Origin of the sequence: Mycobacterium sp. SMC-16, from assembly GCF_046250085.1 — a bacterium.
Lineage (GTDB): Bacteria > Actinomycetota > Actinomycetes > Mycobacteriales > Mycobacteriaceae > Mycobacterium > Mycobacterium phocaicum.
The window spans coordinates 4767593-4823399 of sequence record NZ_CP176427.1; the positions used below are offsets into that span (position 1 = coordinate 4767593).

The 55807-nt window shown below is 67.6% G+C and carries 56 protein-coding genes, 4 tRNA genes and 2 pseudogenes (1 of these 62 only partly in view); 30 read left to right on the plus strand and 32 right to left on the minus strand.

What is annotated here, in order from left to right:
* Both ACJEIK_RS23140 and ACJEIK_RS23145 read right to left on the minus strand, forming a co-directional pair.
* Positions 1-396, minus strand: partial view of an NEW3 domain-containing protein gene (locus ACJEIK_RS23140; protein ID WP_409431746.1) — the 5' portion only. Its footprint begins 3792 nt before the window's first position; 396 of the gene's 4188 nt are visible here — the first part of the coding sequence; the start codon lies at positions 394-396; the stop codon falls past the left edge of the window.
* A 40-nt stretch (positions 397-436) separates the two neighbouring features.
* Entirely contained in the window at positions 437-1399 is a 963-nt protein-coding gene (locus ACJEIK_RS23145) for a YafY family protein (protein WP_061003101.1), read from the minus strand.
* 61 nt (positions 1400-1460) lie between these two features.
* On the opposite strand from ACJEIK_RS23145, the gene ACJEIK_RS23150 reads away from it, so the two are divergent.
* Both ACJEIK_RS23150 and ACJEIK_RS23155 read left to right on the plus strand, forming a co-directional pair.
* Positions 1461-1976, plus strand: a complete 516-nt coding sequence (locus ACJEIK_RS23150; protein WP_061003103.1) for a DinB family protein — start codon at positions 1461-1463, stop codon at positions 1974-1976.
* Between the two features lie 2 nt (positions 1977-1978).
* Entirely contained in the window at positions 1979-2578 is a 600-nt protein-coding gene (locus ACJEIK_RS23155) for a DinB family protein (RefSeq protein ID WP_409430351.1), read from the plus strand.
* Between the two features lie 51 nt (positions 2579-2629).
* Here the strand turns inward: ACJEIK_RS23155 and ACJEIK_RS23160 are convergent, their stop codons facing one another.
* A complete protein-coding gene (locus tag ACJEIK_RS23160; protein ID WP_061003108.1) occupies positions 2630-3232 on the minus strand; it encodes a TetR/AcrR family transcriptional regulator in 603 nt (200 codons plus the stop codon).
* Positions 3233-3306: 74 nt separating this feature from the next.
* On the opposite strand from ACJEIK_RS23160, the gene ACJEIK_RS23165 reads away from it, so the two are divergent.
* The 4 genes from ACJEIK_RS23165 (at position 3307) to ACJEIK_RS23180 (ending at position 7811) form a co-directional block, all read left to right on the plus strand.
* Positions 3307-4305, plus strand: a complete 999-nt coding sequence (locus tag ACJEIK_RS23165) for an oxygenase MpaB family protein (RefSeq protein WP_409430352.1) — start codon at positions 3307-3309, stop codon at positions 4303-4305.
* A 73-nt stretch (positions 4306-4378) separates the two neighbouring features.
* Entirely contained in the window at positions 4379-5725 is a 1347-nt protein-coding gene (locus ACJEIK_RS23170; RefSeq protein ID WP_138250503.1) for an AarF/ABC1/UbiB kinase family protein, read from the plus strand.
* A 51-nt stretch (positions 5726-5776) separates the two neighbouring features.
* Positions 5777-6703: an alpha/beta fold hydrolase gene (locus ACJEIK_RS23175; RefSeq protein ID WP_135356850.1), complete on the plus strand. Its 927-nt coding sequence runs from the start codon at positions 5777-5779 to the stop codon at positions 6701-6703.
* 211 nt (positions 6704-6914) lie between these two features.
* On the plus strand, positions 6915-7811 hold the full coding sequence (locus tag ACJEIK_RS23180; RefSeq protein WP_061003116.1) for a cyclopropane mycolic acid synthase family methyltransferase: 897 nt from the start codon (positions 6915-6917) through the stop codon (positions 7809-7811).
* Between the two features lie 58 nt (positions 7812-7869).
* Here the strand turns inward: ACJEIK_RS23180 and ACJEIK_RS23185 are convergent, their stop codons facing one another.
* Complete coding sequence (locus tag ACJEIK_RS23185; RefSeq protein WP_167838023.1) at positions 7870-9579, minus strand: cellulase family glycosylhydrolase; 1710 nt, start codon at positions 9577-9579, stop codon at positions 7870-7872.
* 364 nt (positions 9580-9943) lie between these two features.
* On the opposite strand from ACJEIK_RS23185, the gene ACJEIK_RS23190 reads away from it, so the two are divergent.
* Positions 9944-10888 carry an endonuclease/exonuclease/phosphatase family protein gene (locus ACJEIK_RS23190; RefSeq protein ID WP_061003119.1) on the plus strand — a complete coding sequence of 315 codons (945 nt, stop codon included), beginning with the start codon at positions 9944-9946 and terminating at the stop codon, positions 10886-10888.
* A gap of 1 nt (position 10889) precedes the next feature.
* Here ACJEIK_RS23190 and ACJEIK_RS23195 read toward each other — a convergent pair whose 3' ends face one another.
* Both ACJEIK_RS23195 and ACJEIK_RS23200 read right to left on the minus strand, forming a co-directional pair.
* Entirely contained in the window at positions 10890-11540 is a 651-nt protein-coding gene (locus ACJEIK_RS23195) for a M15 family metallopeptidase (protein WP_064858294.1), read from the minus strand.
* Between the two features lie 79 nt (positions 11541-11619).
* A complete protein-coding gene (locus ACJEIK_RS23200) occupies positions 11620-12276 on the minus strand; it encodes a TetR/AcrR family transcriptional regulator (RefSeq protein WP_064858295.1) in 657 nt (218 codons plus the stop codon).
* Positions 12277-12638: 362 nt separating this feature from the next.
* Between ACJEIK_RS23200 and ACJEIK_RS23205 the strand changes: the two genes are divergently transcribed.
* The 6 genes from ACJEIK_RS23205 to ACJEIK_RS23230 are packed head-to-tail and all read left to right on the plus strand — an operon-like array spanning position 12639 to position 18774.
* Positions 12639-13496, plus strand: coding sequence for an SDR family NAD(P)-dependent oxidoreductase (locus ACJEIK_RS23205; RefSeq protein WP_135356847.1), 858 nt, complete (start codon positions 12639-12641; stop codon positions 13494-13496).
* Positions 13493-14356: an SDR family NAD(P)-dependent oxidoreductase gene (locus tag ACJEIK_RS23210; protein WP_061010589.1), complete on the plus strand. Its 864-nt coding sequence runs from the start codon at positions 13493-13495 to the stop codon at positions 14354-14356. The genes ACJEIK_RS23205 and ACJEIK_RS23210 overlap by 4 nt, the downstream gene beginning before the upstream one ends.
* 11 nt (positions 14357-14367) lie before the next feature.
* Positions 14368-15894, plus strand: a complete 1527-nt coding sequence (locus ACJEIK_RS23215) for an NAD(P)/FAD-dependent oxidoreductase (RefSeq protein ID WP_135356846.1) — start codon at positions 14368-14370, stop codon at positions 15892-15894.
* Positions 15891-17420, plus strand: a complete 1530-nt coding sequence (locus tag ACJEIK_RS23220; protein ID WP_135356845.1) for an NAD(P)/FAD-dependent oxidoreductase — start codon at positions 15891-15893, stop codon at positions 17418-17420. The genes ACJEIK_RS23215 and ACJEIK_RS23220 overlap by 4 nt, the downstream gene beginning before the upstream one ends.
* Positions 17417-18445 carry an alpha/beta hydrolase gene (locus ACJEIK_RS23225; RefSeq protein WP_135356844.1) on the plus strand — a complete coding sequence of 343 codons (1029 nt, stop codon included), beginning with the start codon at positions 17417-17419 and terminating at the stop codon, positions 18443-18445. The genes ACJEIK_RS23220 and ACJEIK_RS23225 overlap by 4 nt, the downstream gene beginning before the upstream one ends.
* A 47-nt stretch (positions 18446-18492) precedes the next feature.
* Positions 18493-18774 carry a hypothetical protein gene (locus ACJEIK_RS23230; protein WP_135356843.1) on the plus strand — a complete coding sequence of 94 codons (282 nt, stop codon included), beginning with the start codon at positions 18493-18495 and terminating at the stop codon, positions 18772-18774.
* Between the two features lie 60 nt (positions 18775-18834).
* Here ACJEIK_RS23230 and rplA read toward each other — a convergent pair whose 3' ends face one another.
* The 12 genes from rplA to ACJEIK_RS23290 all read right to left on the minus strand — a co-directional run bounded on the left by rplA (position 18835) and on the right by ACJEIK_RS23290 (position 25051).
* The gene (rplA, locus tag ACJEIK_RS23235; protein WP_061001845.1) at positions 18835-19545 is read right to left on the minus strand and encodes a 50S ribosomal protein L1; all 711 of its coding nucleotides are present in this window, start codon (positions 19543-19545) and stop codon (positions 18835-18837) included.
* Between the two features lie 91 nt (positions 19546-19636).
* On the minus strand, positions 19637-20068 hold the full coding sequence (rplK, locus tag ACJEIK_RS23240; protein ID WP_043401604.1) for a 50S ribosomal protein L11: 432 nt from the start codon (positions 20066-20068) through the stop codon (positions 19637-19639).
* A 71-nt stretch (positions 20069-20139) separates the two neighbouring features.
* Positions 20140-20883 carry a transcription termination/antitermination protein NusG gene (nusG, locus tag ACJEIK_RS23245; RefSeq protein ID WP_409431747.1) on the minus strand — a complete coding sequence of 248 codons (744 nt, stop codon included), beginning with the start codon at positions 20881-20883 and terminating at the stop codon, positions 20140-20142.
* A gap of 136 nt (positions 20884-21019) precedes the next feature.
* Positions 21020-21484 carry a preprotein translocase subunit SecE gene (gene secE / locus ACJEIK_RS23250; RefSeq protein WP_135356841.1) on the minus strand — a complete coding sequence of 155 codons (465 nt, stop codon included), beginning with the start codon at positions 21482-21484 and terminating at the stop codon, positions 21020-21022.
* Positions 21485-21547: 63 nt separating this feature from the next.
* A tRNA-Trp gene (locus ACJEIK_RS23255) sits at positions 21548-21620 on the minus strand.
* A gap of 144 nt (positions 21621-21764) precedes the next feature.
* Positions 21765-22277 carry a (3R)-hydroxyacyl-ACP dehydratase subunit HadC gene (gene hadC / locus ACJEIK_RS23260; RefSeq protein ID WP_135356840.1) on the minus strand — a complete coding sequence of 171 codons (513 nt, stop codon included), beginning with the start codon at positions 22275-22277 and terminating at the stop codon, positions 21765-21767.
* A gap of 3 nt (positions 22278-22280) precedes the next feature.
* The gene (gene hadB / locus ACJEIK_RS23265) at positions 22281-22709 is read right to left on the minus strand and encodes a (3R)-hydroxyacyl-ACP dehydratase subunit HadB (protein ID WP_061001834.1); all 429 of its coding nucleotides are present in this window, start codon (positions 22707-22709) and stop codon (positions 22281-22283) included.
* Positions 22696-23175, minus strand: a complete 480-nt coding sequence (gene hadA, locus ACJEIK_RS23270; protein WP_135356839.1) for a (3R)-hydroxyacyl-ACP dehydratase subunit HadA — start codon at positions 23173-23175, stop codon at positions 22696-22698. Before hadA ends, hadB begins: the two co-directional genes overlap by 14 nt.
* 9 nt (positions 23176-23184) lie before the next feature.
* Complete coding sequence (gene rpmG / locus ACJEIK_RS23275) at positions 23185-23352, minus strand: 50S ribosomal protein L33 (protein ID WP_003881823.1); 168 nt, start codon at positions 23350-23352, stop codon at positions 23185-23187.
* A 35-nt stretch (positions 23353-23387) separates the two neighbouring features.
* Positions 23388-23464 (minus strand) — tRNA-Met (locus ACJEIK_RS23280).
* 67 nt (positions 23465-23531) lie between these two features.
* Positions 23532-23604 (minus strand) — tRNA-Thr (locus ACJEIK_RS23285).
* Positions 23605-24211: 607 nt separating this feature from the next.
* Positions 24212-25051: a hypothetical protein gene (locus tag ACJEIK_RS23290; protein ID WP_073694567.1), complete on the minus strand. Its 840-nt coding sequence runs from the start codon at positions 25049-25051 to the stop codon at positions 24212-24214.
* Between the two features lie 487 nt (positions 25052-25538).
* On the opposite strand from ACJEIK_RS23290, the gene ACJEIK_RS23295 reads away from it, so the two are divergent.
* The 6 genes from ACJEIK_RS23295 (at position 25539) to recD (ending at position 36355) form a co-directional block, all read left to right on the plus strand.
* Positions 25539-26252 carry an MBL fold metallo-hydrolase gene (locus ACJEIK_RS23295; protein ID WP_138250519.1) on the plus strand — a complete coding sequence of 238 codons (714 nt, stop codon included), beginning with the start codon at positions 25539-25541 and terminating at the stop codon, positions 26250-26252.
* A gap of 101 nt (positions 26253-26353) precedes the next feature.
* Positions 26354-27190 (plus strand): hypothetical protein, encoded by an 837-nt coding sequence (locus ACJEIK_RS23300; protein WP_133425361.1) that lies wholly within the window; start codon positions 26354-26356, stop codon positions 27188-27190.
* A gap of 75 nt (positions 27191-27265) precedes the next feature.
* A complete protein-coding gene (locus ACJEIK_RS23305; protein ID WP_133425362.1) occupies positions 27266-27964 on the plus strand; it encodes a crotonase/enoyl-CoA hydratase family protein in 699 nt (232 codons plus the stop codon).
* Positions 27965-28011: 47 nt separating this feature from the next.
* Positions 28012-31302, plus strand: coding sequence for an exodeoxyribonuclease V subunit gamma (gene recC, locus ACJEIK_RS23310; protein WP_133425363.1), 3291 nt, complete (start codon positions 28012-28014; stop codon positions 31300-31302).
* Positions 31302-34607: a UvrD-helicase domain-containing protein gene (locus tag ACJEIK_RS23315; RefSeq protein ID WP_409430353.1), complete on the plus strand. Its 3306-nt coding sequence runs from the start codon at positions 31302-31304 to the stop codon at positions 34605-34607. The genes recC and ACJEIK_RS23315 overlap by 1 nt, the downstream gene beginning before the upstream one ends.
* Before the next feature lie 41 nt (positions 34608-34648).
* Entirely contained in the window at positions 34649-36355 is a 1707-nt protein-coding gene (gene recD / locus ACJEIK_RS23320) for an exodeoxyribonuclease V subunit alpha (protein ID WP_409431748.1), read from the plus strand.
* Positions 36356-36367: 12 nt separating this feature from the next.
* Here the strand turns inward: recD and ACJEIK_RS23325 are convergent, their stop codons facing one another.
* A complete protein-coding gene (locus ACJEIK_RS23325; protein WP_133425366.1) occupies positions 36368-36838 on the minus strand; it encodes a carboxymuconolactone decarboxylase family protein in 471 nt (156 codons plus the stop codon).
* Positions 36839-36921: 83 nt separating this feature from the next.
* Between ACJEIK_RS23325 and ACJEIK_RS23330 the strand changes: the two are divergent.
* Positions 36922-37887: pseudogene (locus ACJEIK_RS23330) on the plus strand (pirin family protein); the annotation flags it as partial.
* An 18-nt stretch (positions 37888-37905) separates the two neighbouring features.
* Positions 37906-38235 carry a GNAT family N-acetyltransferase gene (locus ACJEIK_RS23335; protein ID WP_225433725.1) on the plus strand — a complete coding sequence of 110 codons (330 nt, stop codon included), beginning with the start codon at positions 37906-37908 and terminating at the stop codon, positions 38233-38235.
* A 12-nt stretch (positions 38236-38247) separates the two neighbouring features.
* On the opposite strand, the gene usfY is transcribed toward ACJEIK_RS23335, so the two are convergent.
* From usfY to ACJEIK_RS23365, 6 genes are all read right to left on the minus strand, one after another.
* The gene (gene usfY / locus ACJEIK_RS23340; RefSeq protein ID WP_306308001.1) at positions 38248-38529 is read right to left on the minus strand and encodes a protein UsfY; all 282 of its coding nucleotides are present in this window, start codon (positions 38527-38529) and stop codon (positions 38248-38250) included.
* 110 nt (positions 38530-38639) lie between these two features.
* Positions 38640-39956, minus strand: a complete 1317-nt coding sequence (locus ACJEIK_RS23345; RefSeq protein ID WP_409430354.1) for an Ig-like domain-containing protein — start codon at positions 39954-39956, stop codon at positions 38640-38642.
* A 58-nt stretch (positions 39957-40014) separates the two neighbouring features.
* Positions 40015-40245 (minus strand): hypothetical protein, encoded by a 231-nt coding sequence (locus ACJEIK_RS23350; RefSeq protein WP_409430355.1) that lies wholly within the window; start codon positions 40243-40245, stop codon positions 40015-40017.
* A 62-nt stretch (positions 40246-40307) separates the two neighbouring features.
* Positions 40308-41360 carry a hypothetical protein gene (locus ACJEIK_RS23355; RefSeq protein ID WP_064857877.1) on the minus strand — a complete coding sequence of 351 codons (1053 nt, stop codon included), beginning with the start codon at positions 41358-41360 and terminating at the stop codon, positions 40308-40310.
* Between the two features lie 120 nt (positions 41361-41480).
* Positions 41481-41951 carry a cyanase gene (cynS, locus tag ACJEIK_RS23360; RefSeq protein WP_064857878.1) on the minus strand — a complete coding sequence of 157 codons (471 nt, stop codon included), beginning with the start codon at positions 41949-41951 and terminating at the stop codon, positions 41481-41483.
* Between the two features lie 40 nt (positions 41952-41991).
* A complete protein-coding gene (locus ACJEIK_RS23365; RefSeq protein ID WP_131808674.1) occupies positions 41992-42219 on the minus strand; it encodes a hypothetical protein in 228 nt (75 codons plus the stop codon).
* A 104-nt stretch (positions 42220-42323) separates the two neighbouring features.
* Between ACJEIK_RS23365 and cynR the strand changes: the two genes are divergently transcribed.
* The 6 genes from cynR to ACJEIK_RS23395 all read left to right on the plus strand — a co-directional run bounded on the left by cynR (position 42324) and on the right by ACJEIK_RS23395 (position 45960).
* Positions 42324-43232, plus strand: a complete 909-nt coding sequence (gene cynR / locus ACJEIK_RS23370) for a transcriptional regulator CynR (RefSeq protein ID WP_064857880.1) — start codon at positions 42324-42326, stop codon at positions 43230-43232.
* A gap of 159 nt (positions 43233-43391) precedes the next feature.
* Positions 43392-43832 carry an NAD(+)--rifampin ADP-ribosyltransferase gene (arr, locus tag ACJEIK_RS23375; protein ID WP_409430356.1) on the plus strand — a complete coding sequence of 147 codons (441 nt, stop codon included), beginning with the start codon at positions 43392-43394 and terminating at the stop codon, positions 43830-43832.
* A gap of 56 nt (positions 43833-43888) precedes the next feature.
* Positions 43889-44209 (plus strand): ArsR/SmtB family transcription factor, encoded by a 321-nt coding sequence (locus ACJEIK_RS23380; RefSeq protein WP_064857882.1) that lies wholly within the window; start codon positions 43889-43891, stop codon positions 44207-44209.
* The gene (locus ACJEIK_RS23385; protein WP_409430357.1) at positions 44206-44685 is read left to right on the plus strand and encodes an SRPBCC family protein; all 480 of its coding nucleotides are present in this window, start codon (positions 44206-44208) and stop codon (positions 44683-44685) included. Before ACJEIK_RS23380 ends, ACJEIK_RS23385 begins: the two co-directional genes overlap by 4 nt.
* A gap of 2 nt (positions 44686-44687) precedes the next feature.
* Positions 44688-45314 carry a maleylpyruvate isomerase family mycothiol-dependent enzyme gene (locus ACJEIK_RS23390; protein WP_409430358.1) on the plus strand — a complete coding sequence of 209 codons (627 nt, stop codon included), beginning with the start codon at positions 44688-44690 and terminating at the stop codon, positions 45312-45314.
* Positions 45315-45426: 112 nt separating this feature from the next.
* On the plus strand, positions 45427-45960 hold the full coding sequence (locus tag ACJEIK_RS23395) for a hypothetical protein (RefSeq protein ID WP_409431794.1): 534 nt from the start codon (positions 45427-45429) through the stop codon (positions 45958-45960).
* 23 nt (positions 45961-45983) lie between these two features.
* Here ACJEIK_RS23395 and ACJEIK_RS23400 read toward each other — a convergent pair.
* Positions 45984-46061: pseudogene (locus ACJEIK_RS23400) on the minus strand (hypothetical protein); the annotation flags it as partial.
* A gap of 489 nt (positions 46062-46550) precedes the next feature.
* Between ACJEIK_RS23400 and ACJEIK_RS23405 the strand changes: the two are divergent.
* Positions 46551-48659, plus strand: a complete 2109-nt coding sequence (locus ACJEIK_RS23405) for a hypothetical protein (RefSeq protein ID WP_409431795.1) — start codon at positions 46551-46553, stop codon at positions 48657-48659.
* Here ACJEIK_RS23405 and ACJEIK_RS23410 read toward each other — a convergent pair.
* The 3 genes from ACJEIK_RS23410 to ACJEIK_RS23420 all read right to left on the minus strand — a co-directional run bounded on the left by ACJEIK_RS23410 (position 48656) and on the right by ACJEIK_RS23420 (position 51039).
* Complete coding sequence (locus tag ACJEIK_RS23410; RefSeq protein ID WP_409430359.1) at positions 48656-49846, minus strand: permease; 1191 nt, start codon at positions 49844-49846, stop codon at positions 48656-48658. The genes ACJEIK_RS23405 and ACJEIK_RS23410 overlap by 4 nt on opposite strands.
* 102 nt (positions 49847-49948) lie before the next feature.
* Complete coding sequence (locus ACJEIK_RS23415; protein WP_409430360.1) at positions 49949-50866, minus strand: alpha/beta fold hydrolase; 918 nt, start codon at positions 50864-50866, stop codon at positions 49949-49951.
* Between the two features lie 90 nt (positions 50867-50956).
* A tRNA-Tyr gene (locus ACJEIK_RS23420) sits at positions 50957-51039 on the minus strand.
* A gap of 115 nt (positions 51040-51154) precedes the next feature.
* Here ACJEIK_RS23420 and ACJEIK_RS23425 point away from each other — a divergent pair.
* The gene (locus ACJEIK_RS23425) at positions 51155-51646 is read left to right on the plus strand and encodes a YajQ family cyclic di-GMP-binding protein (RefSeq protein ID WP_061003369.1); all 492 of its coding nucleotides are present in this window, start codon (positions 51155-51157) and stop codon (positions 51644-51646) included.
* Positions 51647-51649: 3 nt separating this feature from the next.
* Here ACJEIK_RS23425 and ACJEIK_RS23430 read toward each other — a convergent pair whose 3' ends face one another.
* Both ACJEIK_RS23430 and ACJEIK_RS23435 read right to left on the minus strand, forming a co-directional pair.
* Entirely contained in the window at positions 51650-52072 is a 423-nt protein-coding gene (locus ACJEIK_RS23430) for a hypothetical protein (protein ID WP_061003368.1), read from the minus strand.
* A gap of 97 nt (positions 52073-52169) precedes the next feature.
* Complete coding sequence (locus ACJEIK_RS23435; protein ID WP_409430361.1) at positions 52170-54023, minus strand: alpha/beta hydrolase; 1854 nt, start codon at positions 54021-54023, stop codon at positions 52170-52172.
* A gap of 144 nt (positions 54024-54167) precedes the next feature.
* Here ACJEIK_RS23435 and ACJEIK_RS23440 point away from each other — a divergent pair, with 144 nt between their 5' ends.
* Entirely contained in the window at positions 54168-55193 is a 1026-nt protein-coding gene (locus ACJEIK_RS23440; protein ID WP_061003366.1) for an NAD(P)H-dependent glycerol-3-phosphate dehydrogenase, read from the plus strand.
* A gap of 9 nt (positions 55194-55202) precedes the next feature.
* On the opposite strand, the gene ACJEIK_RS23445 is transcribed toward ACJEIK_RS23440, so the two are convergent.
* Entirely contained in the window at positions 55203-55760 is a 558-nt protein-coding gene (locus ACJEIK_RS23445; protein ID WP_234785478.1) for a hypothetical protein, read from the minus strand.
* Between the last annotated feature and the right edge of the window lie 47 nt (positions 55761-55807).

A 55807-nucleotide genomic window follows, 5' to 3' on the forward strand; every position in this document is an offset into this window, starting at 1 on the left:
GAAGCCGTTGGTCTGCCGGCAGCGGCCGGGCGGGTCCTCGGTCCAGACGCTGGTGTAGGCGGCCTGCGTGTTCCACCACACCGGGTCGTAGTGGAAGTGGCTGATCATGTGCATGGTCCAGCCGGGCTCGGCGACGACGAACTCGAACGGGGTCTGTTCGCCGCCGGCCTCGAGATGCGCGGTCCGCACCTGGCCCGGTTGTCCGCCCTGCACAACCACCGGAATCTCCATGAAGCCGGCGCCGGGCCGAGCCAGGGCCTGGCCGCTCAGCCCCTGTCCGGTGACCCGGATCTCGGCAGTGTCGGCGCACCCCGTGTAGTCCACCCGGACGAGCTGCAGCGGTTCGTCGGCCGGGCCGACGAACAACTCGGTGGAAACTACCGCCGTCACCTGCAGGAGTCGTCCCGTCGACACCCCTGCACCATACGGCGCGTCGTCACCGATCGGGAGGCATTGCGGCACGCAACCGGTCGGCGACCACCGCGGCCGCGGCGATCACCTCGGGCGGTTCGAGGACCTCGAACCGATACCCCGGCATCGCCAGGTACAGCACGATGCGCTCGGGGTCGTCGCCCCCGGCGGTCACCACGCAGCGGTCCGGGCCGTCCGCCACGATCTGCGCCGACGATGCGGAAAACATCTGCGCCAGTTGACTTTCGGACGCCTCATACCGGACCCGCGCGACGTAACGGTACGGCGACGCCGTGATGGCCTGGCGCACGAACTCCGCCGGATCAGGTGCCGGGCGCGGCGCGAACGTCGTGCCCGCGGCCTTGACGTCGACCATCCGGTCCAGCCGCAGCGTCCGCCAGTCCTGCTTGTCGCGGTCGTACGCCAGCAGGTACCAGCGGCGCCCGGTGGTGACGAGTTGGTAGGGCTCCAGCCGGCGCTCGGTGTTGTTGCCGCGGATGTCGGTGTAGCCGAGCCGGACGTGTTCGTGGTCCCGGCAGGCGCGAGCCAGCGTCATCAGGTCGTCGGGCGACACCGCTTCGACGGCACCGCCGCCGGTCAGCGTCACCGTCGCGTCGTGCACCGCGGACACCTGCGACCGCAGCCGCGCGGGCATGACCTGGTCGAGTTTGGACAGTGCCCGCAAGGCCGACTCGCCGACACCCGCGACACTGCCGCCGGCCGCCAGGCGCAGACAAACCGCCATCGCGACGGCCTCCTCGGGGTCGAGCAGCAGCGGCGGCAGCGCGGCGCCGGCACCCAGTTGATAGCCGCCGTCGCGGCCCTTGCTGGCGTGCACCGGATAGCCGAGGTCGCGCAGCCTCTCGATGTCGCGGCGGACGCTGCGCCCGGTGACGCCGAGCCGGTCGGCCAGCTCCTGGCCCGTCCACACCCGGCGTGCCTGCAGCAGCCCCAGCAGTTGCAGCACGCGACTCGTCGTTTCGGACATGACAACACTCTGCCGTACTCATAGGACAGGAACAGTCCTAATTAGATGTCAGGCTTCAAACATGACCGAAGAACTGGCCGAGCAACTCGACTGGCACTGGCAACACCAGCTGCGCCCCCGACTCGAGGGACTGACCGACGCCGAATACTTCTGGGAGCCGGTGCCCGGCTGCTGGACCCTCCACCCCGACGGTTCCATCGACTTCAGCTATCCCCCACCACAACCCGAGCCGTTCACGACCATCGCCTGGCGGTTGGCGCACGTCATCGTCGGCGTCCTGGCCATGCGGAACCACTCACATTTCGGCGGGCCCCCGGCCGACTACCAGTCGTGGCCGTACGCCCGCGACGCCCGCACCGCGCTGGAGCAACTCGACACCGCCTACGCGAACTGGATCACCGGGGTCCGCGGCCTCGACGACGCAGCGCTGGCCCGGCCGTGCGGACCGGCCGAAGGTCCCTACGCTGACTTCTCAATGGCCACCCTCGTGCTGCACATCAATCGCGAAGTCATTCACCACGGAGCGGAAATCGCCTGCATCCGTGACCTTTACACCCACACGAAGAAGGAGAAGTAGGCATGCCCGGACAGCCCGCACCCGCCGGTGACGAGCGTCAGACCCTCGTCAACTTCCTGGCGTTCCAGCAGGACGCCTTCGCGGCCGTCGCCCACGGCCTCACCGATGAGCAGGCCCGCTCCACCCCATCGGTGAGCGCCCAGTCGGTCGGCGGCCTCATCAAGCACGTCACCGCCGTTCAAGCGGGCTGGGTCGAGCGCGCGGTGGCCGCCCCCGACTTCCCGCCACCGGACACCCGGCCGATGGCCGAGATCATGGCCGAGTACGCCGACCAACACGTCATGCGCGACGACGAGAAGCTCGGCGACCTGCTGGCCGCACTGCGCGAACAGAACGCCAAGACACGGCAGGCCTTCGCCGAACTCGACCTGGACGCGCTGGTGCCGATTCCGCACGACGTGCCGTGGTTCCCGACCGACATCGACCACTGGAATGTGCGGTGGGTCGGCATGCACCTCATCGAGGAGCTGTCCCGGCACGCCGGCCACGCCGACATCATCCGTGAATCCATCGACCGGGCGACCATGTACGAGCTGCTGGCCGCCGAGGAGGAATGGCCGGAGACGGAATACATCAAGCGCTGGCGGCCCGCCGCCCAGTAACTCGAGATCCACGAAATGGCTGCCCGCGGACGCCCCGCGGCAGCCATTTCGTCACTCTCGGCGCAGTACCAGCGCCAGCGCCGCGTCGACCACCACGTCCAGATCGGTGCCCAACGCGCCGGACAGCCACTGCTGGGCCAGCTCGGCCATGGCGCCGGTGTACATGGCCGCACCGACGCGCGCGGCGACGGGGTCCGAATTCGGGTGCAGCCGGCCGCCCTCGGCGAGGACCGCGTCGAGCAGCAAGTCTTGCGTGACGGCGCGGCGCGCGGCCAGCACGGGGTTGGCGCGGGCTTCCGTGAACAGCACCCGCCCGCGCCGCGGATCGGCGGAACCGAAGCCCAGCACCGCGGCGATGCCGGCGCGGGTCCGGTCCCGCACCGAGTCGCCCGCGACGGTGATCGCGGCGTCGACCATGGCGGCCAGTTCGATGCTGACCTTGTCGTAGACGGCGCCCAGCAGTTCGTCGATGCCGTCGAAGCTCTCGTAGAAGTAGCGCGTGTTGAGTCCGCACTCGCGGCACACCGAGCGGACCGACAGCGCCGTTTCGCCACCGGAGCCGAACAATTCGAATGCCGCGTCGACCAGTAGCCCGCGCCGTTCGGCGCGGCGGTCGTCGAGCGGAACCCCCGCCCACCTGGTCGGTGTCGACATCCCTACAGCCTAGGTCTGGTCACACCCGTCACCAAATACTATTCTGGTTACGACCGTGACCAGAAGGGGTTGACGTGTACCTGCCGCACCAGTTCATCGAGCACCAGCTTCAGCACCGGTTCGACCAGACCATCCGGCGGAACTATTTCCGTGGCATGGAGTTCGCCGGTCCCGCCGGCGACCCGGGCTGGTTCGGCCCCGGCAGCGCTGTCTGGCATGTGCACTCCCACACCGAGGCGCTGGTCTTCGGCCTGCAGTGCGCCGCGTTCATCGAGCGCCTCGACCCGTCCATCTACTGGATGGGGATGCACCACTCGCGCCTGGTCCAGCGCGACGACAACGGCGAGGCCGTCCCGGTGATCGACCCCAAGGGCGCGGCCGTGCGGCTCGGCCACTCCATCGCGTTCTTCATCGGCACCGCCTACGGCAGCACCGAGACCGCCGAGAACCTGGCCCGGACCGTGCGCGCCATGCACCACACCATCAAGGGGGTCCGCCCGGACGGCGCCGCCTACGACGCCGACGACCCGGACTGGCTGCGCTGGAACTACGCGACCGTCGTGTGGGGTCTGGCCACCGCGCACGAGCTCTACCACCCGAACCCGTTGCGCGGCAAGAAACTCGACCGCTACTACGGCGAGTTCATCCGTGTCGGGCACGCCCTCGGCGGCACCGACCTGCCCACGACCAAGGCGGAGACCCTCGAGTGCCTGAAGTCCTATCTCCCCAGGCTGGCGCTGACGCACGGCGCCGCCATGGCCACCGGCCCGAACCTGCCGATGCCGCAGAGCGCCGTCGACTGGGCGGTGCGGGACACCATGCCGAAGTGGGCCAAGCAGCTGCTGGGCCACACCGACCCCAACCCGATCGAGCGCACGGCCCGCCGCGCGGTCGTGTGGTCGATCATCAACGGCCTGCACGCCGCCGCCGGACCGTTCCCGGAATTCCGTCAGGCCAAGGCCCGCGTCAAAGGCGGGGTCGACCCGGAGCTGGCACCGCACACGGTCCCGGCGTACGTGCCCGGCAGCGACCCGGTCCGCAGCCGCGCCGACATCGAGAGCGTCTTCGTCTGACCTGCACCGCCGAAAGGGCGTGACACAGGACACACCTTTTTGGCGGTACCCGCGGTTTTGAGACACTTCACCAATGGGTTCGAAGACACCGCACCGCGAGGGCGCCCGGCTGGACCGGGTGCCGCTGCCCGTCGAAGCCGCCCGCATCGGGGCCACCGGCTGGCAAATCGCCCGCACCGGCGTCCGCGTCGTCGGCAGTGCCTTCACCAAGGGCAGCCTGCAGCAGAAGGTGATCAAGCAGGTCCCGAAGGCCTTCTCCGATCTCGGGCCGACGTACGTCAAGCTCGGCCAGATCATCGCGTCCAGCCCCGGGGCCTTCGGCGAGCCGCTGAGCCGCGAGTTCCGCAGCCTGCTCGACCGGGTTCCGCCCGCCAACAAGGACGAGGTGCACAAGCTGCTGCGCGAAGAACTCGGCGGCGACCCGGCCGACCTCTTCGCCACCTTCGACGACGAGCCCTTCGCCTCCGCGTCCATCGCCCAGGTGCACTACGCGACGCTGCACTCCGGCGAAGAGGTCGTCGTCAAAATCCAGCGCCCGGGCATCCGCCGCCGCGTGGCCGCCGATCTGCAGATTCTCAAGCGCGGCGCGCAGATCGCCGAGCTGGCCAAGCTGGGCCAGCGGCTCTCCGCGCAGGACGTGGTCGCCGACTTCGCCGACAACCTCGCCGAGGAACTCGACTTCCGGCTCGAGGCGCAGTCCATGGACGCCTGGGTGGCGCACATGCACGCCTCGCCGCTGGGCCGGAACATCCGGGTGGCCCAGGTCTACTGGGACCTGACCAGCGAGCGTGTGCTGACCATGGAACGCGTCGAGGGCATCCGCATCGACGACGCCGCCGCCATCCGCAAGGCCGGGTTCGACGGTGAGGAACTGGTCAAGGCCCTGCTGTTCAGCGTTTTCGAGGGCGGCCTCAAGCACGGCCTGTTCCACGGCGACCTGCACGCCGGCAACCTCCACGTCGACAAGGACGGCAAGATCGTCTTCTTCGACTTCGGCATCATGGGCCGCATCGACCCGCGGACGCGGTGGCTGCTGCGCGAACTCGTCTACGCGCTGCTGGTCTCGAAGGATCACGCCGCGGCCGGCCGGATCGTCGTCATGATGGGCGCCGTCGGCACGGTCAAGCCGGAAGGCCAGGCGGCCAAGGACCTGGAGGCGTTCACCACGCCGCTCACCATGAAGTCGCTGGGCGACCTGTCCTACGCCGAGATCGGCAAGCAATTGTCCACCCTCGCCGACGCGTACGACGTCAAGCTGCCGCGCGAGCTGGTCCTGATCGGCAAGCAGTTCCTCTACGTCGAGCGGTACATGAAGCTGCTGGCACCGCGGTGGCAGATGATGAGCGATCCCCAGCTGAAGGGCTACTTCGCCAATTTCATGGTGGATATCAGCCGCGACCACAAGAACGCCGAGGAGTAGGCCGCCGGCCGCATCCGACCATGAATCACGAAGAATCCGAGGACTAGGCCCATGCAGCCCGAACGAGACACCACCCCCGAGGTCCGGACCGGCTTCGCCCGCTCTGGCGACCTGGACATCGCCTACGAGGACATGGGCAACCCGGACCATCCGGCGGTGCTGCTCATCATGGGCCTGGGTGCGCAGCTGCTGTTGTGGCGAAAAGGGTTCTGCGACAAGCTCGTCGAGAGGGGCTACCGCGTCATCCGGTTCGACAACCGCGACGTGGGCCTGTCCACCAAGATCGAGGGCCGGCGCTCCGGTTCCGCGCTGCTGCCCCGGATGCTGCGCTCGTACGCCGGCCTGCGCAGCGACGCGGTCTACACGCTGGAGGACATGGCCGACGACGCCGCGGCACTGCTGGATCACCTCCAGATCGAGCAGGCACACATCGTCGGCGGGTCGATGGGTGGCATGATCGCGCAGGTCTTCGCGGCGCGCTACCAGCACCGCACCAAGACGCTCGGCGTCATCTTCTCGAGTAACAACCAGCCGCTGTTGCCGCCGCCCGGGCCGAAGCAACTCAAGGCCATCACGACGCGGCCGCAGGACACGTCGCGCGCCGGCGTCATCGCCAACGCGGTCAACGTCGGCCGCATCATCGGTAGCCCCGGCTACCCTACGCCGCTCGACCGGGCCGAGGCCGACGCCGCCGAAAGCTACGACCGCTCCTACTACCCCGTCGGCGTGGCCCGGCACTTCGGGGCCATCCTGGGCAGCGGCAGCCTGCGGCGCTACGACGAGATGATCACCGTCCCCACGGTCGTCATCCACGGTCGAGCCGATAAACTGATGCGACCGAGCGGTGGTCGAGCAGTGGCCAAAGCGATCCGGCGCGCTCGGTTGGTGTTGTTCGACGGCATGGGTCATGACCTGCCCGAGCCCCTCTGGGACGACATTGCCGGTGAACTGGCCACCACATTTGCCGAAATCCCGTAGACGTATCAGTCCGGTCACAGCCGCCGCCACGCTGGGGGAATGAACGCGGCTTCCGGCCTGAAGGCGGTTACGTTTGCTGTCTCGACTGACCGTGACGGCGCGTTACACCAACGTCAAGGAATCGGTTGGGGGCCAGGTATTGTGCGGTCACGATTGTGATTTAGTGACCGGCATCACCACTGAGTGAGGAAGGTCAAGTAAGGTGTTACAGATGATTCAGGATTCGACTGGGGCCAAGGACATGCGGCCGCATTTCGAGGACATCCAAGCCCACTACGACCTGTCTGACGATTTCTTCGGACTTTTCCAGGACAACTCCCGCAAGTACAGCTGCGCCTACTTCACCGGACCTACCGTCACGATGGAACAGGCGCAGCTTGCCAACGTGGACCAGCACCTCGAACAGCTGGACCTCAAGCCCGGCATGACGCTGCTGGAGATCGGCTGCGGCTGGGGCCTGACGATGCAGCGCGCCATGGAGAAGTACGACGTCAACGTCATCGGTCTGACGCTGAGCAAGAACCAGCAGGCGTTCTGCACGGAACTGCTGAGGAACACCGAGTCGGACCGTTCGCACCCGGTGCTGCTGCAGGGCTGGGAAGAGTTCCACGAGCCGGTGGACCGCATCGTGTCGATCGAGGCCTTCGAACACTTCGGCTTCGAGCGCTATGACGACTTCTTCAAGAACTGCTACGAGATCATGCCCGCCGATGGACGCATGACCATCCAGAGCAGTGTGAGCTACCACCCTTTCGACATGTCGGCCCGCGGCAAGAAGGTGTCGTTCGAGATGGCGCGGTTCATCAAGTTCATGGCCACAGACATTTTCCCGGGCGGTCGCCTGCCCACCACGCAAATGATGATCGATCATGGCGAAAAAGCCGGCTTCAACGTCCCCGAGCCGCTGTCGCTGCGTAACCACTACATCAAGACGCTCGGCGTCTGGGCGGCCAACCTCGAGCACCACAAGGACGAGGCGATCGCGATCTCCGGCCAGGTGAACTACGACCGCTACATGAAGTATCTGACCGGTTGCCAGTACTACTTCCTCGACGAGTGCCTCGACGTCAGCCTGGTGACCTACACCAAGGAAAAGGAAGCCGCGTAAGCATTTTCGACGAGTAGCGCCCCCGACCCGAGGTCGGGGGCGCTACTCGTTTTCGGGATCAGTTGGCGGATGCCGAGGACTTCGCGCTTGCGTCACCGTGACGGTGCGAGCGCTTCTCGACGACGGGCGGGGTCGACGCCTCATCGCCTGATGTGTCCGACTTGGCGGCTTTGTCACGCGCACCCTTGGCGTGCGCGCTCGATCCGGCGGCCTTGCGCGGCTTGGCGGTGACCGATGTCTTGCCGGACGGATCAGTCGACGCGGCGGTATCCGACGCCGTGCCTGCCGCTGCGGTATCCGATGCCGCGGTGCTGTCGGCCGTCGTCGACGTGGTCGACCCGGCGACCTTGGCACGCTTCTTCACCTTGATTGCCGTCGACGTGGCTCCCGTCGACGTGGTTCCCTCGGATTCCGCCGTGGCCGTCGTCGCGGCGGATGTCTCGGTAGCGGTGGTGCCGGTCTTTGCGGCCGCCTTCGCAGCCAACGGCGTGGCGGTCGGCAGTGCTCCGCTGAGGTGAGAGCTGACGGCCGTCACCCAGGCGTTGATGGCCTTGCCGAGCTGCTGGAACTCACCCTGGATCGCCAGGCTGATCGAATTCAGCAGACTCGCCAGCGACTGGGCGATCGCCGTCACCCCGGAGACGACTCCCCCGACTGTCGAGCCGACACCGCCGGCCGCACTGCTGGCGTACTCCTTGATCGCGGCCTCGATGACGGCGACTGCCAGCTTCGGCGTCCAGTCGGCGTTGTAGATGCCGAAGCCGTCCGCACCGGCGACGCCGTCCTGCGCGGTGTAGATGAACACCGGCCCGGCATACGCGAGGGTCTGCCAGGTGTCGATCAGATTCTTGATCAGGTCGGCCTGGGTCTGCTCGCTGACGTCGTTGGTGGACGCACCGAACTCGCTGATCCAGATCTTGAGGTTGCCGTCGCCGTACTGCTGCAGGAGCTGATAGATCGCATTGAGTTGCATCAGTGGGGAATTCGCGACTCCGGCGCCCGACGAGAAGGGCAGCGACTCCTGATAAGGATGGAACGACAACGCGTCGAAGTAGCCGGAGGCCCCGGCAGCCAGCATCTCCTTGACGAACGTCACCGGATCGAGCGTGATGCTGCCGAAGCTGATGACGCTGCCGAGCGCGCCGGCGACCACGGTGGCGGTCGGGTCGACCGCCTTGATCGCCGGATAGGCCGCCTTGAGCAGCGCCGCATAGGCGGTGGCATCGATGGGATCCGAGGACAGCACGTAGTTCGGCTCGTTCCAGATCTCGTAGGCCGAGATGGTCGAGCCGTAGCGCTTGGCCACCTCGGCGGCGAATGACGCGTACGTGGCGGGGTCGGGTGTGCCGGCACCGGTGATGGAGGTCGACGAGCCCGCCCATGTCGGCGTGCTGGCGATTTCCACCATGACGCCCATGTTCCGGTCGGCCGCGGCCTGCATGACCATGTCCATGTAGGACCAGTTGTAGGTGCCCTGCGCGGGCTCGACGAAGATCCACGGGACGAACACGCGAATGTCCTGGACCCCGATGGACTGCAGCGTGTCGAGTGTCTGGTCGATCTGCGCCTGAGTCTGTCCGTACAGCCCCGAGTCGGCGATCCCGATCGTCGACGGCGCGGACACGATCTCCGCAGCGGGCACGATCTGGGCGGTCGGATTCGACGGCACACTCGGCGGCGCGTACGCACAGATCAGCGCGATCGGGAGCATCGCGATAATACAGCGGAACGAACAGGCGCGGACCAATGCGCGCAGCGACCAATACATGCCAGCCTCCTCACCCCGAACGACTGGCCAGCGAATTGCTAAAAGGCCGTCGATGAATGGCGGAGAAATTACCTCCATTGACGACAACAAATCTGCAGAACCGTTAGAGAAATAAACATACCTATGGTCAACAACCAGGTGAAACGGCTATATCTACTCACAGCCGGCTGATAGACTCCTGACAGAATTTTCCAATAAATCTGCGCACGCACGTTGCATAGCACACATAATTACCAAGCTCAGCAAATACGAATTACCGTTGCCAAAGTCACCAACATGGGTCCGAACCCACGTCCGGTACATTCACGATGGCGTGACGCGCGGCAGCAGCCCGAACACGAGAACACGGAGGCGAATCATCGCGATGTGGCAGTCGGTTCTGACGTACGCGGGCGCCTTGTCGCTCTGTGCAGCCGCGGCGGCGATCGCGATGCGGTGGGTTCCGATCGTCAACAGATCGTTGTTGGCGCTGGCCGCCGGTGCGCCCTACGTGTCCATGGGCGCGCCGGTGGGCGCCGTGCTGTTGGGCGCCGCGAGGAACTGGCCGCTGACCGCGGTCGCCGTCGCGACCACTGTCGCTGCGATTGCCGTACAAGTGCCTCTGTTCCGGCGCACGAAGGCGCCGTCGGGGACGGCGCTTCGGTTCCTGTCGGCCAACCTGCGCTACGGGCGGGCCGATGCCGAAGCCGTCGTCCGGTACGCCGAGGCGAGCGCGGATATCGTTGCGCTGCAGGAACTTACACCCGCCGCGTTGGCGCGGCTGGAGGCCGCCGGGCTGGACCGGCTGTTCCCGCACCGGGCGCTGCGCGAGATGGACGAGCCCGGTGGCGTCGGACTGTGGAGCCGCCACCCGATCAGTGACGTCCGCATCGATGACGGCTTCTGGCTGGGAATGCTGGCCGCCGACGTCCACGTGCCCGGGGCGCCCGCCCCCACCCGGGTGCTGACCGTCCACCTGTCCGCGCCGTGGCCCGATCCGCTCCAAGGCTGGCGCGACGACCTGGCGCGACTGGCCGGCACGTTGCTGACGGCGGCCCGGGCAAGCACCGGCCCGGTGCTGCTGGCCGGTGACCTGAACGCGACGCCGGACATGCGCGAGTTCCGCCGGCTGCTGCGGCAGGGCTATCAGGATGCCGGCGCGCAGGCCGGTGCCGGTGTGGTGCGCACTCATCCGTCCGACATCGTCGCGCCGCCGGTTTTCGCCGTCGACCACATCTTGACGCGCGGGTACGTGGCCACGTCGCTGCGGACGCTGCAGGTGCCCGGTTCCGACCACCGGGCGCTGCTGGCGCAGTTGGTCGCCGGCTGACTCAGTTCACCGGCACGTCGAGGATCGGGCGCGGCTCCGATGCGCCCGGCCCGTTGAAGTGCCACCACTCCCCCGGGTAGACGGTCAGCCCGCCGGCGACCATGGCGTCGCGCAGCCGCGCGCGGTTCGCCTGCTGCGCGGGGGTGACTCCCACGGTCGCGTAGGCCGTGGCGCGCGGCGTGAAGTCGTCGAAATCGGTACCCATGTCGACGCCGGTGATGGTCACGTCCACCGACAGGCCGGACTCGTGGCTGCGCGCGAACTGGCTGGGTTTGGCGACCCAGTTGGGGTCGGGCACCGCCTGGAACATCCGCACCTGCACGTCATGCGGGCGGTAGCAGTCCCAGAACGTCAGCACCTCGCCGTGCGCGCGCAGTATCCGGGCGGCGGTGGCCAGCCCCGGCGCCATGGACTCGTGGATCAGGCAGCGGGCATCGGCTGGGTACAGCGCGACGCCGACGAAGTTGTTGGGGGTGGCGTAGCGCAGGTCGATCACCGCGTCGGGGACGACGGTCCGGACGTCGATCAATCCGGCCGCGGCGGCCTGCGGTGACACCGGCGGCGGGGCGGGCTGTGGTGCTGCCGAGGCCGTGCCGACATCACTCACCGCGAGCGCGGCTCCCAACATCACCGCGAGGGTTCGCACGAACATGTGTCGAGGTTGCCAGATCCCGGCACCGGGCAACCACGGGATCGCCGGAAGTCGCGGCGCTCCAAGGCGGTCGGCGGGCTCAGCGCCCGGGCGACACCGGCTTTCTGGTGTTCTTGGCACCGGCCCGCCGATTCTTCGTCGGCGCGGACTTGTCAGGCCGATCATCTGCCGCCTGCGGTGTGGCCAGCCGGTCCATCCACATCCGCAGCGTGGTCACCAACAGCGCCGCGCTCTGGTCGGCGTCGGCCATCCCGATGGCTTGCGATATCGCCAGTCCGCTTCCGGTCGCCACGATGGCGTCGATCGCCTCGTCCAATCGCGGGTCGGCGGGGTCGACGCCCTCGGGTATCAGGTCCTCGATCATCACCCGGACCGACTCCCGGAACCGATTGATGGTGTCCATGGTTCCGGCAGTCTGCTCGGGGTCCCCCAAAGTGCTCAACAGGTACTCCGAGCCGAGCACCGTGAGCGGGATGTCCGACGACAACCGCGACCACCAGATCGCCAGCACCCCGAACCTGTCGTCCACCGAATCCGACTCGCCGACAAGCATTTCCAGCAGCTTGGTGGTTTCCGCGAGGTACCTCGTGCGGAGGACTTCGAGGCAGAGCGCCTCTTTGCCCGCGAAGTTGCTGTAGACGGCGCCGATGGTGCGGCCGGCGTCGGCCGCGATGGCTGCGATGGAGGTGCCGTGATACCCGTTCGCGTAGAACAGCCGCGCCGCCGAATCGAGCACATCCTGGCGCGTTTGTGCCTGACTCTCCGCGCGTGTCAACACTTTCCGAGCCGCCACAGTGTCCTCCGCAGGTCCGCCAACCGGTCGCCGACGAGAGGCCAGACTACCGCGTCGACGCGCCGGAAGTTTGATATTGCTCCCATATCCGAATAGGGCCACTATCCGAAATGTGACATCGGCTTCACGGCGGACAGCCCGACGGCGGCGCCATGCCCATGTCCGCGATGAGCAAGACGTAGACCCGGCGACGCGTCCCGCCCAGCGAAATTGATTACTGCTCAATTCTTTTCATTGCGATCGCCCCAAGGAGTCGAAATGACCGATACGCACAGCACGACCAGCACTGCCGAAGGATGTCGACCATGGCGGTGACAGTGGTGACGGGTGCCGGTAGCGGCATCGGACGTGCGGCGGCCTTGCGGTTCGCCCGCAACGGCTCCGAGGTCGTGGTGGCCGACATCAACGAGCAGACCGGCCGGGAGACGGTCGAGCTGATCGAGAACTCCGGTGGCAGCGCCGCGTTCCGGCGACTCGACGTCGCCGACCTCGACGACTGGGAGGATTTCACCGCTTGGGTCTGCGTCGAGCACGGCGTGCCCGATGTCGTGGTCAACAACGCGGGCATCCTGATCGGCGGCGGATTCCTGGAACAGACCAACGCGGACTGGCGGCGGATGATCCAGATCAGCATGATGAGCCCGCTGGTCGGGTCTCGGTTGTTCGTGCAGCGCATGGTCGACTCCGGCACGCGCGGTCACATCGTCAATGTGTGCTCGGTCGGCGCGTTCATGCCGACGCCCATCGCCCCCTCGTACGTGGTCGCCAAGGCCGGAGCGTGGTTCGGCACGCAGGCGCTGCGTGCCGAGTTCGGCGACAAGGGCATCGGCGTCAGCGCGATCTGCCCCGGACTGATCCGGACAAGCCTGGCCGCCAACGGAACTCGCGGTGGCGTGAACGACGGCGACAGTGCGGATTGGTCGTCGAACCTCGCCGCCGGACATCGTCACTTCGGCCGTTCCCCGGATCGTGTGGCAACTGCCATCGAACGCGCGGTGCGCTGGAACCTATCGACGGTGCCGGTCGGCATCGAGGCCTGGGCCGGTTGGTATCTGTACCGGCTGTCACCGAGTGCGGCGCGCGGATTCTTGGGACTGTTCACGATGTCGATCGCCGACAAGGCAGTCGCCCTGTCCGGCAAGCTCTTCGGAGGTAGACGATGAAGAACGTCATCGTCACCGGCGCAGGTGCCGGCATCGGGCGCGAGACGGCAAAGCTGTTCGCCGCCAAGGGCGGTCGGGTGGTCGTCGCCGACACCGACATGCCGGCCGCGAAGGAGACGGTCGAGCAGATCGTCGGCGCGGGCGGCCAAGCCGTCGCCTACCGGCTGGATGTGGCCGCAGACGACGAGTGGGGGGCCTTCGGCGAGTGGATGTTTGCCCACTTCGGCGCGCCCCACGTGCTGATCAACAACGCGGGCGTCATGGACCTCGGCGGGTTCGTCGAGATGAGCGCCGCCCAGTGGCAGCGTGAGATCGACATCAACTTGATGAGCGTCATCTACGGATCGCGGGTCTTCGCGCAACAGATGATCGACGACGGGATTCGCGGCCATATCGTGAACCTGTCGTCGGCGGCGGCGTACTTCCCGTCCAGACTCGAGCCCGCATACGGCGTCGCGAAGTCGGCGGTCCTGATGGCCTCGCAGTCGCTTCGAGTGGAGTTGCGCGGCAAAGGGATCGGCGTCACGGCGATCTGTCCGGGCGCCATCCGCACCAACCTGCTCGCGAACGGTGAACGGGCCGGACTCACCGCGGCGCAGCAGGCGGCGTGGCGCGAGAGCGCGGGCGGTATGCAGCGATATGCCTACACCTCGCCGCAGAAGGTGGCCCGGGCGATCGAACGGGCCGTGCGGTGGAATTCGGCCATCGTGCCGGTCGCACCGGAAGCCTGGCTGCTGTACGGGCTGTTCCGGCTCTCCCCCAGCCTCACGCGCGAGGTGCTCGCGCGCGCGTCCTTCGAACGCATCGAATCGGTGATCCCCTTCGCTGGTAAAACACTCGCCCGGCTGACCGGGAAATAGGAGATATGACAATGACATCCAGCGAGACCCCCGAATTCGAGGTCGTCGTCATCGGTGCGGGCTTCGGCGGCATCAACGCCGGCGTCCGGCTCCGGCAGGCCGGCATCGAGAACTTCGTCATCCTCGACAAATGGGACAAGGTCGGCGGGACGTGGAACGCCAACCACTACCCCGGCGTCGCCGTCGACATTCCGTCGTTCATCTATCAGTTCAGCTATCACCAAAAGGGCTACTGGTCGCGGCTTTTCGCACCGGGCCACGAAATTCAGGCGTATGCCGAGGAGGTCGTGGACGCCCACGGGCTGCGGCCCAAGCTGCGCCTGAACACCACGGTCACCGGCTGCCGGTTCGACGAGGCGAACGACATCTGGCACGTCAGTACCGACGCCGGCGAGGTGACGGCCCGGTTCATCATCGCGGGCATCGGCGGCCTGGAGGTGCCGAACCTCCCGGATATCGCGGGCATCGACAGCTTCGGCGGGACGGTGCTGCACACGGCCGCCTGGGATCACAGCGTCGATCTGCGCGGTAGGCGGGTCGGCGTGATCGGCACGGGCGCCAGTGCGTTGCAACTGATTCCGGAGGTCGCCAAAGTCGCCTCCCACCTCACGGTGTTCCAGCGCACCCCGATCTGGGTCGCGCCCAAGCCGGATTGGAACACCGGGCCGGTCACCAAGGCCGTACTGGGCACCCCGATACTGCGCGCGCCGTTGCGCGCGATCGGCATGGTGGGTGTCGAGGTCGGTGTCGGCGCCGGCATGCTGCACGGGCGGCGCATGAAGCCGCTCATCCGCGGTGCGGAAGCCGCGCTGAAGCTCTGGATGCGTACGCAGGTCAAGGATCCGGTGACGCGGGAGAAGCTCACGCCGAGGTACCTACTGGGCTGTAAGCGGCCGTCGATGCACAACGAGTACTTCAAGACCTACAACCTGCCGCACGTCGATCTGGTGACCGACCCCATCGAAAAGGTCATCCCCGACGCGGTGGTGACCGAGGGCGGCGCGGCGCACGACATCGATGTGTTGTTGTGCGCCAACGGATTCAAGGTCATGGCCAAGGGCAGTACGCCGCCGTTCCCGACCCTGGGCCGCGACGGCGTCGATCTCAACGAGTTCTGGGAAGCCAACCGCTATCAGGCGTATCAGGGCGTCTCGGCGCCGAAGTTCCCCAACGCCTTCCTTGTCATCGGGCCGTACGCCTATGCGCCGGGCTCGTATCTGGTGTTGATCGAGTCGACCGGGGACCACGCCGTGCGCGTGATCACCGAGGCGCGGCAGCGTGGCGCCACCCGTGTGGAGGTCAAGCAGGAGCCGCACGACCGCTTCTTCGCGGACATGCAGAAGCGCGTGGCGGGGACTCCGCTGATGACCTCGGCGTGCGGCGGCTCCAACACCTACTACCTCAATCATCACGGCGACGCCGCGGCGTTCCGCCCGACCACGGTTCTGGAGATGCGTTGGGCGAAAAAGCATTTCCCGCTGTCGGACTACCGGTTCACCCGCAACACGGTGCACGTGCCCGAGGGCGTGAGCGCATGAGTACAACGCCACAATTCGAGGTTGCCGTCATCGGCGCCGGGCCCGGCGGGATCGCCGCGGGGGTCAAGCTCCGCAAGGCCGGCATCGACGACTTCGTCATCCTCGAACGCGCCGACGATGTCGGCGGCAGCTGGCACGAGAACCACTACCCCGGTCTCGGCGTGGACATCCCGACCATCGCGTATCAGTACTCGTTCGCCCGCAACGCGAACTGGGATCGTTTCTTCGCCAAAGGCGCGGAGGTCAAGCAGTACCACGTCGATGTCGCCCGAAAATACGGTTTGTACGACCGTATCCGGTTCAACACCGACATCGAGCGGGAGGAGTGGGACGACACCGGCAGTTTCTGGAAGCTGCACGCCGCCGACGGCTCCGTCGTCACGGCGCGGTTCCTGATCAGCGCGGTGGGCGCGTTCGTCCGGCCCAAGGAGGACATCGGGATTGCCGGTGCGAAATCGTTCAAAGGCAAGGTGCAGCGGCCGACGGATTGGGACCACGACTACGACATGGCCGGCAAGGCCGTCGGCATCATCGGCACGGGAGCCAGTGCGGTGCAGATCATTCCGGCGATCGCACCGGAGGTCGGCCATCTGACGGTGTTCCAGCGCACCCCGGTCTGGTCCATTCCGAAACCCGACTTCCGCGTACCCGCAGCGATGAAGAAGCTGCTGGCGATCCCCGGTGTGCAGGCCACGATCCACGGCGGCGTCCTGGTCGTGGTCGACCTGGTTCTCCGTGGGGCACTGCGGACCTCGCATGCGACGCTCGACCGAGCCGACGCGCTCTGCATCCGCGGCTACCGCAGATTCGTCGCCAAGACGGTGCACGACCCGGAGACCAGCGCGAAGCTGACGCCGAACTTCGGTCTGCTCGCCAAACGGCCGACGATGTCCAACGGATACCTGCAGGCCTACAACCGCGCCAACGTATCGCTGGTGACCGATCCCATCGAGAAGATCACGCCGACCGGCGTCCGGACCCGCGACGGAATTCTCCACAAGCTGGACGTGCTGATCCTGGCCACCGGTTACGAGGTGTTCTCCGACCCGGAGACGTATCGCCCGGGAACCGTCATGGGCCGAGGTGGTTTCGACCTCGCCAAGTTCTACAACAAGGAAGGGCTGCAGGCGTACGAGAGCGTCTCAGTGCCCGGGTTACCCAACCGGTGGACACTGTGCGGCCCGTACTCGTGGACCGGGTCAGGCTGGCACGCGTTCGTGGAAATGACTGCAGACCATGCCATTCGCGCGATCAGCGAGACCCACCGCCGCGCGGCGCAGGTCTGCGAAATCCGCCGCGAAGCCGCCGACGCCTACCACCGCACGACCTACCAACGTGCCGACCTGTTGCGCTATTACCTCGCTGACCTCAACGGGCATGTGCCAACCTACTACCGCAATTCGCAGGGCGACACCACGTACATCCGTCCCTCCGGATTTTTCGAAGCGAGCCGCGGCAACCGCAAGTTCCCGCTCGACGACTACCGCTACGACATCGCGGCCACGACCGAGGAAGTTCGGGTATGAGCGCAATCGACTGCGTCACCATCGAATTGCCCAGCCGAGCGAGCATGGCGCTACGGATCGCCGATGCGTTGGGCCGCAGAACAATTCGACCTGCGCTCGACGCGATTGCGATGTTGGGTTACCGCGGCCCACTGCGCGGCACTCCCGCGTTCCGCATCGCCAACCTCGCGGAGCTCGTCACCGTCCCGCTGCGGGCACCGCGCGGCACCCGCCGCCGCGCGCTGCGCTTCGCCGACTTCCGCGCGGAATGGCTGTGGCACAAGACAATCGCCGGACCCGACGAGGTCACCGGCGGTGCGATCCTCTACTTCCACGGCGGTGGTTTTGTGGCTGGTGGGCTGCACAGTCATCGCCGGATCGCGGGCCGCATCACCCGCGCCGCGGGCATCCCGCTGCTCAACGTCGACTACCGGCAGCTGCCGGCAGCCCACATCACGGACACCGTCGCCGACGCGCTCCACGCCTACGAGTACCTGCTCGGGCTGGGCTTCGCACCCGACAAGATCGTGTTCGCCGGCGATTCCGCGGGCGGCGGTTTGACCTTCGCCGCTGCGCTGGCCGCACGTGAGCGCGGACTGCCGATGCCCGGCGGCATCGGTGCCATCGCACCGTGGGCCGATCTCGACCCGGCCCGCAGGCTGGCCCACGCCAACGATCGGACGGACGCCGTGCTGTCGGCCTTCACGCTCTCGGTCCCGGCGTTGATGGGTTTCGCTGCCGGCCGCAATCTGGATCCGCGGTGGTCGCCGGTGAATCACGACTTCACCGGGCTCCCACCGGTTTTCATCCAGGTCGGCTCGACCGAGGTCCTCCTGGCCGACGCCGAACAACTGGCCCGGTGCTGCCGTGATGCGGCAGTGCCCTGCACCGTGCAGATCTGGGATCGCGCATTGCACGTCTTCCACGCCGGGGCCGACATCCTTCCCGATGCCCGGGCCGCGATAGCCGACATGGGGCGCGCCCTCTGCGCGTTTGTCGACGCCGCTGCCGCGCCGCTGCCGACCGACCACAGCACGGCGGCATGACCGTGGCGATACCCGCTCCGCAACCGACTGAACAGAACGGAATCTCCATGCCCCAACCGGTCTTTCGCCAACGCATCACCGCCTGGATGCAACAGCGCCCGGCCCCGCTTCCCCGGCTCTGGCACGGAGTGGACCGCATCCACTTCACCACGGATGCGGTGATCGGGCTGATCGAGAAGGCGCACATAGGAGTTCGGGATCAGATCGTGTTACGGGCGGCCGCCAGAGTCGGTGTGCCGCCGTCGGCCATCGACACCTTCCGCCGACGGCACACGCAGTTCTTCGGGCGCGTGTACCGCGGACTGCACACCATCCACTGGTACGTCTAAGACAACGAACCCCCGTACGACCGGAGTCGTACGGGGGTCCGTTGTCAGAGCTGTTGTGGCTCAGGCCTCTTCGGTGAAGTTCCGGGTGACGGCCGGGTCGACCGGGATGCCCGGGCCGGTGGTCGTCGAGACGGTGACCTTCTTCAGGTAACGGCCCTTCGACGACGACGGCTTGGCGCGCAGCACCTCGTCCAGCGCGGCACCGTAGTTCTCGGCCAGCTTGACCTCGTCGAACGAGGCCTTGCCGATGATCAGGTGCAGGTTGGCCTGCTTGTCGACGCGGAAGTTGATCTTGCCGCCCTTGATGTCGGACACGGCCTTGGCCACGTCCGGAGTGACCGTGCCGGTCTTCGGGTTCGGCATCAGACCACGCGGGCCGAGGACGCGGGCGATCTTACCGACCTTGGCCATCTGGTCCGGCGTCGCGATCGCGGCGTCGAAGTCGGTCCACCCACCCTGGATACGCTCGATCAGGTCATCGCTACCGACGGCATCGGCGCCGGCGGCCACAGCGGCCTCGGCTTTCTCACCAACCGCGAACACCACTACGCGGGCGGTCTTACCGGTGCCGTGCGGCAGGTTGACGGTGCCACGCACCATCTGGTCTGCCTTACGAGGATCGACACCCAGCCGGATCGCAACCTCGACGGTCGCATCCTGCTTCTTCGAGGACGTCTCCTTGGCCAGCTTGACGGCCTGGAGCGGGGTGTACAGGTTGTCGCGGTCTACCTTCTCGGCAGCTTCGCGGTATGCCTTGCTGTTCTTGCTCATTCAAATCTCCAGTTCAGAGGTTGTGGTTAGCGAGCCGAAGCGGGCTCTTCCACGTGTTGCTTAAGGTCGACTATTCGACTTGTGGGTCGAACTATTCGACGGTGATACCCATCGAGCGCGCGGTGCCGGCGATGATCTTGGCGGCGGCGTCGATGTCGTTCGCGTTGAGGTCTTCCTTCTTGGTCTCGGCGATTTCGCGGACCTGGTCCCAGCTGATCTTGGCGACCTTGGTCTTGTGCGGCTCGGCCGAACCCTTCTGGATGCCCGCAGCCTTGAGCAGCAGCCGGGCGGCCGGCGGGGTCTTCAGGACGAACGTGAACGTGCGGTCCTCGTAGACGCTGATCTCGACGGGGATGACGTTTCCGCGCTGGCTTTCTGTCGCGGCGTTGTACGCCTTGCAGAACTCCATGATGTTGACGCCGTGCTGGCCGAGCGCCGGACCCACGGGCGGGGCGGGGTTGGCCGCGCCGGCCTGGATCTGAAGCTTGATCAGCCCGACGACCTTCTTCTTCTTCGGGGCCATTGGTGTGGTGTTCCTTTCTAGGTAGTCGCGGCGCGACTACGTTCCTGCTAACCGGGAGCCGAGGCTCGCGATTAAATCTTGCTGACCTGCGTGAAGGTCAATTCGACCGGTGTCTCGCGTCCGAAGATGGACACCAGCACCTTGAGCTTCTGCTGCTCGGCGTTGACCTCGCTGATCGACGCGGGCAGCGTGGCGAACGGGCCGTCCATGACGGTGACGGACTCGCCGACCTCGAAGTCGACCAGAATTTCCGGACGCGCCAGGGTGGCTTCGCTGTCGGCGCCCGACGCGGCGGCGGCCGCCGTCGCCTTGGCGGGCTTCTTCGCGGCGCCCTGCGGCAGCAGGAACTTCACGACGTCGTCGAGCGACAGCGCCGACGGCTTCGAGGTCGCACCGACGAACCCGGTGACCCCCGGGGTGTTGCGCACGGCGCCCCACGACTCGTCGTTCAGGTCCATGCGCACCAGGATGTAGCCCGGCAGCACCTTGCGGTTGACCTGCTTGCGCTGGCCGTTCTTGATCTCGGTGACTTCTTCGGTCGGCACCTCGACCTGGAAGATGTAGTCGCCGACATCCAGGTTCTGCACGCGGGTCTCGAGGTTGGCCTTCACCTTGTTCTCGTAACCGGCGTACGAGTGGATGACGTACCACTCGCCTGCCTGACGACGCAGCTGCTTCTTCAGCGCGACCGCGGGATCCTCGTCCTCGGGCTCCTCGGCGGCGGCTTCCACCGTCTCGTCGACGACCACGTCAGTCGCCTCGGGCGCTTCTTCAGCGTCGGCCGAGTCGGTGTCCAGGGTGTCGTCAGCGTCCACGGTCTCGTCCGAGGTCTCCACCGACTCGACTGCCTCGGCGGTCACGTCGGACTCGTCCGAAGGTGTCTCGCCATCGAAAGTCACGGTAGTCAGTCCTCTCTTACGTTCTTGAGCTCGTCCCGGCGGGCGCTCGGCGTCAGCCGAACACCCACATGACGAGCTTGGCGAGACCGAGGTCGACCCCACCGATCAGCGCCACCATGAAGACCAGGAACACGAGTACGACGGTCGTGTAGCCGATCATCTGCTTGCGGTTCGGCCAGATGACCTTGCGCAGCTCGGCGACGACCTGCTTGAGGTAGTTCCAGACAAACACGAACGGGTTCCGCGTGGGGCCCGTCTTCTTGGACTTTTCAGCCTTCTTCGGCTTGGACTTCTTGCCAGCGTCGGCCGTGCTGTCGTCGGAGTCGGAGTCGGTGTCGCCGGTGTCGACGTCCGATTCGGACTCGTCGACCTCGACGGCCCGCCGGGCCCGCTTTCCGGTCGGACGCGCGGGGCGCGTCACAACTGCGGTCTGGCCCTGCGACTCGCTTTCGCCCGCGTCGGTGCCCGCATCAGTACCGGCGCCTGCGGAGCCGGCACTATCGCGCTCGTCGCTCACCGCATGCCTTTCGTCTGTTCCAGGTGGTCACATTTCCAGTGTCCACATCGGTATTCAGTTGAGCAGGGGCGACAGGACTTGAACCTGCAACCTGCGGTTTTGGAGACCGCTGCTCTGCCAATTGAGCTACGCCCCTTCAGTACCGACCAGGTCGGTACATCTGGTTGGGTCCTCACACAATTCGCGCGCTCCCCGATCGGTCGATGTGTAACCGACGGACAGCGCGCTTGAAAGGGTGGATCCCCGAGGACCGAGTGTACATCGGCCCCAGTCTGAGTTACTAATCCGCTCCGGCAGCCGAGCGCAGGACCTGACCGGTCTCGCGGTCGTAGCGCACCGACACCGAGTTGTCGCCCTCGTGGCCCATCAGAGTGGTGAAGGCCTCCATGATGAGTCCACCGTCGTCGTCGGTGAGCGTGTTGCGGGTCTGCACGATGTCGGCACCGAACCGATGCTCGATGGAGATGATCTCGACGGTCGCGTGCAGCCGGTCACCGACCTTGATCGGGCGGTGGTAAACGAATTTCTGGTCGACCTGGATGATCTGCATGGTCTCCATGCCGACATCGACGACGCGGAAGAAATCCTGCTGGACCAGCAGCGCGACGATCGCGACGAACGTCGGGCCGGCGATCAGGGTGTCGTGGCCCAACTCCGCTGCGGCGGCTTCGTCCATCGAGACCGGGTGGTCCGACTTGACGGCCTTGGCGTACTGCCGGACCTGCTCGCGCCCCACAGTGAATACCTGGGGGTACTTGTGGACCATGCCCAAGATGTCGGGATTCACCGGCATGGGCTACGCCAACTTCGCGGTCGCGACGGCGCGGCCGAAGATCTTCTTTCCACCGGTGGTGGCAGAAATGGCGATCGTCACCGACTTGGATTCCTCGTCCACCGACTTCACGCGGCCGCTGAAGACCAGCTCGGCACCGATGCCGTCGTTGGGAACCGGGACCACCGAGGTGAAGCGGACGTTGTACTCGGTCACGGCGGCCGGGTCACCGACCCAGTTGGTGATGAAACCGCCGCCGAGGCCCATGGTCAGCATGCCGTGCGCAATGGCGGTGTCCAGACCGACCTGCTTGGCGATCTCGTCGTCCCAGTGGATCGGGTTCAGGTCGCCGGAGACGCCGGCGTAGTTGACCAGGTCCTGCCGGGTCAGCTTGATGATCTTCTCGGGCAGCTCGTCGCCGACCTTGACCGAACTGAACTCACGAAGCGCCATCTGAGAATCCTCCCTGTCCGTCCTCATCAGCCGACCGACCAGCCAAGGTCGTGTAGGCCTCCTGCACAACCTCACCGCGATCGTTCGTGATGATGTTCTTGTTCACGACGATGTCGGTGCCGTGTGCCCGTCGGAACGAGTCGACGTACACGTCGCAGTACAGCGTGTCGCCGGCCTTGATGGGCTGCAGAAACTTCAGCGACTGATCCACATGGACGATCTGGGCGTCCGAGACGGAGATGCCGGCGGCGCCGAACATCGCGAGCTGCGCCTGGTAACCGAAGATGCTGATGAAAGTCAACGGTGCCAGCAGCGCGTCGTGGCCGAGCTCGGCCGCGGCCGACTCCGTGTGAAAGGACGCGTCGTCGTTCTGAACGGCGACCGCGTGCTCACGGATCTTCTCGCGCCCGACCTCATAGCTCTCGGGATGCCGGTAGTGGAAACCGACAATGTCCGCCAGACCCACGGCGAGTGGCTAACGCGACTCTTTGTGCGGCTGGTGCGTACCGCAGTTCGGGCAGAACTTCTTGATCTCAAGACGATCCGGGTCGTTGCGACGGTTCTTCTTGGTGATGTAGTTACGGTGCTTGCACACCTCGCAGGCCAAGGTGATCTTCGGCCGTACGTCGGTACTCGACGCCACGTCTCTGCCTCTTTCGCTTCGAATCTCTGTTGTGCTGGTAGCGGTGGGGAGGCTCGATCTCCCGACCTCACGATTATGAGTCGTGCGCTCTAACCAGCTGAGCTACACCGCCCCGACAGACACAGGCGGCGCAGCGGCGGATTTTTACTTCCGTCGCTCCGCTCGCCATATGTCCACCGAGCCCCCTAACGGAATCGAACCGTTGACCTTTTCCTTACCATGGAAACGCTCTGCCGACTGAGCTAAGGGGGCCTGACCCTCGGTTTCGGACTGCCGGTTACGACTGTCTACCCCGTGGGCCTTAAAGAGGTTACCGTCTCGCTGTTTCACCTGCCAAAACGGCAGCTCAATCCCGCTATTTCAGGCCACTCGACGGCTGCTGTCGGCTTGTTGTTCGTTTCGACGGCGGCTGTCGCCGCGGTGTCCGCATCGGCACCCGCGGCCCGATCGGGAGCCCGCGCCTCGGTATCCGCATCCGCACCCGCGGCCCGATCGGGAGCCCGCGCCTGGGTATCCGCATCGGCCCCAGCGGTCGGCGTTGTTTTGTCGCCCAGATCCGGTGCCGCAGGTGTCCCGGACTTCAATCATCGCTTTGTCTCGCACGTGGCGATTGACGTCAGGTACCGCTACGCCGCACCATCGATACCTCAGTGCAATGCGCTCACCCCAACCGGCAGGCTGATTGAAGCCAGTAGCCAGGCCTTCGACGCAACGTGAGTCGCCAAGATCGGGCAGTGGTCACCTGATACGCCTGGGTTGGGGGGCGGGACGATCATTGGTGTTCGTCTTGGTTGTCCCCAAAGGTCCTTGTCGGTTTTGAACTTGTAGAGCCACGGACCGTCGAGACCAGGCCACCGAACTACGCCGCCCGCCACCCACGGCGGTACAAAGCCGCCGCCACCCGGGCCAGGATGTCATTGTCGGTGTCTTCCTTGATGACCTTGACGACGATCCAATTTCTCGCTTCGAGCTTTGGCAGCACCTGCAGGTCGTATACATACTGCCCACGATCGGTCTGATGGTGCTTTCCCTCGTACTGCACCCCGATTCGCAGTTGCTTCCAACCCATGTCGAACTTGGTGATCAGCCGGTTGCCCTCGTAGACCGGGATTTGAGTGTCGGTCGGACGCATCCCCGCATCCGTGAGCAGTAGGCGCAGCCGCGACTCCCGGGGCGACTCGGCCCCGTCGTCGGCCAGCTCCAGTGCCACGCGCAGCTTTTCGACACCGCGCGCCCACGGATATCGTGCGGCGATCGGCTCAACATCGGGCACGCCGACACGACCCAACCACAGCAGTGCGTCGATCCGTGCGACGGCCGCATCGCGGTTGAGGTGCCGACCCAGATCGAAGATCGTTCGCGCCGGCGTGGTCAGCGGAATCCCGTCGTACGTCGTGACCTCATCCGCCGCGTATATCTCATTCCGCACGATCAAACCGCTCGGTGGGCGACCGTTCCGCCACAGCAACTCGATCGGGACATCGTCGTCGACGTATTTCGCCCAATGCAGCGCCGACGCCGCCACTCCTGCGATGACACCACGCCGGCCGGACCACAACCACGCACCGCGAGCGCGTTCCCGAATGGTCGGTTTGGGCGGGCCGTACACGTCCGGGAACATGCGCGTGTAGCGCCTCCGCAGGTCATTGCGCGTGACCATTCCCGCGGCGAGCGCCTCGCTGCCGATGATTACCCTCATGGCGCGATGTTGTCGGGAACCTCCGACGCCACCGCATCCAAACCCGTGCCGCTGAGCTCACCCTGTGGATGAATGCCGCACTGTGAATGAACGCCGCCCTGCGAAGTGGTCGCCCGACGCAAAAACGCCACCGCCCATCAACGCCGCCCAGCGGCATGCCTGCCCAGCGCAAAAATCCGTGGTTTCAATCAACCAGCGTCCTTACCAGTCCCGATTGACGTCAGGGACGCCCCGAGGCCGAAATACGTACATGGCTGCAATCTGCCTGCCATCCGCGCGGCGAGATTGAAGCCGCGCACTTCGACTCGGCCAAGCAACGCGGGCAGAGCCACGCGGGCCCAACGCGGACCGAGCCACGCGGACCCAACCCGCGTCACGCCCCGCGGCCCAACCCGCGTCACGCCCCGCGGCCCAACCCGCGTCACGCCCGTACCCCACCCCGTCCACACCCACATCACACGGCCGACCGCCCTCTTAAGCTGTCGGCATGCCTGATGACCGCCTGTATTTCCGCCAGTTGCTCGCCGGCCGCGACTTCGCGGCGACCGATCCGATCGCGGCGCAGATGCGCAACTTCGCCTACCTCATCGGCGACCGGGAGACCGGCGACTGCGTGGTGGTCGACCCGGCCTACGCCGCGGGTGATCTGGTCGACGTCCTCGAAGGCGACGGCATGCACCTGTCCGGCGTGCTCGTCACCCACCACCATCCCGACCATGTCGGCGGCTCGATGATGGGCTTCGAGCTCAAGGGCCTGGCCGAGCTGCTGGAGCGGGTCAGCGTGCCGGTGCACGTCAACGCCCACGAGGCGGACTGGGTATCGCGGGTCACCGGCATCGCACCGTCGGAGCTGACGTCCCACCAGCACGGCGACGTCGTGCAGGTCGGGTCCGTGCCGATCGAGCTGCTGCACACCCCGGGACACACCCCGGGCAGCCAGTGCTTCCTGCTCGACGGCCGGTTGGTGGCCGGCGACACGCTGTTCCTGGAGGGCTGCGGCCGCACCGATTTCCCGGGCGGCAACGTCGACGACATGTTCCGCAGCCTGCAGGCGCTGGCCGCATTGCCGGGCGACCCGACGGTCTTCCCCGGGCACTGGTATTCGGCCGAACCCAGCGCGCCGCTCGACGATGTGCGTCGCACCAACTACGTCTACCGGGCGCGCGACCTGGATCAGTGGCGCATGCTCATGGGCGGGTAGCGGCGCAGCTACCTTTTGCTCTCCGTTGTACAAGTCAACCAGCGAATATTAGTCTCAGTGTCGGATTAAACCGATCGGTGACTTGACGACTGGATGGCGCGGTGGACTGGATATCTCAACGCTGGGACGACCTGACGGGTCTGGGATCCGGCAGCTGGCTGGCCATCGCGGCGTGGGCCGCACTGGCGTTCGGCATCGTCGTACTGATCGCGGTGAACCGCCAGCTGTCCAAGAATCGCCAGCTCAAGCAGGATCAGGTCCGCCCGCAGGTGACCATGTTCATGGAGCCGCACGCGTCGGACTGGCACCTGATCGAGCTGGTGGTCCGCAACTTCGGGCAGACGGCGGCGCACAACATCTCGTTCGATTTCACCAATCATCCGACGGTCGCCATCTATGAGGATTCCGACCACGACGGCGAACTCGACGTCACCGAGCTGCGACTGCCCAGCGAACTATCGATCCTGGCTCCGGGTCAGGAGTGGCGAACCATCTGGGACTCGGCGATCAGCCGCGAGGAGCTGGGCGGGTCCATCCGCTCCCGGTTCGAGGGGACACTCACCTACTACGACATGCCCGCCCCGGCGGCCGGCAAGAAGTCCCGGTTCGGGCGCAAGCCCCGCGAGTTCGAGTCGAAGGCGGTGCTCGACTGGGCCGCGCTGCAGCCGGTGCAGCGGTTGGAGCTGATGACGACGCACGACCTCGCCAAGCGCGAGAAGCAGAAGCTCGAGCTGTTGCGCAGCGTGCTGACGTACTTCCACTACGCCTCCAAGGAGACGCAGCCCGACGTCTTCCGCGCCGAGATCGACCGGATGAACCGGGCGGTCCGGGAGACGCAGGACCGGTGGCGCAGCCGCGCCACCGACGAGACCACCGAACTGGAAATCCAGTGGTTCGACGACGGCCCGAAGGGCCGGCACCGCAACGCCGTCCACTGACAGGTCGGCACCGACGGCACGTCTAGCATCGGCTCACACCCGTTCCCGGCCCGGGAACCGACCGAGGGAGAACCGATGAGCACCGTCACCTACGCCGTGACCGATGCGGTTGCCACGATCACGCTCGACGACGGCAAGGTCAACGTCCTGAGCCCGACGATGCAGCAGAACATCCACGCCGCGCTGGATCAGGCCGAGCAGGCCGACGAGGTCAAGGCCGTCGTCATCGCCGGCAACAACCGGGTCTTGAGCGCCGGGTTCGACCTCGCGATCTTCGGCTCCGGAGACGCCGCGGCCGGGTTCGCCATGCTGCGCGGCGGCATCGAGCTGATGGACCGGGTCCTGCGTTTCCCCGTCCCCGTGGTGGTCGCCGCCACCGGACCGGCCGTCGCCGGTGGATCGTTCCTGCTGTGCTCGGGCGACCACCGCATCGGTTCCGAGAAGACCCGCTGCCAGGCCAACGAGGTGGCCATCGGCATGACGGTGCCGCAGTCCTGCATCGAAATCCTCCGGATGCGGCTGACCAATTCGGCCTTCCAGCGGGCGGTCGGCCTGGCCGCGACGTTCACCGGTGAAGAGGCGCGCGCCGGCGGCTGGCTCGACGAGGTCGTGGCGCCGGACGACGTGCTGAGCCGCGCCCAGGAGGTGGCCGCCGGATTCGCCGCGACGCTGCACACCCAGCACCACCTGGCCAGCAAGCTCAAGGCCCGCGCCGACGGACTGGCCGCGATCCAGGCCGGTATCGACGGCCTCGCCGCGGAGTTCGGCGGGTAACGCCACACATCGACAACGCTGTCGGTGCCCCGACCTAGGGTGGTCCGATGGCGCTACACCTGCACCGAGCCGAAGACACCGGCGCGCTGGCCGCCGGGCTGGGTGCGCTGCTCGCCGAACCGCTGGCCGACCCGTTCGCCGCCGAGTTGGTGCTGGTGTCCGCACGCGGGATGGAACGCTGGCTCAGCCAGCAGCTGTCCCACGTGCTCGGCACCGGCACGGCGCACGACGGCGTGTGCGCGGGCATCGAGTTCCGCTCCCCCACATCGCTTCTCGCCGAGATCACGGGCACTGTGGACGACAATCCGTGGGAGCCCGACGCCCTCGTGTGGCCGCTGCTGGAAGTGCTTGATGAGCTGGGCGCAGACACCCCCTGGGCGGGCACCCTCGCCACGCACCTCGGCTACACCGCGCTGGGCAACCCCGAGGAAACCCAGCTGCGGCAGGGCCGTCGCTACGCGGTGGCCCGGCGACTGGCCGGCCTGTTCGACACCTACGCCAAGGCCCGGCCGGCGATGCTCGCCGACTGGCTGGCGGGCGGGAGCTCCGACGGCGCGGGCGGCCGGCTGGACGACGACCTGCGCTGGCAACCGCACCTGTGGCGCGCGACGGCCGACCGTGTCGACGCCGACCCTCCGCCGGTTCGCCAAGCGAAAACCCTTGCCCGGCTGATCGATTCGCCATCGGAGCTGCCACCGCGACTGTCGCTGTTCGGGCACACCCGGTTGCCCGCGGCAGACCTCGAACTGCTCGGCGCCCTGGCGACCCACCACGATCTGCACCTGTGGCTGCCGCATCCCAGCGACCCGCTGTGGCAGGCGCTGGCCGACCTGCGCGGTCAGGAGCCCCGGCGCGTCGACACCAGCCGGCTGCGGGTGGGGCACCCGCTGCTGCAGACCCTCGGCCGCGATCTGCGGGAGCTGCAACGCGGCCTGCCCGCCGCGCAGACCGATCAGTTCCATCCCCGCACCGGATTCCCGGACACGCTGCTGGGCCGGCTGCAGTCCGACATCTCGGCCGACGAGGTACGGCCCGCCGGGCGGCAGCTCGCGAAGGCCGACCGGTCCGTGCAGATCCATCGCTGTCACGGCGCGGCCCGGCAGATCGATGTCCTGCGGGATGTGCTGCTGGGCCTGCTCGACGACGACGAGACACTGCAGCCGCGCGACATCCTGGTGATGTGCCCCGACATCGAAACCTACGCGCCACTGATCACCGCGGCGTTCGGCGCAGGTGAGCATGCCGACCTCGGCCATCCGGCCCAGAGCCTGCGGGTCCGGTTGGCGGACCGCGCGCTGACCCAGACCAATCCCCTGCTCGGGGTGCTGGCCGAACTGCTCGACATCGCCGACGGCCGCGCCACCGCCAGTGCGGTGCTGAGCCTGGCGCACAGCGAGCCGGTACGCCGGCGCTTCGCGTGGGGCGACGACGACCTGGTGGATCTCACCGAATGGGTTGGCGCGGCCGGTATCCGGTGGGGTTTCGACGCTGCGCACCGCACCGCGTACGCACTGCAGCGGTACCCGCAGAACACCTGGCAGTTCGGGGTCGACCGGCTGCTCGTCGGCACCGCGATGTCCGACGATTCGCAGGACTGGCTGGGCACCGCGCTGCCGCTCGACGACGTCGACTCGAACCGCGTGGAACTGGCCGGCCGGCTGGCGGAGTACGTGCAGCGGTTGTGCGGCGTCGTCGACCGGCTCGCCGGAGCGCAACCGCTGGAGAGCTGGGTCGAGGTGCTGCGCGAGGGCATCGCACAGCTCACGCGGGTCGGTCCCGACGAGCAGTGGCAGCAGGCGCAACTCGACCGCGAACTGGCGAAAGTGTTGGCGCACGCGGGCTCTCGGTCCGGCACGACACTGCGGCTGCCCGACGTGCGGTCCCTGCTGCAGCGGCAACTGGCCGGCCGTCCCACCCGCGCCAACTTCCGCACCGGCACGCTGACGGTGTGCACCATGGTCCCGATGCGCTCGGTGCCGCATCGCGTGGTGTGCCTGGTCGGCCTCGACGACGGGGTCTTTCCGCGCACCAACATCGCCGACGGCGACGACGTCCTGGCGCGTCGTCCGCTCACCGGCGAACGCGACATCCGTTCGGAGGACCGGCAGTTGCTGCTCGATGCCATCTGCTCGGCCACCGACACCCTGGTCATCACCTACACCGGCACCGACGAGCACTCCGGTGAGCACCGGCCCCCCGCGGTCCCGGTGCAGGAGTTGCTCGACGCGCTGGATCGGACCACGACCGAACCGGTCCGGGACCACATCGTGGCCGATCACCCGTTGCAGCCCTTCGATATTCGCACCGTCGCGCGCGACCGGCTGGTCCCCGACCGGCCGTTCACCTACGATCCGGCAGCGCTGCGCGGGGCCAGGGCCGTCCTCGGCGAGCGCCGGCCGAAGCCACGGCTGATCGACGGACCGCTGGACGAATCGCCCTGCGGTGACGTCGAACTCGCCGAACTGCTGAGGTTCTTCGCGAACCCGGTGAAGGGATTCTTCCGGGCGCTGGACTACACGCTGCCGTGGGACGCCGACGAATTGTCCGATGCCATCCCGGTCGCCATCGACGGACTCGGTAAGTGGGCGGTCGGGGAACGCATGCTGGACGACCTGAAGATCGGCCGGGATCCCGACTTCGTGATCGGCGCGGAGTGGCGGCGCGGCACACTGCCGCCGGGGCGGCTCGGCTGGCGTCAGGCCAACGAAATCCGTGGCGAGGCACTCGAACTGGCGACGGCCGCCCGGACGCTGCAGCGGGGCGAGGCCGGCGCGCTGGACATCGATGTCGAGCTGGGCGAAGGCCGCCGGCTCACCGGCACTGTCGCTCCGCTGTGGCAGGACCGCACCGTGACGGTCACCTATTCGAAGCTGGGCGCCAAGCACCGGCTGCAGGCCTGGGTCACCCTGGTGGCGCTGGCGGCGGGCGCACCGGGGCGCGAGTGGGAGGCATACTGCATCGGCCGCGGCCCACGCGGCGGCGTGCACGCCATGGGTTATCAGCCTCCGGAGCAACCGCTTTCGGTGTTGCGCGACCTGGTCGCGATCTACGACGCGGGCCGCTGTGAACCGCTGCCCCTGCCGTTGAAGACGTCGCTGGAATGGGCGCGAGCGCGGCAATTCGACGACCCGGTACCGGAGCGGGGTGCCGAGTCGGAGTGGCGGTTCGAGAAGGACGGCGCCGAGCACGTGGAGGTCTGGGGACCGGCCGCGCCGTTGCAGGTGCTGCTCGATCCACCGCGGCCCGACGAAGTCGCCGTCCGGGGCGAGACCACGCGCCTGGGGGCGTACGCGTCCCGGCTGTGGCAACCGCTGCTCGACGCGGAGCGGCGGATCTGATGGACGCGTTCGATCTGCTCGGCCCGCTGCCCGACCGCGCGACGACGACGGTTCTGGAGGCCAGCGCCGGCACCGGCAAGACCTACGCCCTCGCCGGTCTGGTGACGCGGTACGTCGCCGAGGGCGTGGCCACGCTGGACGAGATGCTGCTGATCACCTTCAGCCGGGCAGCCACCCGGGAGCTGCGCGAACGGGTACGGGCGCAGCTCGTGAAGACCGTTGCCGCGCTGGCTGATCCGTCCGAGGACGACGACGACCTGATCCGCCACCTGGCGGCCGCCGAGCCCGGCGAACTGGTGCAGCGCCGTGCCCGGCTACGCGATGCGCTGTCGGATTTCGACGCCGCGACCATCGCCACCACGCACGAGTTCTGCGGTCTGGTGCTGCGTTCCCTCGGCATCGCCGGCGACACCGACTCCGGCGCGCAACTGGTCGAGAGCCTCGACGACCTGGTGGGCGAGATCGTCTCCGACCTGTACCTGACGACCTACGGAGATCAGCGCGACGAGCCCGCGCTGAGCTTCAACGATGCGCTCGATCTGGCCAAACGTGTCGTCGGCGATCCCGGCGCGCAGTTGCGGCCCGAGACCGCCGATCCCGACAGCGTTGCGGCGCAACGCCTGTCGTTCGCGCGGGCGGTGCTCGAGGAACTCGAACGCCGCAAGCGCCGGCTGGGGGTGCTGAGCTTCGACGACCTGCTCAGCCGGCTCGCCACCGCGTTGGAGGAGCCCGACGCGCCGGCCCGCGACCGGATGCGGCGGCGCTGGCCGATCGTCATGGTCGACGAGTTCCAGGACACCGATCCCGTGCAGTGGCAGGTGATCTCGCGGGCCTTCGTCGGGCACAGCGCCGTCGTGCTGATCGGCGACCCCAAACAGGCCATCTACGCGTTCCGCGGCGGCGACATCGTCACCTACCTGGATGCCGCGCGCAGTGCCGACCAACGGCTGACCCTGGCCGAGAACTGGCGCAGCGACAAGGTTCTGGTGAACCGGCTGCAGACCGTGCTCAAGGGCGCGGCCCTCGGCGACGACGACATCGTCGTGCACCCCGTCGAGGCGCGTACCGACCGCCACCGGCTCACAGGAGCGCCACGCAACGACCCGTTCCGGCTGCGGGTCGTCGCGCGTACGGAGTTCGGGACGCCCCAGCGCCGCATGGTCCCGATCGGGACGTTGCGGCCCTACATCGCCAAGGATCTCGCCGCCGACATCTCCGTGCTGCTGGCCAGTGGCGCGCAGTTCGACGGCCGGCCGCTCACCGCCGGTGACATCGCGGTGATCGTCGACAGCGGCCTGGACGCCGTCCCGTGCCGGGATGCGTTGCTGGACTTGGGCATTCCGGTGGTGTACTCGGGCGACACCGACGTGTTCGCCTCGACCGCAGCGGCGGAGTGGCTGCGCCTGCTCGATGCCTTCGACACCCCCAACCGCAGTGGCGTGGTGCGGGCCGCCGCGACCACCATGTTCTTCGGTCACCGCGCGGCCGATCTGGCCGCCGGCGGCGACGAGCTGACCGACCAGATCACCACCACCATCCGGCAGTGGGCCGGCCTGGCCCGGGACCGTGGCATCGCGGCGGTGTTCGAGGCGGCGGTGTCGCTGGGCCTGCCCGAGCGGGTACTCGGACACCGCGGCGGCGAACGGCACATGACCGACCTCGCGCACGTCAGCCAACTCCTGCACGAAACCGCCCATCGCGAGCGTCATCACCTGCCAGCCCTGCGTGATTGGCTGCGCCGCCAGATCAAGGACCGCGCCGGCCCGGCCGAGCGCAACCGCCGGCTGGACAGCGACGCCGCGGCGGTGCAGATCATGACGGTGTGGCGCAGCAAGGGGCTGCAGTTCCCCGTCGTTTATCTGCCGTTCGGGTTCAACCGGTTCGTCAAGGCCGACACGGTATTGCGGTTCCACGACGCCGACGGTGCGCGGTGCCTTCACGTCGGTGGTGCCGGGGCCACCGACCGGGCCGCGGCGGAGCAGGCGGGCCTGGCCGAGACGGCCGGCGACAACGTCCGGCTGACCTATGTCGCGCTCACCCGGGCACAGTCACAGGTGGTGGCGTGGTGGGCGCCGTCGCGGGACGAGCAGAACGGTGGCCTGTCACGGCTGCTGCGGGGCCGCCGGCCCGGTGCCACCGCGGTACCGGACTGCGTTGTCCCGCAGACACTTTCCGACGACGACGCGATGGCGTGCTTCACCGCGTGGGAGCACGCGGGCGGTCCGGTGGTCGAGGCGGCCGAGCCCGTCGCACCGATGTCGCCGCCGGCGCCGGAGGCCCCCGCGGACCTGGACGTGCGGCATTTCCATCGCAGCATCGACACGCATTGGCGACGGACGTCGTACTCGGCGCTGGTGCGCGTCGTGCACGACGACGGGCAGGCGGTGAGCAGCGAACCGGACACCGCGCTGCGGGATGACGAATCCGCCGACGTCGTCCCCGAGGCGCCGCCTCCGCTGCCCGGCGACCTGCCGTCGCCCATGGCGCAGCTGCCCGCCGGCGCCGCGTTCGGCTCGCTGGTGCACGCCGTGCTCGAACGCGCCGACCCGCTGTCCCCGGATCTGACGGCCGAACTGGCGGCCCGGATCGACGAGCAGGCGGGGTTGTGGAACGTCGAGGTGCCGATCGGTGAGCTGGCGCCGGCCCTGGTGCCGATGCACGACACTCCGCTCGGCCCGTTGGCGCCGGGCCTGACGCTGCGACAGATCGGCTTGCGGGATCGGTTGCGGGAACTGGATTTCGAGATGCCGCTGGGCGGCGGCCAGGACCGGGCCGACGTCGCGCGGGACATCCGGCTCGGCGACGTCGGCGCGCTGGTGAGCGAGCTGCTGCCGGCGTCAGATCCGTTGTCGGTCTACGGCGCGCGGCTGCAGGCCGAACCGCTCGGGCACCAGCGGTTGCACGGCTATCTGTCGGGTTCCATCGACGCTGTGCTGCGGGTGCCGGACGAGGGCGGCCACAAGTATCTGGTGGTCGACTACAAGACGAACCGGCTGGGCGACTTCGGCACCGAGAACACCGCGGCGGACTATACGGCGCCCCGGCTCGCCGAAGCCATGATGCATTCCGACTACCCGCTGCAGGCGTTGCTGTATTCGGTTGTGCTGCACCGGTTCCTGCGGTGGCGGCTACCCGGCTACGCGCCCGCCCGGCATCTGGGCGGCGTGGCCTACCTGTTCGTGCGGGGCATGTGCGGCGCGGCGACTCCCCTGGTCGAGGGTCACCCGTGCGGGGTGTTCAGCTGGCAGCCCCCGGTCGAGCTGGTGAGTCGGCTGTCGGATCTCCTGGATGGGACGGCAGCATGACGGCACCGCTGGAGGCAACACCGGACCGGCTGCCCGACCCCATGGACTGGCGGCAGGTGCCCGCGGCCACCGGGCTGCTCGCGACGTTCAACGCCGCCGGCGTGCTGAATGCCGCCGATGTGCATGTGGCCCAGCGGTGTTGCGCGCTGGCCGAAGAGACGGGCGATGTCGTCGCCCTCGCCGTCGGGCTGGCGGTCCGGGCGCTGCGGGAAGGCTCGGTGTGCGTCGACCTCAGGACCGTCGCCGACGACATCGGCGGTGACCTGCCTTGGCCGGCGCCCGGCGATCTGGTCGCCGCCGTCGCGGCCAGTCCGTTGACGGGCAAGGCCATCCGGCTGGACCGCGAGCGGCTCCTGTACCTGGACCGCTACTGGCGCGAAGAACAGCAGGTTTGCACCGACCTGCTGGCGCTGTCGGCGCAGGCGTCGCATCCGGTCGCCGACGCCGAACTGGAACGACTTTTCCCGCCACCGGGTTTCGCCGAGCAGCGGGCCGCCGCACAGCTCGCGCTGACGCAGCCGGTGACGGTGCTGACCGGTGGGCCCGGCACGGGCAAGACGACGACCGTGGCCCGGCTACTCGCGCTGCTGGCGCAGGCCGCGCACCCGGGCCGGCTGCGGATCGCGCTCGCGGCGCCGACCGGAAAAGCCGCCGCCCGACTGCAGGAGGCCGTCTCGGCCGAGGTGGCCAAACTCGACAGCGCGGACCGGGAGCGGCTCAGCGGGCTACGCGCCGTCACGCTGCACCGGTTGCTCGGCGGGCGTCCCGACAGCGCCTCGCGGTTCAAGCACCACCGCGGCAACCGGTTGCCGCACGACGTCGTCGTCGTCGACGAGACCTCGATGGTGTCGCTGACACTCATGGCCCGGCTGCTCGAAGCCGTTCGGCCCGACACCCGGCTGCTGCTGGTCGGCGACCCCGACCAGTTGACCTCGGTGCAGGCAGGTGCCGTGCTGGCCGATCTGGTCGACGGCCTCACCGACCACCCGTCCATCAAGATCGCCGCGCTGCACACCACGCACCGCTTCGGGGCGGCGATCGGCGGGCTGGCCGAAGCGATCCGGTCCGGTGATGCGGACCAGGTGCTCACCCTCCTGCGGGCAGGCGATACGGCGATCGAGTTCATCGAGGATGCCGAACCGGCCGCGGCGCTCCGCCCGGCACTGGTGGGCCACGCCCTGAAGGTGCGGGCCTGCGCACTACTGGGCGCCGGGCCCGAGGGTCTCGCGGCCATGGACGAACACCGCCTGCTCTGCGCGCACCGCGACGGGCCGTACGGGGTGCGGCACTGGAATCGTCAGGTGGAGCGCTGGATCACCGACGAGACCGGGCAGGCCACGTGGTCGCCGTGGTACCCGGGCCGCCCGCTGCTGGTCACCGCCAACGACTACGCGCTGGGCATCTACAACGGCGACACCGGCCTGGTCTCCGCCGGACCCGACGGCGTGCAGGTGTACATCGCGGGTGCGACTGGGACGCAACGGTTCTCGCCGAGCCGGATCGCCGAAGTCGAGACCATGTACGCGCTGACCATCCACAAGAGCCAGGGCTCGCAGGCCGACGAGGTGACGGTGGTCCTGCCGCCCGCCGACTCCCGGCTCCTGACGCGCGAGCTGTTCTACACCGCGGTCACACGCGCGAAGCAGAAGGTGCGCATCGTCGGGTCGGCCGACGAGGTGCGGGCCGCGGTGCAGCGGCAGGCGCTACGCGCGTCGGGGCTGCGGGACCGGCTGCGGGCCGGCACCTAGGGCAGCCCGCGCCTAGGGTCGCACCGGGTGGCGGCTCAGGATCGACACCCGATTGAAGGCGTTGATCGCGGTGGCCACCCAGATCACGGCGGAAATCTCGTCGTCGTTCAGTACCGCTCGCGCCCTTGCGTATTCGCGTTCGGCGGTGTCGTGGTCGGGCAGCGTCGTGGTGATCTCGGCGAGCCGCAGCGCGGCCCGTTCCGGCTCGGAGAACAACTCGGTGTCCCGCCAGGCGCGCAACGTCGCCAGCTGCTTGTCGGTCACGCCGGCCTTCACCGCGCGACGGTGATGGATCTCCAGGCACGACGGGCAGCCGTTGATCAATGAGACACGGGTGTTGATCAGCTCCACCAGAGCCGGCGACAACCCGGCCTCGGCGGCGGTCTTGCTGACCGCGGTCGCGACCGCCACGAGTGTCCGGTAGGCATGGGGCGACTGCTTGTCGATGTGCACGTGCGCGGGGCCCGGTTCGGTGGTGTCCATTGCCTACTTTCAGGTTGTGGCCAGGACGGCGCGGGTATGGTCTGAGCGAACGCGACGATGGTACGCAGCCGGGAAGGCGAATCGTGAGCAATCTTGAGGCAGACCCCGTCGAATACGACTGTGCCGCCGGGCCTCCCAACCGAATCGAGATTCTGGAGCCGCGTGAGGTGCCGCTGGGTGGGCCGCGCGCCATGATGGTCCGTCGCACGTTGCCGCAGCGTGACCGCTCGCTGGTCGGCGCGTGGTGTTTCGCCGACCATTACGGCCCGGAAGACGTGCGCACCAAGGCCGGGATGGACGTCCCGCCGCACCCGCACACGGGTCTGCAGACGGTCAGCTGGTTGTTCAGCGGCGAGATCGAGCACCGTGATTCGCACGGCATCCATGAGATGGTGCGGCCCGGAGAGCTGAATCTGATGACGGCCGGGGCCGGCATCTGCCACTCCGAGGTGTCCACGCCGGCGACGACGATCCTGCACGGTGTCCAGTTGTGGGTCGCGCTGCCCGAGGCCGCCCGCCACGGTCCCCGCAACTTCGACCACTATGCGCCGCAGCCGGTTTCATTCGGTGACGCCACGGTGTCGGTGTTCCTGGGCGCGCTGGCCGGGCAGCAGTCACCGGTGCGCACGCACACACCGTTGCTCGGTGCGCAGGTCGATCTGCCCGCCGGTGCGACCGTCGAATTCGAGGTCGACCCCACCTTCGAGCACGCCGTACTGCTCGACCAGGGCGCGCTGACCGTCGCCGACACCGCGGTGCGACCGTACGAAATGGCTTATCAGGGCGTCGGATCCACGCGCCTGGCGGTCACCAACACCGGTACCGAACCGGCGCGCGCCGTCATCCTCGGGGGCACGCCCTTCACCGAAGAGCTGCTGATGTGGTGGAACTTCGTAGGGCGCACCCACGACGAGATCGTCGAATACCGCAATCAGTGGCAGGCCGAGTCCGCACAGTTCGGCGAAGTCATCGGCTACGAGGGCGAGCCGGCTCGGTTGCCCGCTCCCCCGCTACCGACCACCCGTCTGGTCCCGCGGAAACCACCCACCGGAGGAAAGGCCCGCGTGATGCTCACCGACAAGAACGGCGAACCCGTCGAGGTCACCCAGGAAGCCGACCGATTCAGCATCGCGGTCGACGGAAAGCCCGTGGGACTCACCGCTTTCATCGAACACGGTGAGCAGCGGGTTTTCTACCACACCGAGATCGATCCGGCGTTCGGCGGGCGCGGACTGGCCAGCGTCCTGATCGCTCAGGCCCTGGCGACGACGCGGCAGCAGGGCAAGCGCATCGTGGCGATCTGCCCGATGGTCAAGGCATACGTCGAGAAGCATCACGACTTCGACGACATCCTCGATCCGCGGACGCCGGAGATTCTGCGGCTGCTGCCGCGCTAGGCCGCCGGACGGTCAGCCTGCGTGCAGGCTCCGTTCGGGATGGTCGGCCAGCCAACGCTGTTCGACTCGCTTCACCCGCAGATGCTCGAACGTGATGACGAGAGCTCCCGCGGTGACCAGCGCGCCGGCGATCAGGCCGAGCGGTAGCTGAAGGTCCGCGCGGTGATACGCGGTTGCGAAGACGAAGCCGGCGATGGTGACGATGCCGAGTGCGATCAGGCCCAGGCCAGGCAGCCACAACGTGTCGATGAAGGATTCACCGGCATGTGGCTGGGTGGTTCGGGAATGATCCACCGGATCATGGTGTGCGCCCTTCATTCGCATCTCCCTCCTTGCCGAAGATGCCCTAAGGCTACGCCCGAATCCGGGCCATTGTGAGATAGTTCACACTTGCCCGAGGCTGACTAGCGCGGCGGCAGCGGCGCGGCGACGGGCGCGACGGGCAGTGCCGGCTGCGGCAGCGCGGAGCCGCGGACCCACTGGTCCCACGGCATGCTCCAGTCGCCGTTCTGGCTCAGCTTCTGGGGCTCACCGCCGGTGTATTTGATCTCGACGATGTCGCCGGGAACGGAGAAGTCGTAGAACCACTTGGCGTTCTCGCTGTTGAGGTTCAGGCAGCCGTGCGAGGTGTTCTGTTTGCCCTGCGCCCAGACGGTGGAGTTCAGCTGATGCAGGTAGATGCCGTCATGGCTGATCCGCGTCGCCCACGGGATGGTCTCCTTGTAGCCGAGGCGGCTACTGGTCGGCAATCCGAACGTCGACGAGTCCATGATCACCGGGTTGGCCTTGTCCATCACGGTGTAGATGCCGGGCGGCGTCCAGAACGAGATGACGGTGTTGCCGATCGTCTCGGTGCCGCCCATGCCCATCGAGGTCGGCATGGTGCGCACCAGCTGGCCGTTGTCGAAGACGCTGACCTGGTGGGTGTGGTCGTCGGCGACGGAGACGTGGGCATTGCCGATGCGGAACGAGACGCGCTCGTCCTGCTGGCCGTACGTATCCTCGCCGAGCCGGACGCCGTAGATCTTGGCCGCGACGGTGACCGTCGTGTTCGGCGCGTAGTACTTCTCCGGACGCCAGTGGGCGTTGGCGCCGTCGACCCAGTGCCACGAGCCGGGAACCGGCGGGTTGGTGGTGACGACGAGGTTGCGCTCGGCGGCGGCCTTGTCCTCGATCTTCTCGTCGAAGTGCGCGGTGACGACGACGCCGATGCCGTAGGTCCCGCCCTCCTGCAGCTGAGCGCCGGACACGGTGTTGAGGTACACCGCGGTCTGGTACGAGGGGCTGAGCGTGGTGAAGCTCGACGTCTGCCGCGACGGCATGCCCGAGGGGCCGCGCGCCTCGATGGTCATCGTGTACTTGCGGCCGTAGCCCAGCTGCTCGGCCGGCGTCCAGGTCTTGGCGTCGGGGGCGAGCGTCCCGGGAATCTCTTTTCCGGCGCTGTTGACCATCGACACGGCGGTGATGGTGCCGCTCGCCGCGGTGACGTTCACGGGTGCGGCGGGGCTGACGTCCTTGGCCCCACCGGCCGGCGTGACGCGTACGACGGCGGGCTCCGGCGCGGCCGGCTGCGAGACGGACAGGTCGCGCGATGCGGCGACGACCTTGCAACCTTCCTGGCAGCGCGACGTCGACGACACCACTGTCCCACCGAGCACGGCAAGGACGGCCAGCGCAGCGGCCAGCCAGGCGCCACGGACACGGCGGGATGAGGTCAACACAGCTCCAAAGTTCGGCGTCGGCCAGGGATTGTCGGATCGATGTACCCGAGGTACTGCATCAGGGTAAGCGGTCGGCCGGGCTCTTTGCACGTCGGATGGAGCTCGTCTCGATTTCACCACAGCGCCGCTTCGGCGTGTCGGCTGGCAAACGTTCGTCGATGTGTGATAGGCGCCGATTTGCGGCGATTTCACCGCCATCGGGCGGCGGCGCGCCGACCAGGTGATTCAGCCAAAGATGTTGGCTGGCAACAGGTTTGGACAGCACCGCCGCCCCGATGACCGAATGCATTCCAGCGCAAAGCAATTCACGACGCAGCGCGAGCTGCGTCGTGAATGGGGACGGACCGCGGACTACTGAGCCGCGAATCGATTGAGGGTGCCGCCATGCATCGCTCGACCGGCGCGGGCCTGGCGGAAGCCGATGAGCCCACCGGCGCCGGTCAGCACCAACAGGCCGGTGAAACCCGGAACTGCGACGGCGGCGACCTCACCCAGGCCGGCGGCGCGGAGGTCGTCGGAGTACCCGGCCCGGTACGGCGCCGCCGCGACGATGGCGTTGTCGGCCGCGAAGACCCGGTCAGCCGGTTGGGGCCCGCGCACCGGCAGCTGCCCGCTGGCGCCGGAGTGGCCGGCGAAACGTGAATCCGTCTGCGCCCCACTGGATGCCGGGGGCTGAACGCGGCCCCCGAACTCTCGGCCGGACGACACGACGCCGGGCACACCGATCGTCGGCGTGCCGACCGCCGAGGACAACTCGGCCACCGCGGAGGCCCACCCCTCGACCACGGGCAGCGCTTGCGCGACAGCAAACCCGGGCAACGCGGCCACAGTGCGGATCGGCTCACCCAATGCTGCGGGCAGCGGCCCCGTCAGTGCCGTCACCGGCGCCAGCGGCGCATCTGCAAGGGCAAGAGCGGTCTGACTGACCGCGGCACTCGCCGCGACCACCGGGACGGAGACCGACTGGACCGACGGCACCGCGGCAGGACTTTCGGCAATGCTCACGGGTTCGCTGACAGGTGCGCTCTGCGTGGTGTTCACCGCGCCCGAGGACAGGCCGGCCGACGTGCTCGAGGACGAGGTCGCGGACGAGATGTTGGAGCCGTTGCGGCCGTCGCCGAACTTGGGTGCCAGTTGCTGGCCCGACGACTGCGTGACACCGAAGCCGCTGAGTGCACCGGTTCCAACGGTGGTCGCGGCGGTGGTCAGCCCACCGAGCGCCTTGCCCAGAACCCCGACGGAGGGCAAGCCTGGGCGCGACGTACCCGAGCTGGCCCCACCTGTATCACCAGAAACAGTGGGAGAAAGCGGCATATCGATCGGTGCGGCGCCCGCCACGCCGGCGCCGATCACCGGTGCGGCGACCAACCAGGTCACCGCCGCCATGCGCACGTGCGTCGCCACGCTGCATCCGTCCTCTCGAAGCCGACCGTCAGCGGCCTAGGTTCAGTTTGCCACGAGAATTTGCAATTGCGAAAATTTTTGTGGCATCTGGAACCATATTAGGGCAGTCGGCGCCAGAAATCAGAACGGCACTGTCGGCAGGTACTTACCGTCCAGCGTGATGACGGCGCGTTCGCCACCATCGGGATCAGCAACCTTCTTCACATCCAGGCGGAAGTTGATGGCTGAGATGATGCCATCGCCGAACTGCTCGTGGACCAGCGCCTTGAGCGTGGTGCCGTAGACCTGCAGCATCTCGTAGAACCGGTAGATGGTCGGGTCGGTGGGCACGCCGCCGGGGATCGATCCGCGAGTCGGGATGGCCTGCAGCAACCGCACCGCGGCATCGTCCAGCCCCAGCAGGTCACCGACGGCCTTGGCCGACTTCTCCGGAAGCGCGTGCTGACCGAGGACGGCGGCCGTCGTGAAGGCCACCGACAGGCCGGCGGCGTCGGCGATCTGCTGCCAGGACAGGTCCTTGCGGGTCTTGGCTTCGACAGCGTCGGCGGCGAGGAGCTGACGGGCGGTCGGGTCGAACTGTGCGTGGATCACGGGATTTCCTTTCGGCGGGCGGTGGTGTGTCGAACGGGCGTCAGTGCTGCGCCCAGGTGCCGTACGGCACCATCGGGTTGGTCCCGAACGGCACGTACGGGTTGGCGCTACCGATGAACGAGTCCTGCGCGTATACGGGAGCCGGCCCGGGCAGTGCCACCGAGCCACCGTTGTCGGCCGATGCCGGAGCGGCCAGTCCGATCGCGAGCGCGGCGAAGGCGCCGACGGCCAACCCGGTTGTCATGGCGCCGAGGCTGTTCTTCTTCATGATGGTGTTTCCTTTCTTGCTGCATTCACCATGTACGAACAGCACCTATAACGTCCAATAGCTGGTTTTCACCGTTCCCATAGACAGCATCTATTGTTGGTGTCATGGCTGGACTCGAGCTCCGCCACCTGCGATATCTCCTCGCCGTCGCCGAACACGGCAACTTTTCCCGCGCCGCCGAGGAGCTATATGTGTCGCAACCCACGCTCTCCCAGCAGATCAAACAGCTGGAAACGACGCTCGGTGTGCAGCTGCTCGACCGCGGCGGGCGGACAGTGCGGCTCACCGATGCCGGCGCCGCGTTCGCCGCGCGCGCCCGCAGCGCCCTCCGCGAACTGGCCGCCGCCGAACGTGCCATCGAGGACGTCCAAGATCTCTCGCGCGGGCACTTACGGCTGGGCATCACCCCGACGTTCATCACGTATCTGATCGGCCCGCTGACCGCCGAGCTGTACGCCCGCCATCCCGGGGTCAGCCTGACCGTGGTCGAGATGTCGCAGGACAATATCGAAGCGGGTCTTCTCGCCGACGATCTCGACGTCGGCATCGCGTTCATGGGGGCTCCCGTGCCGGGCATCGAGTTCGCCGCGCTGTTCACCGAACACCTCGGGCTCGTGACCAGTGGCCCGCGGGCCGCCGGCCTGCCGGCCGCCTTGCCTGTCCGCGCGCTGGACGACGTCCAGCTGGCGCTGCTCAGCAGCGACTTCCTCACCCGGACCCACATCGACACCTATTTCGCGGCACACCATGTGGACCCGCGGATCATGGTCGAAGCCAACTCGGTCCAGGCCCTCACCGAGATCGTGCAGCGCACGCCGCTCGCGACGGTCCTGCCGGATGCCGTCACACACGACCATCCGCACCTGACGCCGGTGCCGCTGGACCCGCCCATTCCGACCCGAACCGTCGCCATCCTGCGCCGCGACGGCGGCTACCACAGTGCGGCCGCCTCCGCGTTCGTCGGGCTCACACACGAACTCGTCGCGGATCGCGGCTATGCACCGCCCGGGTGATTGTTAAAAAAATCCTTGTCGCGCAACGTAATTCACGTGTCGATCGGATCGGGGAACGTCAGGTGAACGTTCCTCCCACTCTCAATTTATGGCACACCCCGGGGCTTGCCGCAAGGCCCCGGTGGTGCCGCACAATCGTCCGGCCAAGCGGTACGACGAATGGGGGATGTCATGACGAACACGCCGAAGCCTTTCGAACTGCACGAGTCGGGCGCGCTGCTCCACGGCACCAGAGCCGATCTCGCGATCGGCGATCTGCTGGTACCGGGGCGTGCGTCGAACTACGAAGAGGGCCGGGTCTCGAACCACGTCTACGTCACGCGGACACTGGACGCCGCGGCATGGGGAGCCGAACTCGCCGCCGGTGACGGCCGGTGCCGCATTTACCTCGTCGAGCCGCTCGGCGAGTTGGAGGACGACCCCAACGTGACGGACAAGAAGCTGCCGGGCAACCCGACCCACTCCTTCCGAACCCGGGAGCCGGTCCGCGTCGTCGGCGAGCTCACCGACTGGGTCGGGCATTCACCCGAGCAGCTCCAGGCGATGCGCGATGGGCTGGCCGACCTGCAACGCCGGGGCCTCGCCGTCATCTACGACTGACAGGCAGCCGTCTCGAACCTTTCCAATCGGCATCCGTAAGCCTAAACTTACCGTTAGTGACTACTTACGAAACAGCCGATCCATGGGGTGCTCTCGCCGACCGCACCCGGCGGACGATCTTCAAACGATTGGCCGCCGGCCCGCGCGCGGTCGGCGAGCTGGCCGACGGACTGCCGGTCAGCCGGCCGGCGGTGTCCCAGCACCTCAAGGTGCTGCGCTGCGCGGGCCTGGTGACCGATCGGCAGGTCGGCACCCGGCGCTTCTACCAGGTCGACCCCCGTGGCGTCGCGGCCCTGCGGGCCGAGTTGGACATGTTCTGGGACTCGACACTGACGGCGTTCAAGCAGCTGGCCGACGAAGAAGGGAAAGGTTCATGACGACCGAGGTGGCACCGATCCGCAAGAGCGTCGTCGTGGCGGCACCGATCGACAGGGCGTTCGCGTTGTTCGTCGGCCGCTTCGACGCCATCAAGCCCCGCGACCACAACCTGCTGGCGGTCCCGATCGCCGAGACAGTGTTCGAAACCCAGGTTGGCGGCCACATCTACGACGTGGGAACGGACGGCAGCACGTGCCGGTGGGCGCGCGTGCTGGCGTACGAGCCGCCGAGCCGCGTGGTGTTCTCGTGGGACATCGGGCCGACATGGCAGATCGAATCAGACCTCGGCAAGACCAGCGAGGTCGAAGTGCGGTTCACCGCCGAAGCCGACGGGCGGACCCGCGTCGATCTGGAGCACCGGCATCTCGAACGCCACGGCGCCGGCTGGCGGTCGGTGGCCGACGGGGTCGACGGCGAGGCCGGCTGGCCGTTGTACCTGAAGCGGTATCACGACGTCGTCGCCGCGGAGGCGTGACGATGCCGTCGCAGCGTTCCATGATGGACCTGGCATACGAGGAGCGTCGCGACCTCGCCGCCTATCTGCGGACGCTGTCCGACGCGCAGTGGCAGGCCCCCACACTGTGCACCGAATGGTCGGTGAAAGACGTTGTCTCCCATGTCGTGAGCTACGAAGAGCTCAGCATCCTGGGCCTGCTGCAGCGCTTCGCCCGGGGCCGGATCGTGCGCGCCAATGAGGTCGGCGTGCGCGACTTCGAGAGCTACACGCCCGCGCAGTTGATGGACTTCCTCGAGGCCCACCTGCGTCCACAAGGGCTCACATCCGGCTTCGGCGGGATGATCGGACTGGTGGACGCGACGGTCCACCACCAGGACATCCGCCGGGCGCTGGGCCACCCGCGCACCATCCCCGCCGAACGCCTCGAACGCATCCTGCCGACGATCCCGGGCAATCCGCGGCTCGGTGCGGGCAGGCGGGTCCGGGGGCTGCGGCTGCGGGCCACTGACGTCGACTGGCAGCACGGCAGCGGACCCGAGGTGCTGGGCACGGGCGAGGCATTGCTGATGGCGATGACCGGGCGCCCGGCCGTCCTCGATGAACTGGACGGTCCGGGTCAGTCGGTTCTCGCGGCGAGATTGCGGTAATCGCACAACCGCGAGAAATCAGCCGTTTGTACTGCAGACAGACGGCGCCTCATGCGGTATTCCCATAGGAGGGACATCTGTCCCTGTTTCGGGCCGCTTGAGAGGACCGACCATGAGCAACGCAAAGTACGTCGGCCGGGTCGGGGGGTTGGCGGTGGCACTCGGGGTGGGTTTCGCAATCGCGAGCACACCGGGTACGGCGTGGGCCGACGACGCCGCGAATCCAGGGGCCACCTCGGCGCCGACGCAGAACGCCGCGCCGGACGCAGCCGGCACGAACACGAAGAAGCCCGGCGCCAAGGCAGGCAAGACCAAACGCCCATCGGGCAAGGCGGCCAGTGAGAAGCAGCGCGCCACGAAACCCGAGCCGACCGCGGCGGACGGACCCGCGAAAACGCAGACGACCGCGAAGACCGTCACGGGCTCCACCAAGAATCCCACACCGCGGGCCATCCAGGCCGACGTGGAAACCACGCCGGCCCCGTCCCCGCGGACGGTGGCCGCCACGGCCCTCGCGACCTCGGCAGTCACGTCCACTCCCGCGGCCACGTCCACCCCGGCCGCCACCAACGGCGCAGTCAGTCTGATATCGGCGTCGACGCTCGACTCGTCGGCAACCGGTGGTCTGGCGTCGATCCGCTTGTAGCCGACGGTGTTGATGACCGACACCGTCCCGCTGCCGCTGTTGGCGACGTACAACCGTGTGCCGTCGGGACTCAGCGCCAGCGCGCTGGGCGCGGTGCCCACCGAGATGTCCTGCGAGAACCAGCTCGGATTGGCGTCGATCCGTTTCCCCGTGGTCGGGTGCGGGTGCCCCAGGCGGCCAGCACGGCGGCCAACGGTGAGAAGTCCGGCGTGGCGGGCGCGTGGAGACCCAGGCGAAACCCGCGGCGCTCACGTCGACGAGTCAGCCCGTGGCCGCCACCGCCGCGCAACCCGTCCCCACCGCCGCGCAACCGGTCTCCACGGCCGCGCAGCCCGTCTCCACGGCCGCGACGACGACCGTCCCGTCGCCGTGGCTGAACTATTCGAAGTCGATCTCGGTGGGCACCAATCCCACTGCCGAGGTGATGGGCGCCGACGGCCGGCTCTACGTCGCCAACACCGGCAGCAACACGGTGTCGGTGATCAACACAACGCCGGCGACGCCTTCTATCCGATCTATCAGGGCGAGAGTTTCTTCCTGCTGTGGCAGCACCTCTCCAATGTCAGCGCCGGCATCAGGGCGCGGCAGCGATGAACTTCGACACCAGCCAGATTCGCGCCAAACGTCAAAGATCGCTGTATGTGGCGAGCCAGACCGGCGGCACCCTCTCCACTATCGACACCGCCACCAACACCGTCATGCCCGGTGCGGTCACCGTGGGTCCCGCCCCCGGCTCGGTGGCCGTCAGCGCCGACGGCAGCGTCGCCTATGTCGCCAACGGCAATGACACCGTCTCGGTGATCAACACCGCCACCTCGGCCGTGGTCAGCACGGTCCGGTTCGATACCGACGCCACCGGCGCTCACGCCGTGGCCGTCGCACCGAGCGGCGCCGTGTACGTCACCGACGCGACCGACCGCACCGTGCGGGTGCTGGTGCAGCCCTCGCTCATCGCCACGTCGGTGACGAAGATCGGGAGCGTCGGCGTCTCGGGCGTCGGCTCGACGCTGTTGAGCAATGACGGCACCCGCGCGTTGGTCATCACCGGTCCCTCGCCCATCTCGACGACCAGCACCACCCGCGTAGCGGTGATCGACACTGCGACCGGCAAGCAGGTCGGCAGCACGGTGTCCATCGCCGGCAAGCCCGTCGTGCCGGCGTTCAGCGCCGACGGCACGCGGGTCGTGATCACCGCGGCGGGCACCACGGCGACGCAGCTGGCGGTGATCGACCTCGCGACCGGGAAGCAGACCGGCACCACGCTCACCCTGCCGGGTGCGGTCGGCGTGCAGCTGCTGTCCGCCGACGGCAGCCGCGCCCTGACCACCACCTACGGCTCGGGCACCACCCAGGTCGCGGTGCTCGACACGCTCACCGGCGCCCAGACCGGCACCACGGTCTCGGTCACCGGCAACCAGTTGGAAGCGCCCGTCCTCAACGCCGACCGCACCCGCGCACTGATCACCACCAGCCGCCCGATCTGGGAGACCCCGGACACCACGCGGGTGGCGGTGCTCGACACCACCACCGGCACGCAACTCGGCACCACCGTCGAGATCGCCGGCAATGAGGTGGCCCCGCCGGCGCTGAACACCGACGGCAGCCGCGCCGCGATCTCCACGCAGATCGGCGATTTCGCGTCGGGCTACACCACGCAGGCGACGGTGATCAATGTCGCGACCGGCGCCCAGATCGGCTCCACGCAAGGCCTCGAAGGCCAGGCCGTATACGGCGCACCGGTATTCAACGCTACGGGCGACCGCGTCGTGTTCATGGCTCGCACCGAGGGCCCGGTCGGCACCTTCACCACCCGGCTGACGGTGCTCGACGCCGCTACCGGCGCGCCCGTCGGCGCCGGACTCGTCGTCGACGGCGACGGGGCGCGCGAGCTCAGCGCTGACCGGACCCGCATGGTCATCACCGCGACGTCGACCGACCCGGTCACCCAGGTGGTGACCACCAAGCTCGCGACGGTCGACCTCGCCACCGGCAACCAGGTCGGTGACGTGGCGCTGCCCGGCACCTGGCGCTCGATGCTGATGACCCCCGACGGGGGCCGAGCCGTGATCATCGGCGCGACCACCTTGACGCACGTCGCTGTGATCGACACGCTGACCGGCGCCCAGACCGGCACCACGCTCGACTTCGCCGGCGAGGAATTCGGCTCCAGGGTCATCAGCGCCGACGGCAGCCGCGTGCTCATCGTCACGAACGTCTACAACGGGGCCACGAGCGTCAACACCGCGCGGTTGACGGTGCTCGACACGACAACCGGCGCCCAGGTCGGTAACACCTTGGCGCTCACCGGTTTCCTCAACGGCGTGCAGTACAGCCCCGATACCGACCGGGTCGTGGCCATGACCATCAGCAGCAATTTCAACACCACCGGCGTCCCCACGTCGCAGGTGGCGGTGCTCGACACGACCACCGGCTTGCAGCTCGGCAGCACCCTCACCCTGAAGCCCGACAACGGTTACCTCGTCCTCAGTGCCGGCGGCACCCGAGCGGTGGTCAGCACCGGCAGCCAGTTCGTCGTCATCAACACCACGAACGGCACGCAGGTGGGAGGCGCCCTCACCGGGGTGGGCAGCAATCCGCTGTTGACGGCCGACGGCAGCCGGGCGCTCACCACCGGCGTCTCGTACAACTTCTGGACGCGCACCTACACGACCACGGCGCGGGTGCTGAAGATCGTCTAGTGCTGGTGGTGGTCGTGGCCGGCGTGGGTGTCCCCGTGTCCGGCGTCGGGTGAGCCGCCCATCATGCGCAGCATCGGGACGCCACCGGTGCGGACGAAGCGGATCACCAGCACCGCGGCCAGCAGCAGGAAGACGATGTTGAGCCACGTGGTGTAGTTCCACGAGATGCCGCTCTCCATCACCATGGCGTTGCGTTGCGTGGGCGTGAGAACCGTTGCGCCGAAGAGCAATTCGACGAGATAACCCGCCGCGACCATCGAGACGTAGAAGGTGGCCAGCAGCGTCAGCATCATCCGGGTGCCGTAGTACTTCCGGTAGATGTTGAGGATCGGCAGGATCAGCAGGTCGGCGAAGATGAACGCGACCACGCCGCCGAAGCTGATGCCGCCGTTCCACAGCACCGCCGCCAGGGGCACATTGCCGATCGAGCAGACGAACGACACGATGGCCACCACCGGGCCGACGATCGGTCCCCAGATCGCGGACCACGTCGGGTCGTCGGCGAGGAAGAAGTTCTCCCAGAACGCATTTGGCACCCACGCGGCGATGGCACCGGCGATGAGCAGACCGATTATCAGATCTCGCAGGATCGCCGCCCACTCCATGACGAACACATGCGAGACGGACGTGAGGCCAGGTCCCGAGAACAGGCGCTTGGCGAAAGAACCATCGCCCTGCACCGACATGTCCATGGCGGCATGCCCTTCCATCGAGCCGGCGATGCCCTGGTCGGCCTGCACTCGGGCCTCGTCGATGAGGCGGCTGCGCACGAAGAACCGGAACAGCACCGCCAGAACGACGATCATGATCGGGCCGCCCACGAATTCCGCGGCGGTGAACTGCCAGCCCATCAGCAGCGCCAGGATGATGCCGAGTTCGACGACGAGGTTGGTCGAGCCGATCTCGAATGCCATCGCCGCGGTGAAGTTGGCGCCTTTGCGAAACAGCGAGCGCGCCAACGCCACTGCCGCATACGAGCACGACGACGATGCCGCGCCGAGTCCCGCGGCCACGGCGAGGGTCTTCGGCTTGTCGTCGCCGAGGAGGCGGACGATGGTCGATTTCCGGACAACGGCCTGCACCACCGCCGACAGCGCGAACCCGAGGATCAGCGCCCAGAGAATCTCCCAAGTCATCGAACCGGCCAGGGCCAGTGCGTGACCGATCGCAGCGATCGCGGCGTCCATCAGGTGACGTTAACCCGTCGGCGGCGTTCCCAATCGTCGAGCGTGGAGGTTCACCCGGAGATCTCGCCGGATCCCCGCGTCATCCCCCACAGTCGACGGCGGTCAGGCCGGGCTGCCGATGAACTCGAGACCGGCGTTGATGGCCGGGCGGTGCCGCAGCATGCGGTAGTGCGCGAGCTTCCCGAGTCCCTTGGTGGTGAGCAGCTGCGACCCGGGCCACGAGGCGGCGAGCTTCGCGCTCGACGAGTACGGGCTGTCGGGGTCGTCGGGGTCGTGGATGAGCAGCAGCGGCGGGTGGCCCGCGCGGGCCGCGAGGTTGACCATGTTGGTGTCTTCCAGCGACATCCCGATCCGGCGGACCAGCCGCCGCTGCAGGCCCGCGCGGATCCGCGGGCCGAAGTTGTGCCGCGCGGCGAACAGGTCCAGGTACATCGGGTAGTCGCCCATCGGCGCGAGCAGCACCAGCCGTCCGACCTTGGCGCCGTTGACCGCGGCGGCCATGGTCGTCGCGTTGGCCCCGAGCGAGTGCGCGACGACGGCGTGGGCCGGTCCGTGCTCGCGGATGACGGCCGCGACGGCGTCGGCGCATTCGATGGCGGTGGTGCGGCCCGGCGCGAGCGCCCCCGGGTCGGACTCGTTGTGGCTGGGCAGGTCGAAGGCGATTACCCGGTAGCCGGCGGCCACGAGCGGTTTGACGAACATGCCCAGGTGCGGCCGGCGCCCGCCCCACCCGTGCACGAGGTACACCGGCGGCCCGTCGCCCCAGGATTCGCCGGCGACGCGGTGGCCGTCCCAGTGCGCTTCCAGCGGTGCGCCGGGCCCGACGCCGGGCGGCATGCGCAGACTCTGCTCGATGATCGGCGGGGTGCACCACAGCTCGGTGGCCCACCGGGATCCGATGGGCGGCGCGAATCGTTCGAGCAGGGCGAACTGCTTGCGGATCTTGGGGTCGACGGGTGGCTGCACACCGGAACCCTCGACGTCGAGCACGACATCACGCTCAGAGGACGACTCGACCATGCGTCAAATCCTAACGACCGCTCTCGATGCGACTGCGGAGATGCACTCCGCAACGCAATCAGGCCCCCTCGAAAGGGGGCCTGATCAGTGTGGCAGGTACAGGATTCGAACCTGTGTAGGCTTCCGCCGACGGATTTACAGTCCGCTCCCATTGGCCGCTCGGGCAACCTGCCGGGTTCGTCGCCTCCCGGTGACCCCGGGTTTGGCGCGAGTAGCAGAGTACAACGAAGATGTACCGAACACGAAAACGGGACCCCGACCAGGGGCGCAGATACGGAGGGCAATCCAATGGCGGATTCATCGTTCGACATCGTCAGCAAGGTCGATCGGCAGGAAGTCGACAACGCGCTGAATCAAGCCGCCAAGGAGCTGTCCACCCGCTTCGACTTCCGCGGCACCGACACCACCATCGCCTGGAAGGGCGACGAGGTCATCGAGCTGGTCTCCTCAACCGAGGAGCGCGTCAAGGCCGCGGTCGACGTGTTCAAGGAGAAGCTGGTTCGCCGCGACATCTCGATGAAGGCGTTCGACGCCGGTGACCCGCAGCCCAGCGGCAAGACCTACCGCGTCTCGGGCACGCTGCAGCAGGGCATCAGCAGCGAGCAGGCCAAGAAGATCACCAAGCTCATCCGCGACGAGGGCCCCAAGGGCGTCAAGGCGCAGATTCAGGGCGACGAGATTCGGGTGTCCAGCAAGAAGCGCGACGACCTCCAGGCCGTCATCGCTCTGCTCAAGGGCGCCGATCTGGACGTGGCACTGCAGTTCGTCAACTACCGCTGACGGTCAGCTGTCGCTGTTCAGCTCTTTGGTCAGGTTGGTGCCGTTGTTCTTGCTGTCGCCGTAATGGTTGGTCACGTTGCGGCATTCGCCGTAAATCTTGAACCGGAGCCGATTTTCGCCCTGGTAGTACTCGATGTTGACCGCTACGCCGTCGCGGTTGATGGTGCCGCCGTACATGTGTTGGGAGGGCAGCTTGTCTGACCATCCCGACGCCAGCATGGCCGCCTTGACCTGCTCGGCATAGTCATGACCGCTGACGCCCGGCGGCAGCGCCGCACTCATCTCGATGTAGCCCTTGTTGAGCGGCGATCCCATGTCGTTGCAGAACTCCAGATAGCCGCCGCCTTGAACGTCTTGCAGCCCAGCCGCTTTCCGTAGTTGCCTGCCGGCGTTGATGACCTGCGCCATGGACTCTTCATCGGTCATGGGGTGCGCTGGGCGATCGTCGTGGGGAAGCAATCCACATCCTCCTAACATCAGGGCAATCACGGCAGCCGCTGCCGCGGTACCGACGCGATATCGACTACTTGTAATCATGGTCGTTCGTCACCGTCTCACCTGGGCGATTGGATTCGGGATCCGAATATGCCGGGGTCCCGGGAATGGGGATGTCGACGTGTGGCACCGGGACCTCGATGCCGAACGGCAGGTCGACGTGGTCGGGCGTCGAGAAGGTCGGCTGATGCCGCTCGGCGGCCAGTAGTCCGTCGGACGCGAGGCGTTCGCTGTGCCCGCTGGCGATGTCGGTCATCGCGCGCAACGACTCACTGCCCATGTCGTAGTACTTCGAGTGGTCGTGGAAACTCCAGCCGGTTTCGCCGGCCACCTCGGCGCGGAACCGGGTGGCGCCGAATCCCTCTGCCGATGGATCGGTCCCCAGCCCGGCGACGGGTCCCAGCGGGTTGCCGAGCTCGGTGTTCAGCCATTGCGCCGCCCCCGGGCCGCCCATACCCAGACGGGCGACCGGGTCGGTGGATGCCGCCCCGACGTACACCTGGCCACCGTTGACGTGGAAGTCCGCGGCGCTGTGCGCCAAATCTGTTCCCGGACAACCGATCAGCACCACATCATTGACTTTCATGCCGCTGCCCGCGCACGCATCGGCAACCGTGGTGGAACCGTAGGAGTGGCCCATCACCGTGACGTGCGACGAGCCGAGATGCGTCGCGGCCAGCCCGTTGACGTCGGCGGCCAGCAGGTCGCCGCCCTGCCGGGCCAGGGTCGGGTTCGCGATCCGTGGATCGGTGAAGCTGTCGGGCGCGTCGTAGCCCATCCACATCATCACCGCGGTCGATCGGCTCGGGTCCGCCAGCGCCGCCTGGTCGTACACGTGGATCGCATCGTCGTGGCCGTCGGCCAGCCAGCCGTCGTGGACGCTGCTGCCGGTGCCCGGCACGATCACCGTCGTGTTGTTGGCCGTGTCGGGGTTTCCGAGGCAGATGGCGGCCCGGCCCTGCCCGCCGTCCGCCTCTGGCTGATAAGCCCAGAGCATGACCGGACGTTCCTTGGTCGGGTCCAACGTGGAACCGCGCTGGTGCGCCAGCCCCTCGCTGGTCCGCCGCGCGTTGTAGAACCGCGTGGCGTCGGTCTGTGTCAGCCCGAACCGGCCGGGGTCCTTGAGGACGTCGTCTTCAGAGACGTGGTTGCGATTGGCGACGTCACGGACCCGGTTCAGGTCGTCGTTCATCACCTGCTGATTGACTGCGTCCCGCGCACTCGCCGGGACGCCGTTGAGGTTGCCCAATTCGGGTGGATGCCGGGCGATCAGCTGCTGTCGCTGCTCCGGTGTCAGCCCGGTCCACCATTTGTTGACGTCCTCGGGGTTCGTCCCCGGCGGCGGAATCTGGATCTCCTGCCCGCCGATGTTCACCGGCGCCGAGGGCTTCTGGCCCTGCACCGCCTGGTCGATCGCCGTGGCAGTGAGCGTGTCGGTGGTGTCGAACGCCTTCAGCTGCTCCTGAATGGAGTCGGTGAAGAACTCCGCCGTCTTCTTGACGGGCCCCAGGTCGCCGATCAGCCACTGCTGCGGGGTGACCACGCCGTCGTCGCTGACCGAGAATCCGAGTTGGAGCGCGGTGTCGACGAATTCCAGCAGGGTGCTGCGCAGCGAGGTCAGCTGATTGCCGCCATCGGTGAGTGCCTTGGCCAGCTTGTCCAGCCGGCCGCGGTAGGCCTCCTGCTCGTCGATCAGCTGCTGTGCCTTGGCGATGGCGGCGTCGCTCGCCTGCCCCTGCCAGTTCGCTTTCAAGTTGGCCAGCTGGCCGCGCTCCACGCCGATCACGATCTCCAGCGCGGCCGACGTGGTCCGCACGTCATCGGCGGCGTCGAGCATCGCCCCGGGCTTGGCCGCGCGTACGCGCGACACCGTCACCGTCACTACTGCCGCACCCCCTCGGCGATCGCTCCTCCGATCGTCGCACAGCGTGGGGGTACCAACCGACACAACATGCAATTCGCACCATCGACCGGACAGTCCGCCAATCCCGTCGCTCCGCTCGCCCGGGCGACATAACCTGTCGCCATGGCATCAGCGCAGCGCGTACCGACCGTCGTCGTCCTCGGTGGCGGGTCGTGGGGCACCACGGTGGCCTCGATCTGTGCGCGGCGCGGCCCGACGCTGCAGTGGGTGCGGTCGGCGGAAACCGCCGCCGATATCAACGAAAAGCATTGCAACAGCCGCTATCTGGGCGACGGGGTGGCCCTTCCCGAATCGCTGCGGGCGACCACCGACTTTTCCGAGGCCGCCAATTGCGCCGACGTCATCGTGATGGGCGTCCCGTCGCACGGCTTCCGCAACGTGCTGGGCGAGCTGGCCAAGGAATTGCGGCCGTGGGTCCCGGTGGTGTCGTTGGTCAAGGGCCTGGAGCAGGGCACCAATATGCGCATGAGCCAGATCGTCGACGAGGTGCTGCCCGGGCACCCGGCCGGAATCCTGGCCGGACCCAACATCGCCCGCGAGGTCGCCGAGGGATACGCCGCCGCCGCGGTCCTCGCGATGCCGGACCAGCACCTCGCCGCGAATCTCGCGGGCCTGTTCCGCACCCGGCGTTTTCGAACCTACACAACCGACGACGTGATCGGTGTCGAGATGGCCGGGGCGCTCAAGAACGTGTACGCCATCTCCGTCGGCATGGGCTACTCCCTGGGCATCGGCGAGAACACCCGCGCGATGGTGATGGCGCGTGCCGTGGCCGAGATGTCCAAGCTCGGCGTGGCGATGGGCGGCAATCGTGACACCTTCGCGGGCCTGGCCGGCATGGGCGACCTGATCGTCACCTGTACCAGTCAGCGCAGCCGTAACCGGCACGTCGGCGAGCAGCTGGGCCAGGGCAAGACCGTCGACGAGATCATCGCCTCGATGAACCAGGTCGCCGAGGGCGTCAAGGCTGCCAGCGTGATCATGGAGTTCGCCGAGACGCACGGGCTGAGTATGCCGATCGCCCGCGAGGTGGACCGGGTGATCAACCACGGCTGCACGGTCGAGGACGCCTACGCCGGCCTCATGCTCGAGAAGCCCGGGCACGAAGTCCACGGCGCGGGGTTCTGACCTCGACGGTCAGTTGAAGTAAGGGTTGCGGTCTTTCGGCCTGTCCAGCAACGGATTCGACTCGTTGACGATGAAGCTGCCGGACGGGCTGACCACGAAACCGGACTGGTCGAAGCTGTTGACGCACGCCGTCATGGTGCCGTCGGTACCGCACGTGATGTTGCGGTAGGTGATCCGGGAACCGCCAGGCAGCGTCTGCACCGCGCCCGGCATCTCGCCGACGTACTTCGGCCCGTTCAGGGTGTTGAACGCCGGCGCGCCGACCTGCTGGCCGACGACCACGTTGGTGCCCTCCGGGGCGCCCGGCATCGAGCCGCTACAGCCGTACTCGCCTTCGTTGCGGCGCATGATGCACGTCAGACCGCCGGGGGCCTGGAACATGTAGAACGTGCCGTCCTTGCTGGCGTAGGTCGACGGGGTGACAGGCTTGAATCCGTTGAGGTTCGGCGCGGCGGGTCCCGGTGGCGGGGGCACCGGCTCCGGCGGCGGAGCTGCCGCGGCAACACCCGGAACCAACGAGATCGCCCCAGCGGCCACGACCGCACCGATCAGGATTCTGCTCAACACCCGCTCAGCGTAGAACCCAATGACCACGCCTCGCAGCGTCAGCCGCA

Excerpts from the sequence above, each read along its gene's own strand:
- hadB (WP_061001834.1), bottom strand. The coding sequence starts at position 22,709 with ATGGCGCTTCGTGAGTTCAGTTCGGTCAAGGTCGGCGACGAGCTGCCC.
- ACJEIK_RS23440 (WP_061003366.1), top strand. The coding sequence starts at position 54,168 with ATGGCATCAGCGCAGCGCGTACCGACCGTCGTCGTCCTCGGTGGCGGG.
- ACJEIK_RS23315 (WP_409430353.1), top strand. The coding sequence starts at position 31,302 with ATGGACGCGTTCGATCTGCTCGGCCCGCTGCCCGACCGCGCGACGACG.
- ACJEIK_RS23350 (WP_409430355.1), bottom strand. The coding sequence starts at position 40,245 with ATGCATTCGGTCATCGGGGCGGCGGTGCTGTCCAAACCTGTTGCCAGC.
- ACJEIK_RS23215 (WP_135356846.1), top strand. The coding sequence starts at position 14,368 with ATGACATCCAGCGAGACCCCCGAATTCGAGGTCGTCGTCATCGGTGCG.
- ACJEIK_RS23190 (WP_061003119.1), top strand. The coding sequence starts at position 9,944 with ATGTGGCAGTCGGTTCTGACGTACGCGGGCGCCTTGTCGCTCTGTGCA.
- ACJEIK_RS23170 (WP_138250503.1), top strand. The coding sequence starts at position 4,379 with ATGGGTTCGAAGACACCGCACCGCGAGGGCGCCCGGCTGGACCGGGTG.
- recC (WP_133425363.1), top strand. The coding sequence starts at position 28,012 with ATGGCGCTACACCTGCACCGAGCCGAAGACACCGGCGCGCTGGCCGCC.
- ACJEIK_RS23230 (WP_135356843.1), top strand. The coding sequence starts at position 18,493 with ATGCCCCAACCGGTCTTTCGCCAACGCATCACCGCCTGGATGCAACAG.
- ACJEIK_RS23410 (WP_409430359.1), bottom strand. The coding sequence starts at position 49,846 with ATGGACGCCGCGATCGCTGCGATCGGTCACGCACTGGCCCTGGCCGGT.
- ACJEIK_RS23405 (WP_409431795.1), top strand. The coding sequence starts at position 46,551 with ATGAACTTCGACACCAGCCAGATTCGCGCCAAACGTCAAAGATCGCTG.
- ACJEIK_RS23155 (WP_409430351.1), top strand. The coding sequence starts at position 1,979 with ATGCCCGGACAGCCCGCACCCGCCGGTGACGAGCGTCAGACCCTCGTC.
- arr (WP_409430356.1), top strand. The coding sequence starts at position 43,392 with ATGGGGGATGTCATGACGAACACGCCGAAGCCTTTCGAACTGCACGAG.
- ACJEIK_RS23290 (WP_073694567.1), bottom strand. The coding sequence starts at position 25,051 with ATGAGGGTAATCATCGGCAGCGAGGCGCTCGCCGCGGGAATGGTCACG.
- ACJEIK_RS23430 (WP_061003368.1), bottom strand. The coding sequence starts at position 52,072 with ATGACCGATGAAGAGTCCATGGCGCAGGTCATCAACGCCGGCAGGCAA.
- ACJEIK_RS23365 (WP_131808674.1), bottom strand. The coding sequence starts at position 42,219 with ATGAAGAAGAACAGCCTCGGCGCCATGACAACCGGGTTGGCCGTCGGC.
- recD (WP_409431748.1), top strand. The coding sequence starts at position 34,649 with ATGGACTGGCGGCAGGTGCCCGCGGCCACCGGGCTGCTCGCGACGTTC.
- ACJEIK_RS23195 (WP_064858294.1), bottom strand. The coding sequence starts at position 11,540 with ATGTTCGTGCGAACCCTCGCGGTGATGTTGGGAGCCGCGCTCGCGGTG.
- ACJEIK_RS23175 (WP_135356850.1), top strand. The coding sequence starts at position 5,777 with ATGCAGCCCGAACGAGACACCACCCCCGAGGTCCGGACCGGCTTCGCC.
- ACJEIK_RS23335 (WP_225433725.1), top strand. The coding sequence starts at position 37,906 with ATGCTCACCGACAAGAACGGCGAACCCGTCGAGGTCACCCAGGAAGCC.
- ACJEIK_RS23160 (WP_061003108.1), bottom strand. The coding sequence starts at position 3,232 with ATGTCGACACCGACCAGGTGGGCGGGGGTTCCGCTCGACGACCGCCGC.
- ACJEIK_RS23145 (WP_061003101.1), bottom strand. The coding sequence starts at position 1,399 with ATGTCCGAAACGACGAGTCGCGTGCTGCAACTGCTGGGGCTGCTGCAG.
- ACJEIK_RS23210 (WP_061010589.1), top strand. The coding sequence starts at position 13,493 with ATGAAGAACGTCATCGTCACCGGCGCAGGTGCCGGCATCGGGCGCGAG.
- ACJEIK_RS23180 (WP_061003116.1), top strand. The coding sequence starts at position 6,915 with ATGATTCAGGATTCGACTGGGGCCAAGGACATGCGGCCGCATTTCGAG.
- ACJEIK_RS23305 (WP_133425362.1), top strand. The coding sequence starts at position 27,266 with ATGAGCACCGTCACCTACGCCGTGACCGATGCGGTTGCCACGATCACG.
- ACJEIK_RS23185 (WP_167838023.1), bottom strand. The coding sequence starts at position 9,579 with ATGTATTGGTCGCTGCGCGCATTGGTCCGCGCCTGTTCGTTCCGCTGT.
- ACJEIK_RS23295 (WP_138250519.1), top strand. The coding sequence starts at position 25,539 with ATGCCTGATGACCGCCTGTATTTCCGCCAGTTGCTCGCCGGCCGCGAC.
- hadC (WP_135356840.1), bottom strand. The coding sequence starts at position 22,277 with ATGCCGGTGAATCCCGACATCTTGGGCATGGTCCACAAGTACCCCCAG.
- ACJEIK_RS23225 (WP_135356844.1), top strand. The coding sequence starts at position 17,417 with ATGAGCGCAATCGACTGCGTCACCATCGAATTGCCCAGCCGAGCGAGC.
- ACJEIK_RS23390 (WP_409430358.1), top strand. The coding sequence starts at position 44,688 with ATGCCGTCGCAGCGTTCCATGATGGACCTGGCATACGAGGAGCGTCGC.
- cynR (WP_064857880.1), top strand. The coding sequence starts at position 42,324 with ATGGCTGGACTCGAGCTCCGCCACCTGCGATATCTCCTCGCCGTCGCC.
- ACJEIK_RS23395 (WP_409431794.1), top strand. The coding sequence starts at position 45,427 with ATGAGCAACGCAAAGTACGTCGGCCGGGTCGGGGGGTTGGCGGTGGCA.
- ACJEIK_RS23415 (WP_409430360.1), bottom strand. The coding sequence starts at position 50,866 with ATGGTCGAGTCGTCCTCTGAGCGTGATGTCGTGCTCGACGTCGAGGGT.
- ACJEIK_RS23150 (WP_061003103.1), top strand. The coding sequence starts at position 1,461 with ATGACCGAAGAACTGGCCGAGCAACTCGACTGGCACTGGCAACACCAG.
- rplK (WP_043401604.1), bottom strand. The coding sequence starts at position 20,068 with ATGGCCCCGAAGAAGAAGAAGGTCGTCGGGCTGATCAAGCTTCAGATC.
- rplA (WP_061001845.1), bottom strand. The coding sequence starts at position 19,545 with ATGAGCAAGAACAGCAAGGCATACCGCGAAGCTGCCGAGAAGGTAGAC.
- ACJEIK_RS23425 (WP_061003369.1), top strand. The coding sequence starts at position 51,155 with ATGGCGGATTCATCGTTCGACATCGTCAGCAAGGTCGATCGGCAGGAA.
- ACJEIK_RS23325 (WP_133425366.1), bottom strand. The coding sequence starts at position 36,838 with ATGGACACCACCGAACCGGGCCCCGCGCACGTGCACATCGACAAGCAG.
- ACJEIK_RS23385 (WP_409430357.1), top strand. The coding sequence starts at position 44,206 with ATGACGACCGAGGTGGCACCGATCCGCAAGAGCGTCGTCGTGGCGGCA.
- ACJEIK_RS23220 (WP_135356845.1), top strand. The coding sequence starts at position 15,891 with ATGAGTACAACGCCACAATTCGAGGTTGCCGTCATCGGCGCCGGGCCC.
- ACJEIK_RS23205 (WP_135356847.1), top strand. The coding sequence starts at position 12,639 with ATGGCGGTGACAGTGGTGACGGGTGCCGGTAGCGGCATCGGACGTGCG.